This window comes from Peribacillus butanolivorans, assembly GCF_001273755.1.
GTDB classification, from domain to species: domain Bacteria; phylum Bacillota; class Bacilli; order Bacillales; family DSM-1321; genus Peribacillus; species Peribacillus butanolivorans.
Genome location: NZ_LGYA01000005.1, coordinates 57,672 through 115,342, shown reverse-complemented (window position 1 = coordinate 115,342; position 57,671 = coordinate 57,672). Strand labels below are relative to the sequence as shown.

General features: G+C 40.1%; 50 protein-coding genes and 1 pseudogene (1 of these 51 only partly in view). 15 read left to right on the top strand and 36 right to left on the bottom strand.

The features are described from left to right. The first annotated feature begins 198 nt into the window (after positions 1–198). Complete coding sequence (locus tag AKG34_RS28140; RefSeq protein ID WP_161804974.1) at positions 199–360, top strand: hypothetical protein; 162 nt, start codon at positions 199–201, stop codon at positions 358–360. Between the two features lie 67 nt (positions 361–427). On the opposite strand, the gene AKG34_RS22565 is transcribed toward AKG34_RS28140, so the two are convergent. Continuing rightward, positions 428–1,057 carry a nitroreductase family protein gene (locus tag AKG34_RS22565; protein ID WP_053348389.1) on the bottom strand — a complete coding sequence of 210 codons (630 nt, stop codon included), beginning with the start codon at positions 1,055–1,057 and terminating at the stop codon, positions 428–430. Between the two features lie 166 nt (positions 1,058–1,223). After that, entirely contained in the window at positions 1,224–3,416 is a 2,193-nt protein-coding gene (locus AKG34_RS22560) for a DNA topoisomerase III (RefSeq protein ID WP_053348388.1), read from the bottom strand. Positions 3,417–3,774: 358 nt separating this feature from the next. Here AKG34_RS22560 and AKG34_RS22555 point away from each other — a divergent pair, with 358 nt between their 5' ends. Then, on the top strand, positions 3,775–5,325 hold the full coding sequence (locus AKG34_RS22555) for an ABC-F family ATP-binding cassette domain-containing protein (RefSeq protein ID WP_053348387.1): 1,551 nt from the start codon (positions 3,775–3,777) through the stop codon (positions 5,323–5,325). A gap of 112 nt (positions 5,326–5,437) precedes the next feature. Here AKG34_RS22555 and AKG34_RS22550 read toward each other — a convergent pair whose 3' ends face one another. The 5 genes from AKG34_RS22550 to AKG34_RS22530 form a co-directional block, all read right to left on the bottom strand. After that, positions 5,438–6,385 carry an ATP-grasp domain-containing protein gene (locus AKG34_RS22550; RefSeq protein WP_053348386.1) on the bottom strand — a complete coding sequence of 316 codons (948 nt, stop codon included), beginning with the start codon at positions 6,383–6,385 and terminating at the stop codon, positions 5,438–5,440. 92 nt (positions 6,386–6,477) lie between these two features. Then, positions 6,478–7,665 carry a class I SAM-dependent methyltransferase gene (locus AKG34_RS22545; protein ID WP_236695031.1) on the bottom strand — a complete coding sequence of 396 codons (1,188 nt, stop codon included), beginning with the start codon at positions 7,663–7,665 and terminating at the stop codon, positions 6,478–6,480. Positions 7,666–7,697: 32 nt separating this feature from the next. Next, positions 7,698–8,606 (bottom strand): phosphotransferase, encoded by a 909-nt coding sequence (locus AKG34_RS22540; RefSeq protein WP_053348385.1) that lies wholly within the window; start codon positions 8,604–8,606, stop codon positions 7,698–7,700. 15 nt (positions 8,607–8,621) lie between these two features. Next, complete coding sequence (locus AKG34_RS28135) at positions 8,622–8,798, bottom strand: hypothetical protein (protein WP_161804973.1); 177 nt, start codon at positions 8,796–8,798, stop codon at positions 8,622–8,624. Continuing rightward, positions 8,788–10,227, bottom strand: a complete 1,440-nt coding sequence (locus AKG34_RS22530; protein WP_083450944.1) for a DEAD/DEAH box helicase — start codon at positions 10,225–10,227, stop codon at positions 8,788–8,790. Before AKG34_RS22530 ends, AKG34_RS28135 begins: the two co-directional genes overlap by 11 nt. A 329-nt stretch (positions 10,228–10,556) precedes the next feature. Here AKG34_RS22530 and AKG34_RS22525 point away from each other — a divergent pair, with 329 nt between their 5' ends. Further along, complete coding sequence (locus AKG34_RS22525; RefSeq protein WP_053348383.1) at positions 10,557–11,849, top strand: NCS2 family permease; 1,293 nt, start codon at positions 10,557–10,559, stop codon at positions 11,847–11,849. Between the two features lie 98 nt (positions 11,850–11,947). Here AKG34_RS22525 and AKG34_RS22520 read toward each other — a convergent pair whose 3' ends face one another. The 3 genes and pseudogenes from AKG34_RS22520 to AKG34_RS27250 all read right to left on the bottom strand — a co-directional run. Next, positions 11,948–12,490 carry a hypothetical protein gene (locus AKG34_RS22520; RefSeq protein WP_053348382.1) on the bottom strand — a complete coding sequence of 181 codons (543 nt, stop codon included), beginning with the start codon at positions 12,488–12,490 and terminating at the stop codon, positions 11,948–11,950. 8 nt (positions 12,491–12,498) lie between these two features. Next, positions 12,499–13,692 carry a ParM/StbA family protein gene (locus AKG34_RS22515; RefSeq protein ID WP_053348381.1) on the bottom strand — a complete coding sequence of 398 codons (1,194 nt, stop codon included), beginning with the start codon at positions 13,690–13,692 and terminating at the stop codon, positions 12,499–12,501. 748 nt (positions 13,693–14,440) lie between these two features. Then, positions 14,441–14,750, bottom strand: a pseudogene (locus tag AKG34_RS27250) (ParM/StbA family protein); the annotation flags it as partial. A gap of 362 nt (positions 14,751–15,112) precedes the next feature. On the opposite strand from AKG34_RS27250, the gene AKG34_RS22510 reads away from it, so the two are divergent. The 3 genes from AKG34_RS22510 (at position 15,113) to AKG34_RS22500 (ending at position 17,802) form a co-directional block, all read left to right on the top strand. Beyond that, positions 15,113–16,630, top strand: coding sequence for an FAD-dependent oxidoreductase (locus AKG34_RS22510; protein WP_053348847.1), 1,518 nt, complete (start codon positions 15,113–15,115; stop codon positions 16,628–16,630). A gap of 110 nt (positions 16,631–16,740) precedes the next feature. Then, the gene (locus tag AKG34_RS22505; RefSeq protein ID WP_053348380.1) at positions 16,741–16,935 is read left to right on the top strand and encodes a YwbE family protein; all 195 of its coding nucleotides are present in this window, start codon (positions 16,741–16,743) and stop codon (positions 16,933–16,935) included. A 207-nt stretch (positions 16,936–17,142) separates the two neighbouring features. Then, positions 17,143–17,802 (top strand): SIMPL domain-containing protein, encoded by a 660-nt coding sequence (locus AKG34_RS22500; protein ID WP_053348379.1) that lies wholly within the window; start codon positions 17,143–17,145, stop codon positions 17,800–17,802. A 64-nt stretch (positions 17,803–17,866) separates the two neighbouring features. Here AKG34_RS22500 and purU read toward each other — a convergent pair whose 3' ends face one another. Further along, positions 17,867–18,766, bottom strand: a complete 900-nt coding sequence (purU, locus tag AKG34_RS22495; RefSeq protein WP_053348378.1) for a formyltetrahydrofolate deformylase — start codon at positions 18,764–18,766, stop codon at positions 17,867–17,869. A gap of 252 nt (positions 18,767–19,018) precedes the next feature. Here purU and AKG34_RS22490 point away from each other — a divergent pair, with 252 nt between their 5' ends. From AKG34_RS22490 to AKG34_RS22475, 4 genes are all read left to right on the top strand, one after another. After that, positions 19,019–19,798, top strand: a complete 780-nt coding sequence (locus tag AKG34_RS22490) for a transporter substrate-binding domain-containing protein (protein ID WP_053348377.1) — start codon at positions 19,019–19,021, stop codon at positions 19,796–19,798. A 26-nt stretch (positions 19,799–19,824) separates the two neighbouring features. Next, positions 19,825–20,490, top strand: coding sequence for an amino acid ABC transporter permease (locus AKG34_RS22485; protein ID WP_053348376.1), 666 nt, complete (start codon positions 19,825–19,827; stop codon positions 20,488–20,490). A gap of 11 nt (positions 20,491–20,501) precedes the next feature. Further along, a complete protein-coding gene (locus AKG34_RS22480; protein ID WP_053348375.1) occupies positions 20,502–21,242 on the top strand; it encodes an amino acid ABC transporter ATP-binding protein in 741 nt (246 codons plus the stop codon). Between the two features lie 311 nt (positions 21,243–21,553). After that, positions 21,554–23,206 (top strand): glutamine--tRNA ligase/YqeY domain fusion protein, encoded by a 1,653-nt coding sequence (locus AKG34_RS22475; RefSeq protein WP_053348374.1) that lies wholly within the window; start codon positions 21,554–21,556, stop codon positions 23,204–23,206. 607 nt (positions 23,207–23,813) lie between these two features. Here AKG34_RS22475 and msrB read toward each other — a convergent pair. The 8 genes from msrB to AKG34_RS22435 all read right to left on the bottom strand — a co-directional run bounded on the left by msrB (position 23,814) and on the right by AKG34_RS22435 (position 32,062). After that, the gene (gene msrB / locus AKG34_RS22470) at positions 23,814–24,773 is read right to left on the bottom strand and encodes a peptide-methionine (R)-S-oxide reductase MsrB (RefSeq protein ID WP_053348373.1); all 960 of its coding nucleotides are present in this window, start codon (positions 24,771–24,773) and stop codon (positions 23,814–23,816) included. Positions 24,774–24,958: 185 nt separating this feature from the next. Further along, a complete protein-coding gene (locus tag AKG34_RS22465) occupies positions 24,959–26,143 on the bottom strand; it encodes a NupC/NupG family nucleoside CNT transporter (protein ID WP_053348372.1) in 1,185 nt (394 codons plus the stop codon). Positions 26,144–26,561: 418 nt separating this feature from the next. Beyond that, positions 26,562–27,044, bottom strand: coding sequence for a hypothetical protein (locus tag AKG34_RS22460; RefSeq protein WP_053348371.1), 483 nt, complete (start codon positions 27,042–27,044; stop codon positions 26,562–26,564). Positions 27,045–27,211: 167 nt separating this feature from the next. After that, a complete protein-coding gene (locus AKG34_RS22455) occupies positions 27,212–28,450 on the bottom strand; it encodes a sensor histidine kinase (RefSeq protein WP_053348370.1) in 1,239 nt (412 codons plus the stop codon). 10 nt (positions 28,451–28,460) lie between these two features. Next, positions 28,461–29,132, bottom strand: a complete 672-nt coding sequence (locus tag AKG34_RS22450; RefSeq protein WP_053348369.1) for a response regulator transcription factor — start codon at positions 29,130–29,132, stop codon at positions 28,461–28,463. Between the two features lie 108 nt (positions 29,133–29,240). Beyond that, positions 29,241–30,419, bottom strand: a complete 1,179-nt coding sequence (locus AKG34_RS22445; protein ID WP_330219192.1) for an ABC transporter permease — start codon at positions 30,417–30,419, stop codon at positions 29,241–29,243. After that, positions 30,358–31,098, bottom strand: coding sequence for an ABC transporter ATP-binding protein (locus tag AKG34_RS22440; RefSeq protein ID WP_053348367.1), 741 nt, complete (start codon positions 31,096–31,098; stop codon positions 30,358–30,360). Before AKG34_RS22440 ends, AKG34_RS22445 begins: the two co-directional genes overlap by 62 nt. 1 nt (position 31,099) lies before the next feature. Next, on the bottom strand, positions 31,100–32,062 hold the full coding sequence (locus AKG34_RS22435; RefSeq protein ID WP_053348366.1) for an efflux RND transporter periplasmic adaptor subunit: 963 nt from the start codon (positions 32,060–32,062) through the stop codon (positions 31,100–31,102). A 335-nt stretch (positions 32,063–32,397) separates the two neighbouring features. Here AKG34_RS22435 and AKG34_RS22430 point away from each other — a divergent pair, with 335 nt between their 5' ends. Then, positions 32,398–32,673: a DUF485 domain-containing protein gene (locus AKG34_RS22430; RefSeq protein ID WP_377375636.1), complete on the top strand. Its 276-nt coding sequence runs from the start codon at positions 32,398–32,400 to the stop codon at positions 32,671–32,673. 13 nt (positions 32,674–32,686) lie between these two features. Continuing rightward, a complete protein-coding gene (locus AKG34_RS22425; RefSeq protein ID WP_053348364.1) occupies positions 32,687–34,225 on the top strand; it encodes a solute symporter family protein in 1,539 nt (512 codons plus the stop codon). A gap of 226 nt (positions 34,226–34,451) precedes the next feature. Here the strand turns inward: AKG34_RS22425 and AKG34_RS22420 are convergent, their stop codons facing one another. From AKG34_RS22420 to AKG34_RS22410, 3 genes are all read right to left on the bottom strand, one after another. Further along, positions 34,452–34,898 (bottom strand): threonine/serine exporter family protein, encoded by a 447-nt coding sequence (locus AKG34_RS22420; RefSeq protein ID WP_053348363.1) that lies wholly within the window; start codon positions 34,896–34,898, stop codon positions 34,452–34,454. Positions 34,899–34,917: 19 nt separating this feature from the next. Further along, positions 34,918–35,673, bottom strand: coding sequence for a threonine/serine exporter family protein (locus AKG34_RS22415; RefSeq protein ID WP_053348362.1), 756 nt, complete (start codon positions 35,671–35,673; stop codon positions 34,918–34,920). 424 nt (positions 35,674–36,097) lie between these two features. Continuing rightward, positions 36,098–36,904 carry an alpha/beta fold hydrolase gene (locus AKG34_RS22410; protein ID WP_053348361.1) on the bottom strand — a complete coding sequence of 269 codons (807 nt, stop codon included), beginning with the start codon at positions 36,902–36,904 and terminating at the stop codon, positions 36,098–36,100. Between the two features lie 169 nt (positions 36,905–37,073). Here AKG34_RS22410 and AKG34_RS22405 point away from each other — a divergent pair, with 169 nt between their 5' ends. Both AKG34_RS22405 and AKG34_RS22400 read left to right on the top strand, forming a co-directional pair. Further along, entirely contained in the window at positions 37,074–38,342 is a 1,269-nt protein-coding gene (locus AKG34_RS22405) for a dicarboxylate/amino acid:cation symporter (protein ID WP_053348360.1), read from the top strand. Between the two features lie 138 nt (positions 38,343–38,480). After that, a complete protein-coding gene (locus AKG34_RS22400; protein WP_053348359.1) occupies positions 38,481–39,161 on the top strand; it encodes a lysoplasmalogenase in 681 nt (226 codons plus the stop codon). A gap of 78 nt (positions 39,162–39,239) precedes the next feature. Here AKG34_RS22400 and AKG34_RS22395 read toward each other — a convergent pair whose 3' ends face one another. From AKG34_RS22395 to AKG34_RS22385, 3 genes are all read right to left on the bottom strand, one after another. After that, the gene (locus AKG34_RS22395) at positions 39,240–40,439 is read right to left on the bottom strand and encodes a class I SAM-dependent rRNA methyltransferase (protein WP_053348358.1); all 1,200 of its coding nucleotides are present in this window, start codon (positions 40,437–40,439) and stop codon (positions 39,240–39,242) included. A gap of 110 nt (positions 40,440–40,549) precedes the next feature. Then, positions 40,550–41,542: a PTS sugar transporter subunit IIC gene (locus AKG34_RS22390; RefSeq protein WP_053348846.1), complete on the bottom strand. Its 993-nt coding sequence runs from the start codon at positions 41,540–41,542 to the stop codon at positions 40,550–40,552. A 611-nt stretch (positions 41,543–42,153) separates the two neighbouring features. Next, on the bottom strand, positions 42,154–43,056 hold the full coding sequence (locus AKG34_RS22385) for a glutamate biosynthesis transcriptional regulator GltC (RefSeq protein WP_053348357.1): 903 nt from the start codon (positions 43,054–43,056) through the stop codon (positions 42,154–42,156). A 161-nt stretch (positions 43,057–43,217) separates the two neighbouring features. Here AKG34_RS22385 and gdhA point away from each other — a divergent pair, with 161 nt between their 5' ends. After that, complete coding sequence (gene gdhA, locus AKG34_RS22380) at positions 43,218–44,600, top strand: NADP-specific glutamate dehydrogenase (protein WP_053348356.1); 1,383 nt, start codon at positions 43,218–43,220, stop codon at positions 44,598–44,600. A 350-nt stretch (positions 44,601–44,950) separates the two neighbouring features. Here the strand turns inward: gdhA and rbsB are convergent, their stop codons facing one another. From rbsB to AKG34_RS22325, 11 genes are all read right to left on the bottom strand, one after another. Beyond that, positions 44,951–45,871, bottom strand: a complete 921-nt coding sequence (gene rbsB, locus AKG34_RS22375) for a ribose ABC transporter substrate-binding protein RbsB (protein WP_053348355.1) — start codon at positions 45,869–45,871, stop codon at positions 44,951–44,953. A 15-nt stretch (positions 45,872–45,886) separates the two neighbouring features. Next, positions 45,887–46,831, bottom strand: a complete 945-nt coding sequence (locus tag AKG34_RS22370; protein ID WP_053348354.1) for an ABC transporter permease — start codon at positions 46,829–46,831, stop codon at positions 45,887–45,889. A 1-nt stretch (position 46,832) separates the two neighbouring features. After that, positions 46,833–48,314 (bottom strand): sugar ABC transporter ATP-binding protein, encoded by a 1,482-nt coding sequence (locus AKG34_RS22365; RefSeq protein WP_053348353.1) that lies wholly within the window; start codon positions 48,312–48,314, stop codon positions 46,833–46,835. An 18-nt stretch (positions 48,315–48,332) separates the two neighbouring features. After that, positions 48,333–48,725, bottom strand: coding sequence for a D-ribose pyranase (rbsD, locus tag AKG34_RS22360; RefSeq protein ID WP_053348352.1), 393 nt, complete (start codon positions 48,723–48,725; stop codon positions 48,333–48,335). Continuing rightward, positions 48,722–49,606, bottom strand: coding sequence for a ribokinase (gene rbsK / locus AKG34_RS22355; RefSeq protein ID WP_053348351.1), 885 nt, complete (start codon positions 49,604–49,606; stop codon positions 48,722–48,724). The genes rbsD and rbsK overlap by 4 nt, the downstream gene beginning before the upstream one ends. After that, complete coding sequence (locus tag AKG34_RS22350; RefSeq protein WP_053348350.1) at positions 49,603–50,589, bottom strand: LacI family DNA-binding transcriptional regulator; 987 nt, start codon at positions 50,587–50,589, stop codon at positions 49,603–49,605. The genes rbsK and AKG34_RS22350 overlap by 4 nt, the downstream gene beginning before the upstream one ends. A gap of 240 nt (positions 50,590–50,829) precedes the next feature. Further along, on the bottom strand, positions 50,830–52,641 hold the full coding sequence (locus AKG34_RS22345) for an IucA/IucC family protein (protein ID WP_053348349.1): 1,812 nt from the start codon (positions 52,639–52,641) through the stop codon (positions 50,830–50,832). 22 nt (positions 52,642–52,663) lie between these two features. Continuing rightward, entirely contained in the window at positions 52,664–53,992 is a 1,329-nt protein-coding gene (locus tag AKG34_RS22340) for a lysine N(6)-hydroxylase/L-ornithine N(5)-oxygenase family protein (protein WP_053348348.1), read from the bottom strand. Continuing rightward, positions 53,967–54,551, bottom strand: a complete 585-nt coding sequence (locus AKG34_RS22335) for a GNAT family N-acetyltransferase (protein WP_053348347.1) — start codon at positions 54,549–54,551, stop codon at positions 53,967–53,969. The genes AKG34_RS22340 and AKG34_RS22335 overlap by 26 nt, the downstream gene beginning before the upstream one ends. Then, a complete protein-coding gene (locus AKG34_RS22330) occupies positions 54,541–56,346 on the bottom strand; it encodes an IucA/IucC family protein (protein WP_053348346.1) in 1,806 nt (601 codons plus the stop codon). The genes AKG34_RS22335 and AKG34_RS22330 overlap by 11 nt, the downstream gene beginning before the upstream one ends. Next, positions 56,346–57,671: the 3' portion of a pyridoxal phosphate-dependent decarboxylase family protein gene (locus tag AKG34_RS22325; protein WP_053348345.1), read on the bottom strand. 183 nt of this gene lie beyond the right edge of the window; the window shows 1,326 of its 1,509 coding nt (coding positions 184–1,509); its start codon lies beyond the right edge, outside the window — the gene reads right to left on this strand; the stop codon is at positions 56,346–56,348. Before AKG34_RS22325 ends, AKG34_RS22330 begins: the two co-directional genes overlap by 1 nt.

The window sequence follows — 57,671 nt, the reverse complement described above, 5'->3', positions numbered from 1 at the left end:
ATCCGGGTATACAAATACTGTAAGACATTCTCACCAAAGGAGATGATGTGCACGATGAGTACAATCAGAAGCCAATGGAACAAAGAGAATGACGCAGCGGTGTTTAGTCCCGGTGATCAACGTTAGAGTTAATTGAAAAGTTAGATGATAATCAAGAAGGGAATTACTAGTCTTCTCACCCAAAGGAGGATACTAATTATGAGTATTTACAGCCTATGGAATCCAGAGAATGATGAAGCAATTTTCAGTCCGGGTGATCAGAAGCCATTCAGTACGCTTATACCATTAGATTCGGATATACACACAACTGACAAAACACTTGAATATGATATACACGGCACCGTACTGAATGAGATTTAATTGAAGTAGCGACATATAGAAAAGGATGGAGCATTCGCCCCATCCTTTTCTGCTGTTAATTGTTCATTCAAATAAATTTTGCGACTTCATTCAGCGGCAATCTTGTTGTCTGGAAAGAAGGTCCTGCCGACTTTCCTATCGCTATTAAGACAATAGGAACATAACGTTCAGGCACATCGAACTTTTCAATGAATTGCTGCTTGTTAAATCCACCCATCGTAACGGTGTCATAGCCCTTAGATTTAGCAATCAACATAAGTTGCATCGAAACAAGCCCTGCATCAAAGTTAGCAATGCTTTCTCGAGTTTCCTTAGGAGCATGAGGGTAGGTGTTCATTGTATTGCTAACCATACGTTCACGTGTTGCCTGATCCATAAATCCAGCTTCCACATTCATACCATAAATTTTGTCTACGTTTTTATACATTTCTGTATCCCCTAAAACGGCAATGACAGCAGAGGATGTTTCAACAGATTCTTGATTATTGGCAATCTGGCGTAATTCCTTTTTTATATTCTGATCCTCGATAACGATGAAGCGCCAAGCTTGGAGATTACTTGAAGAAGGTGCTTGGGTAGCTTCATCTAGTATATTTTCAATTTCTTTTTTGGGAATTTTATAAGTTGGATCATATTTTCTGACAGAATGACGTTCTTTTATAATGGTGGATAAGTTTTGATCGGTTGGTAAATTCACGTTGGTGCCCCCTAGGTTAGACTTACTTAATTAATATAAATTATAATTAGCAAGCGAAAACATCAAGAATATTGCCTGCGAAATAATTGTCCAAAACTTTCTGCCAAAAAAAGAAGAAGTCCTTCAACTTTTAGCCTACGGCAAACAGTTGAAGGACTCTTTTCTTTTATTTATCAAATTTTAGTTTAGCTAGAGCATCTGCCAAGGCAGTATTGATCGGCTCTTCTTTATTTTGCTTTTTCATATAATTGGAGACTTCATTTTTTGATACTTTTTGATTTTTGTTTTGCCCTCTTCGTTTATTGTAAGAAGAAAGTTTTTCGTGAAAACCACATTTACAGGTGAATGTCTGTGCTTCTCCTTGACCACGCATTTCCATCTTTTTGTGACACTGTGGACATCTGGCATTTGTTACACGTGAAACGCCTTTTTTGTAGCCACATTCGCGGTCTTGACAGACTAACATTTTCCCCTTTTTACTATTTACTTCAAGCATCAGCTTGCCGCAATCCGGACATTTGGTACCAGAAACATTATCATGCTTGAATTTTTGATCACTATTTTTGATTTCATGAACGATATTTTTGGCATAGGTACGCATATCGCCGATGAAAGCTTGTTTTGGCAGCTTTCCTTTTGCGATGGCTGTTAGCTTTTGTTCCCATTGTGCTGTTAATGCCGGAGAACGTAAGTCTTCAGGAGCCAACTCGAGGAGCTGCTTCCCTTTCGACGTAACATGAAGACCCTTCCCTCTCTTTTCAATCAGGAAACTATTGAACAATTTTTCAATAACGTCAGCCCGGGTCGCAACGGTACCAATCCCGCCTGTTTCACCCAAAGTCCTGATGAGTTCTTTGCTTTCTCCAGCCATGAACCGAGCAGGGTTTTCCATTGCTGAAAGTAAGGAACCTTCATTGAATGGTTCAGGTGGTTTTGTTTCTCCATCTGTTTGTTTCACAGTTGAGATGACTAAATTGTCACCTTTTTGAACGGCAGGAAGCAGTTGCTCAACAAGGCCATCCTTAGCCTCTTCTTCATCGAAGTGATGATCATAGACTTCCTTCCAACCTGATTTCAAGACGACCTTCCCTTTAGCAATGAACGTTTCTTGACCTATCTTAGCGGTGATAGTCGTTTGTTCATATTCAAACGGAGGCATTAATACAGCCAGGAATCTTTTGACAACCAAGTCATATATTTTTGATTCTTTGTCGCTCAGTTTTCCTGGAAGTGGCGTTTGCTCAGTCGGAATGATTGCATGGTGATCTGAAACCTTGCTATCATCCACAAACGATTTATTTGCTTTAATTGGACCACGTAATATTCTTGATGCATACGGGGCATATGGCTTGATGCTGACAGCCTGTAATCTTTCTTTTAGCGTATCAACCAAATCCGTTGATAAGAAGCGTGAATCCGTCCTTGGGTAAGTCAAGACCTTATGGCTTTCATATAAACGCTGCATGATTGATAACGTCTCTTTCGCTGAATAACCAAATTTCTTATTCGCATCTCGTTGAAGTTCTGTTAAATCATATAAAGAAGGAGCAAAGCTTTTCTTATGGGTTTTGTTCACTTCCACCACTTCCGCCTTTTTGTCTTTCACATCAGCAAGAACCTTTTCTGCCTTCGCTTTATCAAATGTGCGGATATCTTTTGATTGAGCATCCTGCCAAATGAGTCGCAACTTGGACTCTGCTGTTGCCGAAACACCATAATACTTCTTAGGCTGGAATTGTTTGATTTCCTCTTCTCTTTTGGCAATCATCGCAAGCGTTGGCGTTTGAACCCGACCGCAGGATAGCTGGGCATTATGCTTGGTTGTGAGCGCCCGTGTTGCATTCATGCCTACGATCCAATCTGCTTCCGCTCTAGCTACCGCAGAGGCGTATAGGTTTTCATACTCTTTTCCCTCTTTGAGCTTTTTAAAGCCATCTTTAATAGCTTTATCCGTTACAGAGGAGATCCAAAGCCGCTTGATGGGCTTCTTCACATTCGCTTTCTCGAGAATCCAGCGTGCAACAAGTTCTCCTTCACGACCTGCATCAGTCGCAATGATGACATCCTTGACATCATTACGGTTCAATTGCGTTTTAACCGATTGAAATTGCTTGCCTGATTGTTTGATCACGACTAATTTTAAGGAAGGAGGCAGCATAGGCAGGTCCTCAAGACGCCACGTTTTATATTTTTCATCATAAGTTTCCGGGTCGGCATGGGTCACCAAATGACCGAGTGCCCAAGTAACGATATACTGATCGCCTTCAAAAAAGCCATTACCCTTTCTTCCGCAATTCAGCACTTTTGCTATATCTCTTCCGACCGATGGTTTCTCGGCCAGTACGACTGTTTTACTCATAATAACATCCTTTCCCTTTTAAACTGCTTCCCTCATTATCTCATATAATTTATGCAGGAGCGATAAAGTACAAAGACATAACACGCAATAAACATGATTCCCAATACTGTTTCATGTTCATTATTAAGAAACAATTATTCCTCAACCACTGTTTGCCTGAAGATTCGTAACCCGTTTTTCGATTGGTCAAGAGTCAGTAGTTATAAGCCAATCTATATAAGTTTTCGAACATGATCCTTTCACTCACTCCGTTTAATAGAGGGCTCATATGTAAATAAGATTAGATAGCAATCTAGTACAGATTTTAGTATGATGAAACGTAGAGATTTTTTCAAATTAATTGGGAGGTTCAATATAAATGAGCTTACTTTCTATAGATAAATTAGCACACAGCTTTGGCGATCGTACCTTATTCAAGGATGTTTCCTTCCGTCTAATGGCTGGCGAGCATGTAGGTCTAGTCGGGGCAAATGGTGTTGGGAAGTCAACAATGATGAATATCATTACAGGACAACTGATTCACGATGAAGGACGGGTTGAGTGGACACCTGGTGTCGAATACGGCTATCTTGATCAACATACGATTCTTTCAAAAGGTAAATCGATTCGCGACGTCTTAAGGGATGCGTACTTACCGTTATTCGAGCAAGAAAAAGCATTGAATGAAGTAACAGAGAAAATGGGGACAGCTACTCCTGAAGAACTTGAAGAACTTTTAGAACAAATGGGTGAAATCCAGGACAAGCTTGAAGCCGGTGGTTTTTACAATCTAGATATTAAAATTGAAGAGGCAGCACGCGGTTTGGGATTAGATGCAATCGGATTGGACCGTGACGTTTCTGCCCTAAGCGGTGGACAACGGACAAAAGTTTTACTTGCCAAATTACTTTTAGAACAGCCTGAAGTACTGCTCCTTGACGAACCGACGAACTACTTGGATGTGGAGCATATCCGCTGGTTGAGCAGCTACTTAAAGGAATATCCTAATGCATTCTTATTAATTTCGCATGATACCGAGTTCATGAACGGAGTCGTCGACGTCATTTTCCATCTTGAATTTTCAAAATTGACTCGTTACACGGCAACTTATGAAAAATTCCTGGAGCTTGCCGAATTGAATAAAAATCAGCACATCAATGCATATGAAAAACAGCGTGAATTCATTAAAAAGCAGGAAGATTTCATTGCTAAAAATAAAGCCCGCTACTCAACGACCGGTCGGGCAAAGAGTCGTCAGAAGCAATTGAACCGCATGGAACGCATCGATCGTCCGGAGACTGCAATGAAACCGACTTTTGACTTCAAAGAATCACGTGCGAGCAGCCGTTATGTATTTGAAGGGGAGGATTTGGAAATTGGCTACGACCGTCCATTGCTTCCAAAGCTATCGATGACCATCGAACGAGGGGAAAAAATTGCCGTAGTCGGCTGTAACGGAGTAGGAAAATCTACGCTGTTAAAAACGATTCTTGGTAAAATTGATCCTCTAAGCGGAAAAAGATCCCTTGGCGATTTCCTTTTCTCTTCTTATTTTGAACAAGAAGTGAAAGCAGGCAACACGACACCGATCGATGAAGTGTGGAATGCATTCCCACATCTCGACCAACCGCAGGTACGAGCCATCCTTGCTCGAGTTGGCTTGAAAAACGAGCACATTACACGTCCAATGAGCCATTTAAGTGGTGGTGAGCAATCGAAGGTCCGCTTGTGTAAGCTCATGCTTACCGAAAGTAACTGGCTGCTTTTTGATGAACCGACGAACCATTTGGATGTTGTCGCGAAAGAAGAACTAAAACGTGCATTAAAAGAGTATAAAGGTACGATTATCCTCGTCTGTCATGAACCTGATTTCTATGAAGATTGGATTACCAAAGTATGGGATGTTGAAGAATGGTCGAACAATAATTAACTTGGTCTAATAGAGGGTGCCCGCTTGAGACGGGGCACCTTCTTTTTATGTCAAAAAAAGACTGAAATGGTTTATACAACCCCCCTTTCAGTCAGCATCACTTTTTATTATTTTATTTGTTCAAGTTTTGTTTCGCCAATTCGGATCCTAGAAACTTCGCTAATTCAAGCATGCCATATTGGCCTGCTGCTTCCTCAGCGTCATTGTTATAATTCGTATTGGTATTGATGTCATACGTGTAGATTTCACCATCGCTATTACGAATGAATTCAATTCCTGCAATCGAAATTTCATTCGCTTGTAAAAACGCTTCATATTTTTCAATAATCGGATCATGAAAATCTTGCACAATTTGAAATTTTGGTTTTTCTACTACCTCTTCACCGATCGGGCAGAACAAGTCACCAATTTGGCAGGCATCTGCCGGACAAAGCTCGAAACCTTCGGATGTGTCAACCTCTACCGCATACATAAAACTGCCACCCACGAATTCACAACGGGTGATGAATAGCTCCGGTGCTTTTATGTATTCCTGAATTAATGTAATCCCATCAACTGGCTCATCGAATTCTGGACCTTCCACATAATGTTTCAATGCATCTACTGAGTGAAATAATTGAACACCGAGTCCCTTACCTGCACGGTTATGTTTCGTGATAAACGAAGCGGCATTTAATTTCTCTGCTGCCTTCATGATATTTTCCTTGCCTACAGCTGCGATCGTTTGCGGAGTCTTAATTCCAGCCTTTGTCAGTGCCGTATATTGATTGACTTTGCTGACCTCAAAACGAAGCGCTCGTGTCCCATTGAAGACTGTACGATTATGCTGTTCAAGCCACGCTAGCACAGATTCTGTCATTTCAGGCGCAAATCGGTGCCCACGAGTATGTGAGCTTGCACTCATACGGCTATAAAAAACACCCTCTGGCGGTTCCTCTGTTAAATCCACCACACCCTGATCAAGATGCCATTCTTCATAGGGAAGTTCTAACTCATTCATTCTTTTGGTTAAATGGGCAGTCCATTCCTCATTTTCATGAATGATATAAATTTTACTCATAAAAGGTTCCTCCTGATTGTTTAAAAATTTATGTTTTTATCTGAGGCATAGAGACATCCTTTTTATATACGCTAACACTTTTGACTGCATCCTTACACTCGTTCCGCTACCAAGGTATATGTTTTCGGAAGACCGATATCGTGGATCTTATGATTTGGTTCTTCCTCAAGCACCTTGATCACAAGCCCTGATTGACCTACTGCCGTTATAAGTTCTCCTATTGTCCATTTACGCTGAACCACTTTTGAAAGGCTCTCTTTTTCTTCATCCGGCATATGCTTGGAAAAAGCGACCTCGTTGTTTTCAATTGCTGGAGCAAAATAGTTGCCTGCCACCTTATGCTTTTTACCATTAGAAGTAATGAGTTTTGTTGAAATCGGGTGGAATTCATGTAAAATGAATCGTCCACCTGGCTTTAAAATCATTTTAATTTTTTCGAATAATGGTTGAAGATCAATTAGGTAGTGAAGCACACCCAGCTCCATTAAAACCAAATCCTGTTTCTCAGATACATGTTCTGATGATAATGACAGCACATCAGAGATGATATACTCAATCGAAACATCGGCCTCTTTTGCCAATTCATTTGCAAAAGTCGCGTTTTCCTGAGAAAAATCAACTACCTTGACATTGGCCCCTATGATGGCCAGGGCAACCGCTTTAACGCCATTTGACCCCATTAAATGAGTGATTTTTTTACCTGTTACATCTCCCATATATTTATAAAATGGATGCAGTCTCCATTTGGGATTTTGTCCGATTTTAGATGCCAGTTCTTTGGGTTTTCCGTAACGATTGACAAGCGCTAAATAATTATTCTGGTTCCATGCCTGTTCATTTTCAGCTGTGAAGCCCTGCTGCTCGGCAGATAAGTAGGCATGAATTTCAGCGCTGTACTTCTTCATTTCCTCGTCGTATAAATAACTGTACAATGACCGGCACCAAATCTCCATTTCTCCAATCTTTATAGACAATCGATAAGGATCTGTTTTAATAGTCATGTTAAACAAGCAGCGAACTGTGACTATAACCCCATCAATGACCAATAGAAAAGAAGAACTCTCAGGATTTTTTTCAGGCTGCGTAGGGGCGAATTCGGAAAAAAGCTCAAAAATCTCATTAAAGACATCCCATTGCACATCAATGGTGATGTTCTTATACTCATCAACCTCCACTCCTTGCACAAACAGAGCAGATTGACCTGTATATTGATAAGGAATGTTAGATTTATCCAACATGTTCCCAATTAACGTAATTGTATGAAAATAACTTGCTTTCATATTAACCTCCCAATCATAAAAGAAAGTAACAATTATTCTTCTATAGCAAATTTCAAACCAGTGCTCGTTATAGCAATCAGCTGTTCATCCTGACGATCAATGCCATATACGAGTAGAGTAACAAGCATATATATTGCTCTGAACCGGGCCAAGCACTCCATCTCCTTATCGATGTCACCATAAATCCCAAAAAATACTTGGCGTGCTTCTTTTGGAAAATAGCTGTATAAAAAGGAAAAATCAATAGCTGGGTTTCCGATATGAACATCTCCCCAATCAATAATTCCAGCGAGAACACCTTTTTTATCGAGTAAAACGTTCCGGATATGAATGTCTCCATGAACGAGTGAGATTGGATGATGAACATTCAATGGTTTGAGTTTTTCAAAAAAATCCTTAACGGCATATGCCTGCTCAGAGTAACCTAGTTTTAATAGAGTTGAGACATTTTCCATTAGCATTTTCTGGCGAAAGGATATATCGAGCCTCATCATTCCATCAGGCCTTACGCCTAATCGCTTCGCTTTTTCAACAGGAAAACTATGAAGTTCTTTTAAAAAATGGGCAAATCTTTTTGCCGATATAATCTTATTTTCAACTGATTCTTCCACAGGCAAGTATCCCTTTACCATTTTATAACCTGTAAAGGGATATGGATAAATGGTACTTGGTTTTCCAAAAAAAATCGGCTCAGGGATAGCAAGCGGAAAGTTACCTGCTATCGAGGGCAGAAGTTGATTTTCCACTTGGATTAACGTAACTGCAATAGGGCGTCGAGGGAAACGGAATACATATTGCTCATTAATTTGAATGACTGTGTTATCAAACCCCTCCCCAAGTTGGTTTATCTCTTTCAACTCAATCTCTGGAAACTGCAGCCTGATTAATTTCTCTGCTAGCTCTAAGGAAACTGGATATTCTGCCAACCAAGGCTTTTCCACTTCCATCGCCTCCTTTTACCTGTTTCTTCCTCTATTTGAAAAGCTCCCAGATCCGCCTCTCCTATTACTTGGCCCTTGGGTATTTCCCCCTTTTGCTCCCCGGCTGTCTCCTTGGCGGTCTCCACGGGTATTATCACGCTTCGGTCCACGGCTGTCTTCTGGGCGTCCTCCCCTTGAATTCTCACGTTCCACGGCTATCTTCTGGGCGTCCTCCCCTTGAATTCTCACGTTTCGGCCCGCTACTGTTTTCCGTACGACCTCCACGTGGATTCTCACGTTTCGGTCCACGACTATTTTCCGTACGGCCTCCGCGTGGTTTCTCTAGCTCTAATTCACGGTTGTCTGCTTGATTAGCAGAACGGTGACTTCCTCGATTAGGCCCTCTTGTATCTATTCGCTCTCTGTGGCGGCGACCTCCTCCTGTACGTGGGCGACGAGTTCCCTCTTCTGAAGATTCTTCATAACGCTTCTTTTTATGACCCGCCTCATCAGGTTGGAACATTTTGACGCCTTCAATTGTTCTTCGTTCAATTTTCATTGAAATTCCTTTTTCTATATCACTTAACAGCTGCAAATCTTTAGTAGCAATAAAGGTTACGGCTAGACCATTCTCACCCGCTCGTCCTGTTCGACCAATTCGGTGGATGTAAATTTCCGCATCCTCTGGGACATCATAGTTAAATACATGGGTCACTCCTTCTACATCCAGCCCTCGTGCCGCAACGTCCGTTGCCACTAAATATTGGAGCTTTGCATCTCTGAAGTTTTTCATAACACGTTCTCGTTTGGCCTGTGAAAGGTCCCCATGAAGTTCCTCAGAATTAAAACCAGCGGACTTTAAAGCATCATTCAAGACTGAAACACGGCGTTTTGTGCGGCAAAAAATAATGGCCAGGTAAGGCTGTTCTTCTTTTATTATGGTAATTAATGAAGACTGTTTGGCACGATCTGTCGTCTCGATAACAAGTTGGCGGATTTGCTCGACTGTAACTTGATCAGCCTTTACTGCCGCAGTTAATGGTTTATTCATGTAGCGTTTAGCTAGCTGATGAACTTGTTCAGGCATTGTGGCAGAAAAGAGCAATGTCTGCCGTTCTTCTGGAAGTTGCCCCATAATCTCTTCTACTTCCGGTAAAAAGCCAATATGAAGCATTTGGTCAGCTTCATCCAAAACGAGTGTCTGTGTTTGCGATAAATCAATGGTGCCTCTTCGTAAATGATCTAAAAGCCGCCCTGGCGTGGCAACCACGACAGAAATATTTCGTGTCAACTTTTTCATTTGCTGTTCGACATCCTGTCCACCATACACAGCAAGCACCTGCAGCTCCTCAATTTCATTAGCAAACTTTTTCAGTTCCGCTGTGATTTGCAAAGCTAATTCCCTAGTTGGTGTAACAATTAATGATTGGATGTGGGATGCTGTCGGATCGACTTTTTCTAAAATCGGCAACAAAAACGCCAAGGTCTTCCCAGTCCCTGTCTGTGCCTTCGCGATGACGTCCCTTCCCGCAAGAATATCTGGTATGGATTTCTCCTGGATAGGTGTCGGGTTAGAAATTCCTATTTGTTTTAATATCGCGTTAATCGCCGGGCTAACGCCCAAGTCGATGAAATTTGTCATATATAAACCTACTCTCTAAATTTGTCATTCCCTTGTTTTTCCCATTTAAAAACTCGTAAATCGTCTTAAGGAACGTTGCGGAGTTACACTCTAAGTGAAACTTCCTTAATCTAAGCTATTTGTTAGTATATCATTATCTAATTTCGAGAAAACCTGTCACTGTAAATTTTTCATGCTATTGTACTTTAGTTGTTTTTCTAATATAATTTATAAGATTTTATTATCAAATAAATTATACTACCGAGCTACTTACTTGAAAAAGGGGTAAGCACCTCCTCCTTGTAATGATTAGTACAAGGATTTTTTGTATATAAAAAAGGAGTAACCGCATGTTTAAATTAAAAGAACGGGATTCAAATATTAAGACAGAAGTACTTGCGGGACTTACAACCTTTTTAACATTAGCTTATATCATAGTTGTAAACCCAATGATTCTTTCTGATGCTGGGGTCCCCTTTGACCAGGCCTTCACAGCAACCATCATCGCAATCATAGTAGGAACTCTTTGCATGGCTCTTTTAGCCAATTATCCAATTGTCATAGCACCTGCGATGGGATTGAATGCCTATTTTGCGTACTCAGTGCTAGGCACTCATAATATCTCATATACAGTTGCCTTTTCGGCAGTCTTTGTTACAGGGATTATCTTTATCTTTTTATCACTTACCTCTTTCCGTTCAAAATTGATTGAAGCCATCCCCAATAATTTGAAGCACGCAATCAGTGCTGGAATTGGACTTTTCATCACCTTTATTGGACTTCGTTTGTCAGGCGTTGTTACAAGTCATGAATCCAATCTAGTTACCCTTGGAAGTTTTAGAGACCCTAGTGTGGCACTTACGTTAATTGGTTTGGTTATAACGATTGTGTTACTTGTACGTAATGTGCAGGGAGCAATATTCATTGGAATGATCGTCACAGCCATTATCGCCTTCTTTACTGGACAGTTAAAAATTGATGGCTTTGTTTCGACACCATCATTACCTGAGGGAATAATCGTCGCTAACCCAATCACATCTATTGCAGATGTCATTAACTACGGGCTATATGGAGTTGTCTTCTCAATCTTACTTGTCATGCTATTTGATACAACCGGAGCGTTACTTGGAATTGTACGTCAAGCTGGATTGTTGAAAAATGGGAAGCTTGAGAAATCTGGGAGTGCCTTCTTTGCAGACTCCATTGGTACAACTGTTGGTGCCATGTTCGGTACAAGCCCTACCGCTGCCTCAGTTGAGTCTTCTGCTGGCGTAGGTGCAGGCGGTAAAACAGGATTAACAGCTCTTGTGGTGGCTATTCTTTTCTTAATAACCGCCTTCTTTAGCCCCCTTATCGGAGCTGTCTCAAATGTAGCGGCAATCACGGCACCAAGCCTGATTATTGTAGGAAGTATGATGATTAAAAGCATTAACGAAATTGACTGGACGCATTTTGATGAATCTTTCCCAGCTTTTTTGGTCATTGTCGCAATGCCGTTAACATCAAGTATCGCCAATGGGATAGCACTTGGATTCATCGCTTATCCTATTTTAAAATTGGCTAAAGGAAAGTCCCGAGAAGTGCACCCGTTAGTGTACATATTTGCAATTCTTTTCCTCTATCAATTAATTTTCCTAGCTTAATTCATTCAAGAGGGGCCCTGAGGTCCTTCTTTTTTTGAAATTCCCCGTTAATAAAAAAGAAGGATATCCAACATGTTGTCAGATACCCTTCTACATACTTATTGATTCATTTGATCAAGAAAATCACCAAGAAGATCATCAAGGTTTTCCTCTTCAGGTTCTGGTTCCTCCACTTGTTGTGTGGTTTCATCCAAACTCCAATCAAAGTCATCCAAATCTTTCTTAGATATTTCCTTCTGCACCACTTCAGTATCCTGTTCTTCGGGCTCATCCTGCAAATAAATCTCCTCATTAATTACATTACTGTTCAATGAGGCTAGCAAGGCAGTCGCGCGTAAAGGATCGGATAAAAGATGGTACATAATCGTTCCAAGCATAGCTTCTGAGTGGGAATGCTTGAGCCAGTCACGCTGAGATTTGCTAAGCTTGTTCGGCATGGGTAGAGCAATCATTTCCCGTTCCTGATGGGTGGATTGTCCGATTCCATCGAGAACATACTCGGCAATTTTACTGGAAAAATTCCTTCTTTCTGTTTCCTTCAATTTCTGCAGCTGTCTTAACGTATAATCTGATACATCTGAAGGGATACGAAAAGTGATGGCTTGTCCTCTTTTGATTTCAGAAGAAGCTGTTTTTTTCATTCTCTCACCTATTTAACAGCACCTGATCTTTGTTCTTTCTTCTTTTGCTGGGAATGCTGTTGTTCCTTTGAATTCCGGCGATTAAAATCCGAAATCAATTTATAATAGGCGTTGGCCATCATCCAAACGCTTTGCCGTTCATCTTCAAAAAAGTCTATATTATAGCCATCAAAATTTTGATTGAGCGTTTTCAGGTAATCTTTCAAGACAATCGAACCTCCGCCAACAAAATAGCAGATTTCCGTTTGCGAGTTTTTCTGCCATACATTACGTAGGTGACGGTATTGCTTTTTCGCAAGTTCCCCTAAAATTCGGTCGACGATATCATGGACGCTTGTCCGGCTTCCGCGAACCATAATATGGTTACGATCGTTTTTCTTCGTGATGATTTCAACGACATCGCGTCTGCTGTCTAGCTCGACACCGTGTTTTTTCCTGATTTCTTCACGAATAGATTCAAGAGCCTCAGCTACTCCAAGATTGAATCCTTGCGCCTTATCATCGTCAACTTTACGGTTTTTAATGACCGCGATATCTGTTGATAGTCCGCCAATATCTTGAATGAGAATTCTTCTATCTATTAATTCACGGTTAATGATATTCAAGTCATTGTCCATGACTAAATTGATGTATGCGGCGAAGCCCTCTGGATAGACCTTCACTTCATCAAATTTGATATTAATCTTAATACCTTGGTATTTGGGTGTAATTAAAAATTCTACTTGGTGAACAGAACCTAGTAACTTCGAACGGTATCCAACATCTTTCCCTTCCTTAACTTCCCGAAGAGGTAGACCTGTGCCCAGCGTATAATTCGCTTCGACAACGTTATTTACTTTTTTGAACTTATCATTGTTCCCTTGCTTGGCAGCATCCAATGCAAGAGCCGCAAAAAGCATTACTAATGTTTGGTCTTCCTCTGATTTACTGCTCCCCAAATCTAGTTCTGTTGGGTTATCACTTTTTGTCGCTAAATTTCCGACACGATAAATGGCATTATTGTCTTGCAAGGCTGGTGAATGGACTCTAATATGTATCCCTTCCAATGGGTTTTTTTCATCGAGTTCTTCGATTCCTATGACCGGCCTATCTTCAATGTCTTTTGCAATGACATTTGGTATATATAATTCAGACTCTAGCTTTCCAAAAATAGCTTTAATTGCATCATTTCCTACGTCTATTGCTGCGATTCTAGAACTCATCTAAAAACATCCCCTTTTTCATAAAAAAATTTAGGTGGAGCACTCTATTAAGCATAGAAAAGGTTTCTATATTAGTCAATGCTTCATAAGTTGTAGCTTTATTTGTCGAATTGTATTCATTTGCGTACACATTAGGAACAAATATGTACACACGTTATATATAGCCATGTGTACTCATTTGTAAACATATTTACTTTTTTGTGTACAAACCACCTATTTTTGTTTACATGTATACAATATTGCAGACAAACAAAAAAAACTAATTTTTAATACTCTTCTTCATAAAAAAGAAAGCGTAAAAAAGGAGTATTTGGGCATGGTAAAAAATAAGCAAACCACTAATGAAACGTATGGAGATATTCAAATCACCGCAAAAAATACAGAACTTCCTCAATATCCGTAGCCATATTGGCGCAGTACTTTATCCTTTCCTTCGTTTTCTAAGCTAGAAACAGATATAACAACTGATGTCTTAATTGTTGGTGGAGGAATTTCTGGTATCACCTTGCTTGTCTATTAGCCAAGCAAGGTGTGAAAGCCACACTCATTGAGGCAGGCGAAATACTTAATGGAACAACTGGCCAGACAACCGCAAAAATCACGGTCCAGCACGGCTTGATCTACGACCAGTTGATTACTGATCACGGTGAGGAAAAGGCCAGACTTATACTATAAAACCAATGCTGAAGGAATGGAGCTTATCAAAGGATTGATAGAAGAACATTCTATTGAATGTACAAGATGCTTATGTATACGCAAATACTAATGTTTGGCCTTCCTCTGATTTACTGCTCCCCAAATCTAGTTCTGTTGGGTTATCACTTTTTTTCGTTAAATTTCCGACACGATAAATGGCATTATTGTCTTGCAAGGCTGGTGAATGGACTCTAGTATGTATCCCTTCCCAAGTTTTTTTTACATCGAGTTCTTCGATTCCTATGACCGGCCGATCTTCATGTCTTTTGCAATGACATTTGGTATATATAGTTTTCTAGCTTTCCAAAAATAGCTTTAATTGCATCATTTCCTACGTCTACTGCTGCGATTCTAGAACTCATCTAAAAACATCTTCTTTTTCATAAAAAAACCAGGTGGAGCACTCTCAATAGAAAAGATTTCTATATTAGTCAACCCTTCATAAGTAGTGGCTTTATTTTATTTGTTGAATTGTATTCATTTTTGTATACATTAGGAACAAATATGTACACACCCATATATATAGCCATGTGTACTCATTTGTAAACATGTTTACTTTTTTGTGTACAAACCATCTACTTTTGTTTACATGTATACAATATTGTAAACAGACAAAAAACTAACTTTTAATAGTCTTCTTCTTTCAAAAGTTAGCGTAAAAAAAGAGAATTTGGGCATGGTAATAAATGGACAAACCACTAATGAAACGTATGGAGGTATTCAAATGACCGAAAAAAATACAGAACTTCCTCAATATCCGGAGCCATATTGGCGCAGTACTTTATCCTTTCCTTCGTTTTCTAAGCTAGAAACAGATATAACAACTGATGTCTTAATTGTTGGTGGAGGAATTACGGGTATCACTTCAGCTTATCTATTAGCCAAGCAAGGTGTGAAAGTCACACTCATTGAGGCAAGCGAGATACTTAATGGAACAACTGGCCATACAACCGCAAAAATCACGGCCCAGCACGGCTTGATTTACGACCAGTTGATTACTGATCACGGTGAGGAGAAGGCCAGACTTTACTATGAAGCCAACACTGAAGGAATGGAGCTTATCAAAGGATTGATAGAAGAACATTCTATTGAATGCAATTTGAATGTTCAAGATGCTTATGTATACGCAAATACCGATGAATATAAAAGTAAAATCCAAGAGGAACTAAAGGCCTATCAAAAACTTGGCATTCGAGGGGATTATGCAGAAAAGATCCCTTTCTCTATTCCATGTAAAGCTGCTGTGATTATGAAGGACCAAGCACAGTTTCATCCATTAAAATATTTAACAGCCCTCATCCCCCCTATTCTGGAAGCTGGAGGGAACATCTATGAACGTACAACGGCTATGAAAATTGAAAACGGCAAGCCACCAACCGTTATAACTGAAACGGGGCATACAATCAAAAGCAACCATATAATTGTTGCCTCTCACTTCCCTTTTAATGATGAAATGGGATTATACTTTGCTCGTACTCATATAAAAAGATCCTATGTTCTTGGAATTAAGACCGAACAGGAATACCCCGGTGGTATGTATTACAGCGCTGACAACCCTACCCGTTCCCTTCGTTATACAGAGGACAATGGGGAAAAACTTATACTTGTAGGCGGGGAAGGCCATAAAACCGGTCAGGGTATTTCGACAATTGAACATTATGAAGCCTTACAGGACTTTAGTTTCCAATATTTCAATGTAAAAGATATTCCTTATCGCTGGTCAGCACAAGATATTGTGACACCAGATAATCTGCCATTCGTCGGCCCAGTGACATCTAATCATCCAAACGTTCTCATTGCAACCGGCTTTGCGAAATGGGGTATGACGAATGGATCAATTGCTGCAAAAATCTTAACTGATCATATTTTGCAAAAGGACAACCGATATGCAGATCTATATAATCCAGCCCGTATAAAAGGAATGAAAAATATAGTCGAAGACAACGCTGATGTAGCGAAGCATATGATTAAAAGTAAATTGGCAGTTATTCATAAAACGCCAGAAGACTTAGGTATCGATGAAGGAGCCATCGTCAAGGTAAATGGAGATAAAGCCGGGTGTTATCGTGATCATGAAGGCCAGCTTCATATTGTAGATTCCACATGCACTCATATGGGTTGTGAGGTGGCATGGAACAGCGGCGATCGTACCTGGGACTGTCCATGTCATGCTTCTCGTTACTCTATCACTGGTGAAGTATTAAATGGCCCTGCTGTCGAGCCGCTTAAAAAGATTCAATAGAGCTTTGCGTGATTGTTATCTAAAAGTCGACTAGGTCTGCTGTTTTCCTTATACTGAAGTTACTGCACTATCAAAGGTTGCAAATAACTCTAAAAAGGACTGAATTAAACATGAACGGTCAAAATCGAAAAGATATTACTCCAGGTACCTCTGTGGACATTGTTCTTAAAGCAGATCAACGCAGCGGAAAGCTAACACGTGGAACAGTAAAAGATATTTTAACCAACTCCAGCAGCCACCCGCATGGTATTAAAGTAAGATTGACAGATGGCCAGGTTGGCAGGGTTCAAGTCATTCATAAATAAAACGCACTCGGTTTTAGGCCGAGTGTTTTTTTGTATCTTTTTTTAAGCTAAAACAGATTAAAAAACATTCTGATAGACATCCCTTTTTTCTTTAAATGTACCGAAAGAATTAATAGCAGCCGGGATATTTCATATTTCAATCATGTTTCCCCCTAATACTTCGTACAATAGGGTTGAGATTATCTCTTTAAAAAGGTTGGTGTCAAAATGAATCAAGAATTTATTGTTCCTGACCGGGATTATCAACATAGCAGGAATCATACTTTGAAAGTTTCCGGTTCAGAAACGCTCCAGGCTGCTCCTGACCAAGCCGTAATCACCCTTGGAGTTATATCCGAGGATGTGGACCCTCAGGTAGCTCAGCAGGCCAATTCTCAAGCAATAGCGAAAGTCATTGCATCTCTTAGATCCATTGGCATTCCAGAAGAGCAATTAAAAACAAGTGATTACAGAATTGATCCACAATATGATTATATCGAAGGAAAAGAATTGTTTAAAAACTATAAAGTCCAGCACATTATCCAGGCCAAAACGACTGACATTGAAAAAATAGGCAGCATAATCGACACAGCAGTCAGAAGTGGTGCCAATTCCATTACAAGCATTCGCTTTTCCTTATCCAATCCAGAAGCTTACTATAACCAGGCACTTTCGCTTGCTTTAAAAAATGCATACGAAAAGGCCCTTTCCATGGCTCGAACGTTAGGAATCTCATTGAATCCAGTCCCTAATCAGGTTGAGGAACTCTCAGAAACTTCGCCACCCACCCTTTTCCAAACCAGTTCCTATACAAAAATGGCCTCTACCCCTATTCAGCCTGGAGAATTAAACATCACGGCCTCAGTAAGGGTAGAATATACGTATTAATCATTACTTATTCAATACAAAAACCCCCCTTCGGCAAATTTCCATGCCAAATGGGGGGTTCTTATTAAAAGACTACTGTTTTATTTTCATGAACAAGTACACGGTCTTCCAAATGCCATTTAACAGCACGGGCAAGTACCCTGCGTTCAGCTGAACGGCCGACTTTCTTCATATCTTCTGCAGAATCACGGTGATCGACACGTTCAATATCCTGCTCGATAATTGGACCCTCATCCAAATCGTTTGTTACATAATGCGAAGTTGCCCCAATCAGCTTAACACCTCGATTATAAGCTCTTTCATAAGGTCGGGCCCCGATGAACGCAGGTAAAAACGAATGGTGGATATTGATGATTTTATTCGGATGTGCAGCCACAAAATCAGGCGTCAATATCTGCATATATCTTGCTAGTACAATTAGGTCGACATTAAATTCTTCCAGAAGTTTAAGCTGTTGTGCTTCCACTTCCCTACGTATGTCCTTATTAGCAGGAATATAATAAAAAGGAATGTTCATGGATTCGACAATTTGCCTCGTATCTTCATGATTACTGATGACAAGCGCAATATCAGCCAATAGATCCCCGCTTTGCCACTCCCATAGCAATTCCAGAAGGCAATGTGGCTCCTTAGAAACGAAGATTGCCGTCCTCTTTAAATCACTCACATAGTTAAATGTCCATTGCATCGAAAATTTTGTCGAAATTTCTTGAAAGGAGACTTCCATATCCAAAGCCTTTTCCTTTAAGCCCGGGCAATCGAATTCAATCCTGGTAAAAAAGGTGCCGCCCTCTGGGTTCATGGAATACTGGCTCAATTCAACAATATTAGCTCCATGTTCTTTAAGGAATGCCGTAACCGTCGCAACAATTCCTGGTTGGTCCGGACATTTTATAATTAAACGACCTCTATCTTGATTTTTTACACGAAATTCCTGTAACTGTTCTTGCACAAAGTTGCTCACTATTTTCCCAACTGCCCTTCTTCTATTTTGCTATATTATACTTCAACACATAGGCAAAGTTAAAGTCAGTCTATTCAGAAAAACCCAGCATGAAGCTAACTTGCCTCTTTAGTTGAAGAACATAAGTCGGCCTATTCAGGGTTGACTTTTTATTGATTTGGTTTATTTTTCCTGTAAAATAAGGTTATTCACGATCTCATTAGGGTATAGACCATTCTATTAGTTTTTTTCAAAGGGGGAAATGAAATAATCATGAAATTATCAGTTAAATTCATTCTAGTATTACTGATTATTCTTGGTCTTCTGTCCGGCTGTGCTGAAAAAGATCAGCTAGAGGATGGTAGTAAGCTGATCAATAAGAACCAGTTTGTATTCGCTGCCTCAGGTGAATTCAAGCCATTTAGTTACGTTAATGATGACATGACCGTAACAGGATTTGATATTGAAGTCGGGGAAGCAATCGCGAAAGAACTTGGTCTAGAACCGGTCCCAAAGCGGATTAAATTTAAGGGAATCGTCGAGGGTGTCAAAACCGGTCGGGCAGATGCCGCGGTTGCCAGTCATACAATTAATGAACAACGAAGTAAACATGTTGCTTTTTCCACCCCGTATTACTACTCAGGTCCACAAATTTTCGTCCGATCCGATAGTGATATCAAAACAGTCGAAGATTTAAAGGGAAAGGAAGTTGCCGCTTCTAAAGGCTCCACATACGCAACCACAGCAGAAAAGTATACAACCAATGTAAAAACCTACGACAGTGATATCACCGCTCTTAAAGCATTAAGCGGAGGTCGTCATGATGCCGTTATTACTGACTTTGTAACCGGTAAAGAAGCGACCAAAGAAGGATTCGACATCAAAGGTCGTCAATTGATAGAACGCAGTGAGCAGGCCATAGTTCTACCGAACGATAACCCCCAGCTGCTGATACGCATTAATGAAGCACTTGAAAACCTCCGAGAAGATGGAACACTTGCAGCAATTAGCAAAAAGTACTTTGGGGAAGATATCACTACTAAACCTGAATAAAGATTGATAGAAAGGGAGTTTTTACATTGCCAAGCTTTTCTCATTTTTTTGATACATTATTTAGCTCATCGGATGTGTTTATCCGAGCCATGCTCCTCACATTGGAGCTTACGGTGGTTTCCATATTAGTAGGAATTATCATCGGGTTACTCTTCGCACTTTTAAAAATTTCTAATATAAAAATTCTTGCATGGATTTCAGATACATACGTATTCCTGGTACGAGGAACACCGCTTATCGTACAGATATTTATTCTCTATTTTGGTATCAGCAATCTCTTCCTACTACCAGACTTCTGGGCAGCGTCACTTGCCCTAGCCTTTCATAACGGAGCTTATATCTCTGAAATTTTACGCGGTACAATCCAATCCATTGACAAAGGCCAAATGGAGGCTGGACGTTCCCTTGGCATGAGCAATGCACTCGCATTAAGAAGGATCATCCTACCACAAGCCTTCCGACGCGCATTGCCGCCACTAGGCAACCAATTCATCATCGGACTGAAGGATTCATCACTGGCTGCCTTCATATCCATGAATGAGTTGTTTAACGTAGCCACTACGTTAGGTTCAAATAATTTTGATGAAATGACATATTTATTGATTGTAGCGGTCTACTATTTAATTCTTGTGGCATTCCTGACCATTATCGTCAATACATTTGAAAAGAAACTGTCCATTAGTGATCGATAGGGGGAATTGAAATGGAACAAAAAGAAATGATTCGCATTAGGAATTTAAATAAATCTTATGGAAACCTTCACGTGCTAAAAGATATTGATATGAAGGTATTAGATAGTGACGTTGTCTGTCTGATTGGGCCTAGCGGTTCCGGAAAAAGCACCCTGCTCCGTTGCTTGAACTACTTGGAGAAGAAAGACAGCGGACAAATCCTTATCGAAGGAACTGAAGTAGAGCCGGGTACCCACGATATTAATAAAATTCGTGAGAAAGTTGGAATGGTTTTTCAGCATTTCTATCTCTTCCCGCACATGACCGTACTCGAAAATGTTATTGAAGCACCGACTCACGTCAAAAAAATCCCTAAGGCCCAAGCCATCGAGGAAGCAAAAGTGCTACTTGCCAAAGTTGGGTTATCAGATAAAGCAGATGTCTATCCAAGCAAGCTCTCCGGTGGCCAAAAACAGCGGGTTGCGATCGCTCGAGCTCTCGCCATGAAGCCGGATATCCTCCTCTTTGATGAGCCCACCTCTGCTCTCGATCCTGAACTTGTCGGTGAGGTACTAGCTACGATGAAGGAACTTGCCTTAGAGGGGATGACAATGGTAGTCGTTACCCATGAAATGAGCTTTGCCCGTGAAGTTGGGGATTGGATTGTCTTCATGCATAATGGACGGGTTGTAGAAAGTGGCCCACCAAAAGAATTTTTCTCCAATCCACAAGAAGAGCGAACGAAGGAATTTTTACAAACAACGGTATTTTAACTATAATCCTTTATTAAGCAATGCAGGCTTGATTCCTGTATTGCTTATTTTTTATAAAAGTGATTCGATAAAACCCATCAATAGATTTCGTTTTTTGTTTATTAAATACTAGTTAGATAGTTTCCTCACATAAATGATTAAAGTTTCAGGGATATTTCCGATCTGATTGTGCAAACTAAATACTAGATGAATTGTTTAAGAACGTATTCTAAAACCCTGATTCCGGCTCGAACATGGAAAAATATCTGTATTTATGGTATATATACAGGTAAAATTAAAAGAAGTATATAAATGAAAGAGGTCGAATTCAGTTGGAAAATAACTCTTCGAATTTTATTAAAAATATTATAAAAGATGATCTAGAGTCCGGAAAACATGATCATATTATCACCCGCTTCCCTCCTGAGCCAAACGGATATTTACATATTGGGCACGCCAAATCAATTATTTTGAATTTTGGAGTGGCTGATGAATTTAATGGTAAAACCAACCTTCGATTTGATGATACCAATCCATTGAAAGAAGATATTGAGTATGTCAATTCTATCAAGGAAGATGTGAAATGGCTCGGTTACGATTGGGATAACCTTTTTTTCGCGTCCGATTATTTTGACGAAATGTACAAAAGAGCTGTACTGCTCATCAATAAAGGATTGGCATACGTCGATGACCTGAATGCCGACCAAATCCGCGAATATCGTGGAACGTTAACAGAGCCGGGAAAAGATAGCCCGTACCGCAATAGAACAGTCGAGGAAAACCTTGAGTTATTTGAAAAGATGCGTAGCGGCGAATTCGAGAACGGTACAAAAGTACTGCGAGCAAAAATCGATATGAGCTCACCTAACATTAATCTGCGCGATCCCGTTATTTACCGAATCTCCCATACAGAACACCATAATACCGGCGACAAATGGTGCATCTACCCAATGTACGCCTTTGCCCACCCTATTGAAGATGCAATTGAAGGAGTCACACACTCCATTTGTACGCTTGAGTTTGAAGATCAACGCCCGCTTTATGATTGGATTGTTGAAAACTGCGAAATGGAAAGTAAGCCACAGCAATACGAATTTGGCCGTCTAAACCTGACAAATACCGTAATGAGCAAGCGGAAGCTGAAGCAACTTGTCGATGAAGCCTTTGTGGACGGCTGGGACGACCCACGTATGCCTACCGTATCAGGATTACGAAGACGCGGTTATACACCCGAAGCTATTCGTGCATTCTGCCTTGAAATAGGCGTTGCGAAAACTAGCGGTGTCGTAGACTCTCAAATGCTCGATCATTTCGTTCGAGAAGATCTAAAACTGAAGGCGCCACGGACCATGGCTATTCTAAAGCCTCTTAAAGTAGTTATCACCAACTATCCAGAAAATGAAGTTGAATGGCTGGATGCTGAGGTCAACCCAGAAGTTCCGGAGATGGGTACGCGACAAATTCCATTCTCACGTGAAATATATATCGAACAGGACGATTTCATGGAAAATCCCCCGAAAAAGTATTTCCGTCTTTTCCCGGGCAATGAAGTCCGTTTAAAACATGCTTATTTCATTAAATGTGAAGAAGTGATAAAAGACGAAGCCGGAAGCGTCATTGAACTTCGCTGCACTTACGATATTGAAACAAAAAGCGGATCTGGTTTCACTGGTCGTAAAGTGAAAGGGACACTGCACTGGGTCGAGGCTACACAAGCTGTTTCAGCAGAATTCCGTAACTACCAACCTTTAATTTTGGATAAGGAAAGTGAAGAAGAAGAAGAAAAATCATTCTTGGAGCGGGTAAACCCTGAATCCATAGAAATTTTACAAGGATTTGTTGAGCCCAACATGAAAAATGTTAAGCCTCAGGATAAATTCCAATTCTTCAGACACGGCTATTACAATGTTGATTCAAAACTCACTGCAGCTGATCACTTGGTCTTCAACCAAATTGTTGGATTGAAGAGTTCATTCAAGTTATAAAATCACTAAAAAGAACCAGATCCCTTATTGGGATCTGGTTCTTTTTCACTCTATACTCCCTTGAGTCGTTTTCTTTCATATAGTTTGATTCCTTGCTTGGAAAGTGCCTGCTTAAGAGTACTGTGAGTCGAAACGTGACTAAAATCCAATCCTAGCTGAATGGACGTCTGTGCTACTTCAGGACGAATTCCGGAAATTGTAGATTGAATGCCTAATAAATTAAGGGTACTTATCATTGATAGATTTGATGGGTCACACCCGATAAGTCGATAAATAAGTGAGAAACATTTCTACTAATACATTTGCCTGGAGTAGTAATCAAAATCCCCTTTGCCTAAAAAGGTATCAATTTCCCCGATTAATGGCAATACCGCAATAGCATCAAACAATAGGAATAACTGGAGCACCTAATTCATTAATCAGTTCCTGTTGCGCTAGTAAACGTTCTTTTGTCAAAAGATAATACTGCTCAGTGAACTCATGGTTCAATTGATCAAATGCGCTATTAATAAGCCGACTCCATCCGTAATTATGGAAGAGTGATCAAGGATGTATCGATATAACAATTCATCTTTTATATCCATTTACGTTCCCCTATCTCAACTAATTATTTCATTGAAAAAAGCAACAATAAATCTCCATAACCTTCCCGCTCCATTTCATTTCTAGGAATGAATCGAAGGGCGGCAGAATTGATGCAATAGCGCGTGCCCTTAGGACCAGGACCATCCGGAAAAACGTGACCAAGATGTGAGTCAGCTTCTCTGCTGCGTACCTCCGTCCGGGTCATCCGATGGCTTAGATCCATTTTTTCATTGACGCTTGCCGACATGATCGGCTTCGTAAAGCTTGGCCACCCACATCCACTATCATACTTATTCCGTGAACTGAAAAGGGGCTCCCCTGAAACGACATCCACATAAACGCCTTCTTCAAAGTGATTCCAATATACATTATCGAAAGGTGGCTCTGTCCCATTTTCTTGGGTGACATGAAACTGACTCTCGGTTAAAGTTTCTCTGAGATGAGCATTATCCTTAGGCCAATTTTCTTTTATAAAAGCATCGCGTCCTGAGCTTTTACGATACAATGCATAACGAAATTGATTTTTCCGATAGAATTCCTGATGGTATTCCTCGGCCTCATAAAATTCCCCTGAGGGTAAAATACCCGTAATAATAGGATTTTTAAACCGTCCGCTCATCATTAAATTTTCCTTTGATTGCTCCGCTTCCATTTTTTGCTGATCATTTAGATAGTAAATTATTGCCCTGTATTGCTTACCTCTATCCGAGAACTGTCCACCATCATCAGTCGGATCAATTTGCTGCCAAAATATCTCTAATAGTTCTTTATAGGAAATGATTGATGGATCAAATACTACTTGAACAGCTTCTACATGATCAGTCGTACCTGAAATCACTTGTTTGTAACTGGGATTGACTACATTACCACCTGTATAACCCGATGTTACTTTAATAATCCCATCCATATCATCAAAGGGAGCAACCATGCACCAAAAACAACCTCCTGCAAAGATAGCCGTTTCACTCTTATTCATTGTCATCCTCCACTCCCTTTTCATGGCTAGTTATGCTGTTTATGTATTATATACCAGCATGCTAATCCCCTTCAATTCCCATCAAGAAATAAGAGTCTCCCAATCCGCCGAATAACATTCAAGGCACTTGGGATATACCCAAGTGCCTTGAATGTTATTCAGTATATTGATGAGCTGTCTAATCCCGTGATTTAAAGGATCACACTGACGATGATTGCTGATAGAATGCTGACAAGAGTCGCACCGTATAGCAACTTCAAGCCGAAACGAGCCACAACATTACCTTGTTTTTCATGTAGGCCTTTAACAGCACCTGCAATGATTCCGATAGATGAAAAATTCGCGAATGAAACCAAGAAAACCGAAACGATTCCTATCGTCCTATCGCTCAAGGCTGCTGATGCGTCCCCTAAGCTCAGCATGGCAACAAATTCATTAGTTACTAGTTTTGTCGCCATGATTCCGCCTGCAGTCACGGTTTCTGAAATCGGTATCCCCATGATAAAAGCAAACGGTGCAAAAATATACCCCAAGATGTCTTGGAAACTGATGCCGATGATCATATCGAATAAGCTGTTAATTCCTGCAATTAGTGCAACGAAACCAATTAACATCGCGGCTACAGTGATAGCAACCTTAAATCCATCCATGATATATTCCCCAAGCATTTCGAAGAACGACTGCTTCTCTGCCCCTTCTTCAACAGGGAGAATATCATCTTCATCCGTTACCGTATAAGGGTTAATAATGGATGCAATGATAAATCCACCAAACATGTTAATAACAATAGCCGTCACAACATACTTTGGTTCAATCATGGTCATATAAGCTCCGACAATCGACATCGATACGGTTGACATGGCTGACGCACAAAGCGTATACATACGTGATGGCGGAATGGAACCGAGTTGCTTCTTCAAGGTTATGAAAACCTCGGATTGGCCGACAATTGCTGATGCTACCGCATTGTAAGATTCCAATTTCCCCATTCCATTCACCTTACTAAGCAGGTAGCCGATCCACTTCATGACGAACGGAAGGATTTTGAAGTGCTGTAAAATCCCGATTAATGCCGAGATGAATACGATAGGAAGAAGGACATTTAAAAAGAACGGCGATGCTCCTTCGTTTACAATCCCACCAAATACAAATGTAATCCCTTCATTTGCCCAACCCAAGAGCTTTGCGAAAGCATCGGCAATCGAATTGATTATCACTAAACCAAACTTCGTATTTAATAATAGATAAGTTAAAATAAGCTGCATGATCACCATGAGGATAATCGGTTTAACTTTGACTTTCTTTCGGTCACTGCTTGCCAACAAGGCTAGTCCAAAAACAATAAGCAACCCTAAAATTGCTATCAGAAATTTCATGTATTCTGCCTCCACTAAGGTGAATTTTAATGATCGTGCATTAATAGTAGGATACCCTCAAAAATTTTATGCAAACGTTTTCTATTTAATCCATATTGCATTACTTGTACGTACATCTTCAAATTTATATATTATACTAATATTTTTTCAAGTGCAATTATTTTCTTTCTTTTTCAAAATGGAAATTTACAGGAATGCTAACTCTCTAAACATAAAGAAAAGGCTCCTCTATATAAGGAACCCTCTCTTTACATGCTTTGAATCCTATCACAAACACTAAAGACGTATAGTTTTTTTGCAGAAATGTTCTTATAAAAACTTCTACTTGCTATAAACATTCAGGCAACAGTGTTCACTCATCATCTATTCATAAAACATGTAGTTTACCCTAATCTATATGTATATATAATAATTTCTTTTAAGCTGCAGATTTTCTGGACATCACCGACGTGACTAATCCAGCTCCTCCTATGACAAGGACGATAATAGATGTGGCCAAACCACCCACCCCTTGATAAAAGTTGATAACTTTACCTGCTAAAGAGTCTCCGCCTTGAAAGCCCCCACCGCTCGGCATCTCACCTGGAGTTCCAGATCCGTTAGGCCACCCCTGAGAAGGTGTCCCCATATTGCCCTGTCCACGATTAGGGGTCGTAGCGGTAGTTGAATCATCGGTCGCTGCCGTATCGCTATCCGTTGAATCTTCTGTTGTCGAGTCATCAGTTGTAGCCGAGTCAGTAGTGTTGGTGTTAGTAGGCTGGCCCATCATCCTTTGTCCGGCCATCTCCTCCTGTGTGTCACCGCCATTCACATACATCATGATGCCGAAAACTGCTTGAACAACTAAAAGGACTGAAGCTACTATCCCAATCAAAAAGTGTAACTTACTAAATTTCACCATATACAATTCTCCTTCGTAACAAAATGTATTATTTCTTATAAGGAGATTATCTAAAAAGACCCTTAATTTTTCCTTAAGTGACTGGGAAAAATAAGAGTCTTTTTTATTTCTATATTTAAATAAAAAGTATTTAAAATCGATTTCTGTTATAGGTCTTTTTAAAACCATTATTTATTTTTTTGGTTTCTAGGAAAAGTTATTTCAAAACGAGTGCTTGTATTCGGTTCACTAGTCACTTTGATAGTCCCTTGGTGGGTGTTGACAATCCATTCAGCAATAGACAGGCCTAATCCTGAACCTTCATTTGCGGAGCGAGACTGCTCAATTTGATAAAATCGATTAAAAATCTTTGGAATTTCTTCCTGGGGGATGCCTTTTCCATTATCCTCTACAGAAAGAATAATCGAAGATGAATTTTTAACGCAGGAAATGGAAATTACACCACCCTCATCCGTGAATTTCATGGCATTATCCACTAATATCACCAGTAACTGGTGTGTTCTTTCTTTATCGCCAAGGAAAACAACCTGATTAGGAGCATAACTAGTAATTGTTTTTTCTTCGAAAGAAGCTATATCCGTATACTGTTCCACAATTTCCAAAAGTAAGTCATCCAGGAAAAAGCTTGCCTTTTTGACCTCCATTTGATTCGAATCCGTCCGAGTCAAGGTTAAAAGACCATTTACCAGCTTATTCAACCTCCTGACTTCTTTAGATATAATCGATATATCAACCGCTTTTTCCTCGATTGTCGCGTTCGGTGATTGAAATAGCAAATCAGCTCGCGATTGAATGACGGCAAGCGGTGTTCGAATTTCATGAGAGGCATCCGAGACAAACTGTTGCTGCTGATCCCAGGATTTCTTGACTGGTATTAGAGCCCTTCCTGCCAGAAGATAGCCTGCGCCAACGGCCACTAAGCTTCCAATTCCTCCACCAACAAACAATATGAGCAACAAGCGATCGAGCATTTCTTTTTCTGTATCTACATTCCTGATGAATTGTACGGTCATCTCTCCATACTCCGTATCGACCTTGGTGGAAAGTGCACGATACGTCGCCCCATTTACTGATATTTCTTCAATCTCATCGAATCTTTTAGGGTAAAATTCCGATTCATTAACCTTTATAAAATTGTCTACACTTAGTCTTGGCTCAATGATAGTATCATCCGGTCCCCAAACGATGACACTCGGGCCCGGACCTAAGAGAAACTCACCTTGCGGACGTCCGCCTGGCATGCCTCCATTACTGAAACCCCTGTAATCCTGTTTAAGTGAATCATTGACATCCCTATATATCTGATTTTCCGTATAGAAATAAATCGTTCTGCTTAATATGGCTATTAAGACAATAAAGACGATAGAATTCAATAATGTTAGTTGAAGCCGTGTTTTTTGGAACATATTAATCCCCTTATGGTTGTTTTAGCATATAACCAATACCCCGAACGGTTTGAATATCTTTATGATAATTGAAGGGTTCCAACTTTTTCCTAAGGTGATGGATGAACACTTCCACAATGGCAATCGTCGTATCTGAATCAAACCCCCAAATGCGGTCGAAAATCTGCTCACGGGTCAATATTTTCCTATTATTTTGAATTAGATACTCCAGTAATTCAAACTGTTTCAAGGTCATTTTAATGACCTTTCCATCAACCAAAATATCCTTTTCTTTTTCCAATAGCTCAATTCCACGGTATTTCACATGCTGCTCAAGCGATATAATGCCACTCCTTCGAAGCAGGGCACGAATCCTGGCCTTAAGTTCCGGTGCCTGAAACGGCTTGACTAAATAATCATCGCCACCCATTTCCAATCCTCTGACACGATCCTCAAGCGCATCTTTTGCCGTCAAAAACAAGACACTTGTATCTATTTTTGCTTCCCTGATTTTCCGTACGATTTCAAATCCATCGATTCCCGGAAGCATTACATCCAAAATGATAATATCGTATATACTTTGCTGGGCCATGAATAGCCCATCTTCCCCATTATCTGCTGTATCGACTTCATATTCATCCGTCAGAATTTGTCGGATCGACTCTAATAATGAAACATTATCTTCTACCACCAAAACCTTCATGCAGGGTACCTCCCAACCGCTTCAATTGTGATATATGTTGATTTTATCCTTTTTCATATGCAAAAGAAAGCGGGCTTTTAATCGCCTGCTTTCTCTCAAATTGTATGTTCATTCGTGACGCAGTGCTTGAATTGGATTTAATTTAGATGCCTTATTGGCAGGAAATACACCAAAGACAACACCGATAAATATGGAGAATAGGAAGGCCATCATTGTCACCGACCACGAATAACTGATTGTTAAGCTTGAAACAATTGAAACCAATTTAGCGATTCCAAGTCCAATTCCTACTCCTAATAACCCACCTAAGCAACTCAAGACAACCGCTTCAATTAAAAACTGAAGTAGAATGGATTTCCGATTCGCCCCAATAGCCTTTCTGATTCCAATTTCTTTCGTCCGCTCTGAAACGGATACCAGCATTATATTCATAATTCCAATTCCACCTACAAGTAATGAAATACTTGCGATACCACCAAGCATGAGCGTAAACGTATCTGACACCGAGCTCATTGTATCCATTAAATCCTCTTGATTGGACACGGAATAGTTATCACTCTGACCTGGGAATAATGTCGTCATTGTACCTTGTACTTGATACATCGCACGCTCTACAATATTCTCGTTCTCTGCTTTTAAATACACTGTTCCGATGGTCGTGCTACTCGTAGCACGCTTTGCAGTTGTGATTGGTGCAATGATTACATCATCACCACTTGATCCCATAGAGGTACCTACTGATTTCAACACGCCGATTACCCGATAGGAAACACCGCCAATAAGAACGTTTTGATCCACCGCTTTTTGATTTTCAAAAAGCGTGTCAGCTGTATCAGACCCTAAGACAACCACCTTAGAGCGTAACTCTGTTTCCATATCCGTTAAAAAACGGCCTTGGCTAAGCTCTAAATCCCTCACTGAAATATAGGAGGACGTCGTACCGGTCATTGAAACCTGTGTAGAAGTTTCACCGTTTTTAGCATAAACACGGCCTGAGACCACAGGTGCAACTTCTGATATCCCGCTCAGGTCTTTAAACTGTTCAATTGTGTCATCCGTCAGCTCTACAGAATCTGTATCTGAGACACTGACCGTTAACAGGTTAGTCCCCAAGCTATTGATCTCCTCCTGAACGGACTGTGAAGATCCCTGCCCAATCGAAACAAGTACAATCACGGAGGCCACTCCAATAATAATTCCAAGCATAGTTAAAAAAGCACGGACTTTATTGGTTTTGATACTGCGTATAGCCATCTTCATTGATTCGCTCAGATTCAATCCAATCACCTCCGTTTTCAAACAACTGTCCATCATGTATCCGAACGACCCGTGTTGCCTCTTTTGCAACTTCCAAGTCATGGGTAATCAAAATGATTGTTTGTCCCTTTTCATTAAGATTCTTCAGCATTTGCAGTACTTCCTTACTTGTTTTACTATCAAGAGCTCCCGTAGGCTCATCTGCCAATAAAACAGGAGGGTTACCTGCAAGGGCACGGGCAATCGCAACTCTTTGCTGCTGTCCTCCTGAAAGTTGGCTTGGCAAATGGTTCATCCGGTCATTGAGGCCGACCTTTTCTAGACAGGCATTGGCAACTTCTTTTCTTTCCTTTACACTTACACCTCGGTAAACAAGGGGAAGTTCGACATTTTCCAGCGCCGTCAATTTCGCTAACAGGTTAAAGTTTTGAAAGATAAAGCCAATTTTTATGTTTCGAATGGCGGCTAGCTCATTATCTTTCATCTTTTCTACTTCTTTTCCATCCAAAAGATATTCGCCTGTGTCGGGCTTGTCGAGACAGCCAATCATATTCATAAACGTAGATTTCCCTGAACCAGAGGGCCCAATGATAGAAACGAAATCCCCTTTATTTATTGTAAAACATACATCTTGCAGCGCCTTGACGGTTTCACCGCCCAATTCATACGACTTGGACATGTTTTTAATTTCAATGATGGGTGTCGGCATGTTACTGACCTCCCCTGCCGCCGCTTGGCATTTCATTGCCGCCCGGCATTCCGCCACCGCTCGGTATTCCAATTCCACCACCGCTTTGGCCTCCTCCCATTCTACCGCCACCTGTAGAGCTTTCATTGGAAATGGTAATAGGCAAGGAAACATACTGACCCTCTTCAAGTCCAGATGTTATTTCGATATACTTATCATTACTAATACCCGTCTTAACCACTGTCTTTGTAGTATTAGTTGTTGCATCTTCTGTTGAAGCAGATTGTTGGATATTCACATACTTCTCTTCTCCATCGATTTGGACTGCCTCAATTGGAACATAAAGAACATCTTTTACACTATTCGTCACAATACTCACTTCTGTCGACATCCCAATTTTTATATCTCCTGGTTTGTCAATTTTAATCGTCACATCGAAAGAAGAAACACCATTCTCATATGTACCTTCCTTTGCTACACTTGTTACTTTCCCTGTGAATGTTTCATCTTCAAAAGCACTAGCTGTAATTTCAACTGTTTGTCCTTTCTTAACACTTGAAACATCTAATTCATCAACACTGATCGTTGTTTTTAATTTTTTATAATCCGTCACATGGGCAACCACTTCACTACTTGAAACACGATCCCCTTCTTCTACTTCCAACGTAGTTACTGTTCCATCAAATGGGGCAGTTATTGGGTCACTTCCATCCGTGAAGGTAATAAGTTCATCACCTTTTTCAACTATTTCATTTTTCTCTACAAGGACTTCATCGACTTCATCCGTTACGGAAGATGTGATGTCCTCGCTATTTATCGCAGCAACCGAACCAGAACCACTGATTTGAACTTCAAGGTCTCCCTTTTCAACTGTAGTTGTCATCGCCTTAGCAATAACGGGCTGACCATTGTCCTTCATAAAGAACCAAATGCATCCCCCTATAGCTAGCACTAAAACTGCCCCTATCGTTATCCATTTTTTCATCATTTTGCTCCTTTCAGATTTCCTTCATTGAAATCAGTATCACGAAAGAAGCTTAATTTTTCCTTAAGGATTGTTTTTAATTTTCATGGAAGACTGTGTTAAGCAAACGCTTCCCTTTTCATTACCTTTTTAATAATTAACACTACGTCGGACGAAAAAATATTTATTTGAAAATTTTAAATTTACAATATATTCTAATAAATATATACTAAAACTGTTATCAGATACATTGAGTAATGAAAACCAAATTCATATTCAAAGGGGGAACCACATTGGCATTGAACGATTCAGGAGCAAAAGAATCTCAAGTAAGCGCCTCCACGGATTACACCCAGATTGTCCAATCACCATCATTTCAAGAACTCCTAAGAAAAAAACGCAATTTCATCGTCCCACTTTCCATTTTTTTCATGGTCTTTTATTTCACCTTACCTATCTTAACTTCCTATTCTAAAGTTCTTAACTCTTATGCCTTTGGAGCAATCAGCTGGGCTTGGATCTTTGCCTTTGCGCAATTTATCATGACATGGACCCTATGCATTCTCTACTCCAAGAAGGCTGCGACTTTTGACCAATTAGTTGAAAAAATCGTGAAAGAAGCGAAAGGGTAAAGGTGAATATACAATGAATACACTTGCTTTTATTTTATTTTTAATCATTGTTGGTTTAACATTAGTCATTACCTACTTTGCTTCACGTCGCACTAAAACAACGGCTGACTTTTATACGGCAGACAGCAGCCTTACTGGATGGCAAAATGGCTGGGCTATTGCCGGTGATTATATGTCCGCCGCTTCATTTTTGGGAATCGCTGGAATGGTTGCGCTCGCTGGATTTGATGGTTTTTTCTACAGCATCGGTTTCCTAGTCGCTTACCTGGTCGTTCTTTATATCGTGGCCGAGCCGCTTCGTAACCTTGGTAAGTACACACTTGCAGACATGATTGCTGCACGTTTTAATGAAAAGAAGGTGCGTGGTGTCGCTGCCCTGAATACCATTTCCATTTCAACCTTTTATATGATTGCACAGCTTGTCGGTGCAGGTGCCCTTATAAAGCTATTGCTTGGAATCGATTATCTATACTCCGTTATCATTGTAGGTATTTTAATGACCGTCTACGTCGTCTTTGGAGGTATGACTGCTACCAGTTGGGTACAAATCGTAAAAGCTGTTTTATTGATGGCTGGGACATTCATTATCTCGGTTATTGTACTGGCGAAATTCGACTTTAGCGTGATGGAAATGTTCAGGCAGATGAAAACAGCAACTCCTCTAGCCGGGGATTTCCTCAATCCTGGTAACAAATTTAAGGATCCATTGGATACCTTATCACTCAATTTAGCACTTGTACTCGGTACAGCTGGATTACCTCATATCCTGATTCGTTTCTTTACGGTAAAAGACGCTATCACCGCTAGAAAGTCCGTTGTATATGCAACTTGGATCATTGGAATATTTTATATCATGACCATTTTCCTTGGCTTTGGAGCAGCAGCTTTCGTTGGATACGACAAAATCATTGCCTCGAATGCGGCTGGAAATATGGCCGCTCCATTGCTTGCCGAAGCTATTGGTGGTGACTTCTTATTCGCATTTGTGTCAGCTGTTGCTTTCGCTACTATTTTAGCGGTTGTCGCAGGTCTCGTTCTATCCGCAGCCTCTGCATTTGCCCATGACTTTTATGGCCATATTATTCGTAAAGGTCAAGCCACTGATAAAGAACAAGTGGTTGCTGCTCGTTGGGCATCGATCGGAGTATCCATTCTCTCCATCATCCTTGCTTTATTTGCTCAAAACATGAATGTAGCCTTCCTTGTGTCACTTGCCTTTGCCGTCGCTGCCAGCGCCAATCTACCAATTATTATCTTCACGGTATTTTGGAAACGTTTTAACACAGCTGGAGCTGTCACAGGTATGCTCGTAGGGCTGATTAGTTCTTTATTACTTGTGTTTCTAAGCCCTAATGTCTGGTCTCCAGTAGAGAACGCGGCTATATTTGTTGGGGAACCACTATTCCCACTAGCTAACCCTGGCATCGTCTCCATCCCAATTGGTTTTATCGCTGCAATCGCTGGAACACTGTTATCCAGCAAAAAAGCTGATGCCAAAAAATATGACGAAATCGTGGTAACAGCTAACACGGGAATAAAAGATTCTATTTAAGGTTTTTTGACCTATTAAAATTTTATAGTGTAATTATGAGAAGTATAATCCTTTTATCTTCCCAATCAATATAAAAGGAGAGGCAGCTATTCCTAACTGCCTCTCCTTTTTCTGCATCTCAATTATAAAATTATGTTCTCTACCTGTTTCTCGAAGATTGAAAACCCTCAGGTTTAATTCTTAAAGCAATAAAAAAGAGGGATAAAGATATATCTCTTCTTTCCCTCTAGTTTCTCATTCTCAATTTCCTTCTATTATATTTAGTTATCAACTGATTTATAACTTCTGCAAAGATCAGTCCCAACGCAATCGCCCCTGCCAGCATGAATGCCTTGGTAGCCAACTGAACAGCTATATTAAAGTCGTTTTCTACAAAATGCTTCATTGCGTCATAAGACAAACCCCCTGGTACGAGCGGGATGATTCCTGAGACATTAAAAATCGTGATTGGTGTTTTATACCTTTTAGCAAAATACTGACTGATTACTGCTACGATAAATGCAGCAGCTAGCGTTGCAATTATGCTATTTATCTCATTTTCGACCAAAAAAAAGTATAAAGCCCACCCTAACATCCCTACACAACCACATTGAAACAATGAATTTTTCGGTACATTAAAAATGACTCCAAAGGCGGCTGAGGCAATGAAACTTGTAATAAGCTGTGCAAACATCCTTCTTCCTCCCCTAAAATCATAAAAGAACAAATGCGACCGATATTCCTGTTCCAATGGCTAAAGCAGTTAAACCTGCATCTGCCCCCTTGGACAGACTGGAAACTAAATGCCCTGCAATTAAATCCCTGACCGCATTCGTAATTAAAAGTCCTGGCACTAGCGGCATCACCGCTCCAATAATTATAGTGTCCAAGTTACTACCCACACCGATTTGGACAAACAACATTGCTACTAATCCCACTACTAGTGAGGCTATAAATTCAGCAAAAAAGCGAACCTCCAATAACCAATGCAAGTAAAGCAGACAAGAAAATCCAAGTCCTCCGGCTATACAAGACCAGATAAAATCACTCCATTGCCCTTGAAACATGATTAAAAAACAACCGCTCGCAATAAAGGCAGCGAAAACCTGAACCCACAAGGGATATCCCATACCTGCCTTTTCAATTTGTTTTAATCGGGAAAAAGCTTCCTGTGGCGTCATTTCCTTACTAGAAATGCTTCGAGATATACTGTTAACAAGCGTTACCTTGTGTAAATCCGTGGAACGCTGGGAAACTCGAATTAATTTTGAGGCTGGGTGCATACCATCCAGAGAAAAAATAATCCCTGTTGGCGTTGAAAAGCTGTGTGAATCCTCGCATCCAAATGCAGCCGCAATTCTGACCATCGTATCTTCTACCCGAGAGGTTTCTCCTCCGTTTTGAAGCATTATTTTCCCCGCAAGCAAACATACATCTATAATTTCATTGTAATGTAACTGATCATTCATTATATCCTCTCCATCACTTTTAACGTACGAGCTTATATCGGGTAACAAACTTACCAGTTTAAATCCATCTCATAATAGCCCAATTTTCATGAAAAGGATATAAAAATATTTCCTCATTTAATTAATTATTTCCACCTATGTCGTTCTGACTGTCTTAGTTCCAGTATTCCCTTTATTCAATGCTAAAACCGCTTAGGTAATTGAATGATTCGTTAGTTCTTAATTGTTCACTAGGAGAGGTATAGATCAGCAACACTTTTTCTACAATAAAAAAGGAATGCGGCACAAAACCTGCATCCCTCTTTATTGTTAGTTATTGCTGACTCTTTTATATTTTGTTAATTTCACCGAGTTTGAATGTACCAGTGCCATGCACTACAATATTGGTACGTTGCACTGGAATTTAAGACGCCAGCATCTACCTCTATAATACTTTTTGAATAAACGCATCTACTGTTTTATTAAACAAACCACTTTCTTCTATAAAAGGGCAATGACAACTATCTTCAAAAATAACAAGTTCAGAATTCGGAATGTTCTTCTCCAAATGTACTCCTGCCGCAACAGGAATGACCTTTTCATGCCTTCCAAAGCAGAGAAGTGTAGGAACGGTAATTTCAGGCAGGAAATCACGATAGTCAACAATTGATTGATCAAATAGGATGGCACTGGCAATGGATGCCGGCATTTTCGTTACTTCCTCAAGCATCCAGTTTACATCCCCTGCAGATAATTCATCTTTAAACATAGATGTAAGAAAGCCTTGTAAAAAGAGGGAACGATTCGTTTGAATCTCAGTCATGAAGGTAATCAATGTGTCGATATCAAAAGCCCCAATATCAAAATCGGGCCATTTAAAATCTGATGCCAATTCATCCACAATTACAATTGAATGGACATTATCCTCGCCGAATTGCTTGAGATAATCCCATACGACGAAAGCCCCCATAGACCAGCCTACTAGTATGACATCCTTTAATCCTTGTTTATCAATGAACGCATGAAGATCTTTTGCATAAACAGAGACCGTATTTCCGTTATGAACGTGGGTTGACTGACCATGGCTTCTTAAATCAAGTAAGATAGTTCTGTACTTCTCTGAAAAGTACGGAAGCTGTCTTGTAAAGAACCGACTACTCATCCACACTCCATGGATAAAAATAATCGGCCTCCCTTGACCCTTTTCTTCATAATATAACTGGACGTCCTTTTCAACCTCAATAAATGCCATCGTATCCCTCCTCCACAACATTTTCACAAAAAATTCCTTCTTAATTATTTATTGCGTTTCATCTTTTAACATTCCTTCCTATAAAAAAATATTGTCAAACTTCATTCTAGAGCTGATAATGAAGTTTAATATTTATTGACACCTTCATCCTGAAAGGACGGAATTTTTCATGAAGAGCTTTTTTAAAAACTATCGATCCTCTTTAGTATTACTCTCTGCAATTATTATTGGTGGGATAGCGGGCGTCGTTTTCGGTGAGAAAACCTCAGTCATACAGCCTCTAGGGGACTTATTTCTAAATCTAATGTTCACAATCATCGTTCCATTGGTATTTTTCAGCATTTCTTCTGCAATTGCTAATATGAGCGGGATGAAGCGTCTCGGGAAAATCATGGGCAGTATTGTTGTCGTTTTTCTGACTACAGCCGCTTTAGCTGCCGTAATTGGTTTTATTGGGACAACTATTATTAATCCTTTGGAAGGCACTGATACGACAGCTATTAAAGAACTGATGGAAAGCAGTTCCTCTGAAGAAACCATTGAAGAAGTTTCTTTCCTTAGTCAACTGGTTAATACTGTAACCGTGTCCGATTTTCCAGAACTGTTTTCTAGAAGCAATATGCTTCAACTTATCGTTTTCTCTGTATTAATTGGATTATCCACCGCACTGGTCGGCGAGAAAGCGAAACCGATTACTGAGTTTTTAACAGCGGGTACAGCTGTTATGATGAAGATCGTAAAAATTGTTATGTACTATGCACCAATCGGACTTGGCGCTTATTTTGCGGCTATTATCGGCCAGCTAGGACCACAGATTTTAGAAGGCTATGCACGTGCCTTCATTCTTTATCTAGTTTTAGCTTTAATTTATTACTTCGGCTTTTTCACCCTATATGCCTTTATCGCCGGTGGGAAAGAGGGAGTTAAACTATTTTGGAAAAATGCCTTCACACCATCTATTACAGCCATTGCTACCTGTTCAAGTGCCGCGTGCATTCCGGTCAATTTGGAAGCCGTCAGAAAAATGGGTGTGCCAAAGGACATCGCAGAGACGGTCATCCCGCTTGGAGCTAACACTCACAAAGATGGTTCTGTATTTGGCGGGGTGTTAAAAATTGTTTTCCTATTCAGCTTATTTGGCAAAGATATGACAAGCATCTCCAGCATTTTAAGTATACTGGCTGTTGCCTTTTTGGTCGGCGCTGTTATGGGGGCCATTCCTGGAGGCGGTATGATAGGAGAAATGTTGATTCTAAGTGTATTCGGCTTTCCTGTTGAAGTTCTGCCGATTATTGCTGTTATCTCCACGATTATCGATGCACCTGCTACACTACTTAACTCAACAGGAAACACCGTTTGCACAATGCTTGTCACACGACTGGTCGAGGGGAAAAACTGGTTAAAACAGGCATTTGTTAAGGAAGATTCTGTGGTGTGATTATCTGATATCGAACTGACTCCAAGACAATCTGGAGTCAGTTTTTTTACTATTTTCAAAAATTGTCTTTCTAGTAGTTTTTTAATCGGCAAGGAGTTCTGTATCCTTACATAGAATTAAAGAATGAGGAGGGATTTAATGTTAAAATGGTTGCCTGCTGTAATCCTTTTCATGGGACTGCTATATATTTTCTTTATACCTGAAGAGCCTTTAGTAATAAAAATTCTTTTCAAGATTATTCCTATGTTATTGATTTTGCTTTATGCCTACACGAAAAATGAGGGAAAACGGACTCGATATCAATTCTTAATTCTTCTCGGTTTACTCTTTTGCATGCTTGGAGACGGCTTGTTGATCTGGTTTGTCATTGGTCTTTCCGCCTTCTTAATCGGTCATCTTTTCTATATTGCCGCATTCCTCAACACATGGAGCTTTTCATGGATCCGATTTGCAAGCATTCTTCCCATTGCTGGTTATTCCACTTGGATAGGCCGTGAAATTGTACTTTCTTTGATTGAAAAAGGTGAAGACAGCCTAATCATTCCTGTCATTTGCTATGTTACGGTAATTTCTCTCATGGGATGGGCGGCATTTATGACCGGAAATGTAGCCGCCATTATTGGGGGGCTGCTGTTCGTCATTTCTGACTCCATTTTATCCTGGAACAAATTTGTTGAAGATATTACCTTTTCTGGCCCACTGATTATGTTAACCTACTATACAGCTCAGTTTTTCATCGCTAACAGCATCAGTTCGAAACCTGCTTTCCTTTCATCGAGCAACCGGAAAAATGGGCGAGCTATCGCCAGCAAATTCTGAGCTAAGCCGTTCCACATGAAACAATTCCCCACAAATAAAAGGCATTCACAGTTCTAATTAAACTGTGAATGCCTTTTTTCATCCATTAATTTTCTTAATGAAAACTACTTTTAAATAGTTACCTTCCTTATAATCCGAACTTGTTTTAAAATCTGCCGGCAATGAAAACTCTTCCATAAGTTCATATTTACCATCCATTTCTCTAAAGGCTGCCTCAATAAAGCTTTTAAATTTCTTCATGTCAAACGTACTGCAGTTGGTTGACGCTATAATGACCCCATTGTTTTCTGTTATGGAAATAGCATCCTTCAATAGATTCGTATAGTCTTTTCCGGCACTGAAGGTGAATTTCTTTGACTTGGCAAAGCTGGGTGGATCAAGAATGACCATATCAAATTTCAGAGCCTTCTTAACTGCATATTTAAAATATTTAAATACGTCCATCACGACGATATTCTGCGTTTCAGGATCTATCTCATTCACACTGAACTGTTCAATCGTTTTCGGTAAACTGCGATTCGCCAGGTCCACACTAGTCGTTTTAGCGGAACCGCCTAAAGCAGCAAATACAGAAAATGCTCCAGTGTAAGAGAACATATTCAGCACGGTTTTTCCTTTTGCATATTTATCTCGAATCGTCCTTCTAACCTCACGCTGATCAAGGAAGACACCGACCATGGCCCCATCATTCAAATAAACAGCGAAACGGACCCCATTCTCCTTGACAAGAAGCGGAAATTCCGGCTGCTCCCCCATAACAAAATCGTCTTCATCTACATATTGACCCTTTGTATCAAAGCGTTTCTTCTGATAAATGGACTTGACCTCGACCGTATTCTGCAGGGCCTTAATGATATAGTCTTTAAACGAATATATCCCTTTGCTGTACCAGCTAATGACGTAGTGACCATCGTAATGATCGATAATTAAGCCGCCAATCCCATCTCCTTCTCCATTGAACAAGCGGAAAGCAGTAGTTTCTGTATCTTCAAAAAATGGCTTTCGGTAATCATACGCTGTTCTGATTTTTTCATTGAAAAATGATTGATCAATTTTATCATTCTCCTTTTGAGTCAATACCCAGCCATAGCCTTTATTCTGTTTCCCATAATACCCCTTTGCTAAAAACCGATTGTTCTCGTCAACCAAACGCACTAAAGATCCCTCATCTTGAAGGTCATTGAGATTGCCAATCGACTCTTTCGCAATCAAGGGAAAGCCTTTGGCGATTTTATTTACAAACTTAGCTTTCACTTTTATATCTATTTCTTTTCCCATATATATCATCCTATCTATGCAATTGCTTTCCTCCCCATTTTACCCTAATCCCTTTATAAATAAAAACCAGCCTGGTTCCTTCTCCAGGCTGGTTTCCTAAAAATCTTTGATTATGATACTTCTAAATGAAGATCTCCTGGTTTTACTTTACCCATCATCTTCAATACTCGATGTAAGGCGAGGGTGATTACAGCTGGCAAGACCATGCCCACCGCCACATAAACCAGGAACGTGTATAACCCTTGCCCTGTAATGATAGCAATCGGGGCAATCAATGAACTTAAGCCCATTCCTCCAAGCTCATACGGTACTTGGAAATCGAATGCCAACGTAGCGATTGGAGCACAAATGATTGCCGCTACAAATGGCGGGACGACATATAATGGTTTTTTGATTAAGTTAGGAAATTGAACTTTCGGCGTAACAACCATCTGTGCAAGGAACCCACCCATATCATTATCTTTATAAGACATGACAGTGAACCCAACAAATTGAACGGTACATCCGATTAAAGCTGCTGCACTAGAAACAGGATCTAACTGTAGGGCTATCGCTAGAGCAGCGGAAGAAGCTGGTGTCATCAATAATATACTCCATACTAATGCAATGACCATGGAACCAATTAATGGAGAACCTTCGACCTGCGCTGTAATTTGACTGCTTAACCATGTCAGGAAAGGTGTCGTAACAAGCGCTAGGCCATATCCAGAAACCCCACCGACAAGTACTGCAGCCAATGGAATGGCCATAATATCCAACTTCGTTTTACCAATTAGACGCTTACCTACATATGTTGCGATTAATGCTGCCAAAACGGCACTTAGTGGCTGACCCGTAACAATCGTAAAGACACCCTCAGCAGTTCTGTTAATGGCAGCGCCACCTACTGCACTTGAAGCCATGGCACTAAAAATAATTAATGAATTTCCTCCTAGCTGATAGGCGATACCTGCTCCTAAAGCTGGGGCTAGTAAGACCTTTGCGGCCCCACCTATTGCCAGGAGGACCTCCCAATCTAAATATCCCCCTATGGATTCAAACAATAACCCGATCCCCAGCGTAACCAAAACTGCATTAGCTATCCCTGTTGATGCCTTGTACATTCGATCGTTGATGTATTCTTTCCTGCTCACTTAATTTCCACTCCTTATTAATTATCAGAATATTCAATTTAATAAATAAAAAAAAATCCCTGTTATTTGGAAGGGTACACCACTTGTTTTTACTTAAGCGTCTTGTTATAAAGTTCACAAGCAAGGCTCAAACAATTCCACATAATCAATCCCACTAGCATAATAAGAGAATAATAATTATGAAGTAGTTCATTTGAATTACTACTCATCTAATTCTCCGCCTCCGATAATGTCTGTTCGTATAATAACATGAATTTTCTGATAATGTAAGCAGTATTTTTATTCTAGTAAAATAAAAACGCTTACAAAAATGGAGTATATATTACTTTTATATACAATTAAATCTAATATTGTATTATTTTAAAATAAATTAATCCTTTTATTATTAAAAACTCTAAAGTATCTGCTTTTCAACCTGAATAGTCAGTACATTATTTCGATATAGGTTTCCAGTATTTACATCTCTTTTAATAAAGAAAGAGAACCCAATTAAATTGGATTCTCTTCTAGGATATGGTTTAAATGTAGATCTTTCATAAAGCTATTTAAAATTCCCATACGCCTAGCTTTTAACTTTTCTTCTATTGAAAACCTTCCAAAGTTGCAAAGGTGTCTCTCAGGAATTGATAAAATAGTTTCTCTGTTGGCATTAACTCCCTTTCAGTTGGAATAATAACACCTACAGCCCTAGTTACGGATGGTTCATCCAACGGCAGTCTAACTGTAAAACGAGGCAAGCTGTCAATCAGAGAGATTTCTGGTATTAAGGTTACGCCAAGTCCTGCTGCCACTAGACCTTTTATAGCATCAGTATCTTTTCCTTCAAATGCAACTTCTGGCTCGAAACCGTGCAGTTTACACGCCTTCATAACAATATCACGTAAAACATACCCCTTAGGATATACGATGAACGGATTTCCTTGAAGTTCATTTAAGCTTAATGACTTCTTCAAGGCCAAAGGATGGCTTTCTGACAAAAGAGCAACTAAGTTCTCAATAAATAGAGTTTCTCCGTGAATTTTCTTTTCGTTCATCGGTAGAGGTCCAATTAAGGCCATATTAATATTTCCTTTTATAACAGAATCGATCAGGTAGCGATATGAACCTTGTTTCAAGGTGAACTTCGCTTCCGGGTAAATCTCTCTGAAATCAGAAATAACCTTTGGCAATATATAGGAAGCTAAACTACTTGGAAAGCCAATACGAATTGTTCCTTTTTCCGGATTTAAGCTCTCAGCCAGCTCACGCTTTGAACGATCAATGATATCCATAGCTTGTTCCATATTCGCTAGAAATGTATGTCCTATAGGCGTCAGCTTAATCTTCCGGCCTTCGCGGATAAATAAAGGCACACCTAATTCTTCTTCTAAGTTATAAATTTGACGGCTAACTGCAGACTGGGCAACATGCAAAGCCACTGCTGCTTCCGTCATATGTTCCCGCTTTGCCACTTCAATGAAATATTCGATTTGTCTTAATTCCAATGTAAGCTCCTTCTTTCATATCAAAACAGCATGTTATTTATCTAATATTCAGATTGTTTCTTTCAAATTTAAATTATATCATGAAATTATCACATAAAAACCTATATATATATTCAAATATATTTTCATGACTTTATTACCAAAAAAGGGGAGAAAAATTAATGTCAACGACACATGAAGTTGAGCAAGAGGAATTACAAGTTGCCAAAGAGTTTGTAAGTCAAGTATACGCACAGGTAAAGGAGCGTAATCCTCACGAAAGTGAATTCCATCAAGCCGTAAAAGAAATATTTCTTTCATTAGTACCAGTATTTTCAAAACACCCTATTTATATGAATAGTGGGATTTTAGAAAGACTCGTTGAGCCAGAAAGAATGATTACCTTCCGTGTCTCTTGGGTTGATGACCTAGGAAATGTACAAGTCAACCGTGGTTTCCGCGTGCAATTCAACAGTGCTATTGGGCCATTTAAAGGCGGTCTACGTTTTCACCCGACAGTAAACTCAAGTATTATCAAGTTCCTTGGTTTCGAGCAAATCTTTAAAAATTCTCTTACAGGACAGCCAATTGGCGGAGGAAAAGGCGGATCTGACTTCGATCCAAAAGGAAAATCAGACGCTGAAATCATGCGTTTTTGCCAAAGCTTCATGTCAGAACTGGCTCGCTATATCGGTCCGGATACAGACGTACCGGCTGGGGATATCGGAGTAGGGGCTAGAGAAATCGGTTATCTATTCGGTCAGTATAAAAAGATTCAAGGAAGCTACCATGCGGGTGTTTTAACTGGTAAAGGCATAAGTTACGGCGGAAGCTTAGCCCGTACAGAAGCGACTGGATACGGGACGGTTTACTTTGTCGAAGAAATGCTAAAAGACAAAGGATTACAGTTCCATGGTAGCACAGTTGTTATTTCAGGATCAGGTAATGTATCCATTTATGCCATTGAAAAAGCTACACAGCTGGGCGCTAAAGTTGTTGCATGCAGCGACTCTAATGGCTATATATATGACAAAAATGGTCTGAACCTAGATACAGTTAAACGTTTAAAAGAAGTAGAAAGAAAACGTTTGAGTGAGTATGTCGATGCTCATCCCGAAGCTGAATACAATGAAGGAAGCTACGGAATTTGGTCTGTACCATGCGATATCGCCCTTCCTTGTGCAACACAAAATGAAATTGATGAAGAAGCAGCAAAATTGCTTGTTAAAAACAACGTGAAAGCAATCGGAGAAGGTGCTAACATGCCATCAACTCTTGAGGCTATTGACGTATTCCTTAATAATGGCATCCTTTTCGGACCAGCCAAAGCCGCTAACGCAGGTGGTGTTGCCGTTTCTGCACTTGAAATGGCCCAAAACAGTGCTAGAATGCCTTGGACATTTGAAGAAGTCGATACAAAACTACACGGTATCATGAAAAACATTTATAAAAACAGTGTAGAAGCAGCCGAAGCATACGGTGAACCTGGTAACTTAGTTGTCGGAGCCAACATTGCTGGATTCCTAAAAGTAGCAGATGCTATGCTGACTCAAGGCATACTCTAATAATAAGTTAAATTTCAGGAGGCGGTCCCAACATGGGCCGCCTTATTTTTTGTACAAGAGTAATTACATCTTCTGCAGGTAATCGTTCATTTCAATCCGTGCTGAATAACCTTAAAATCCTCTTTCCACTACTTAAGTCCCTAAACGTAAAAAGTTCACATCCTAATAGTAGTGAACGTTAAATTATAACCGTTCAATATATTCACCTGTAGCATGATTTAAGAGGTTACAACTGATTAATATGAACTTTGTATGGTTAGCCGCCACATTAGCATCAAACTAACTTGGTTGTTGAATCATTGATCTACAAAAAGAGTGCCGGAAAAATTCCGACACTCTCACTAAAACTGTTATTCTTTAGTAACTAATTTCAATGGAACAGATATGGTTTCGTCTACCTTTTCACCTTTTAAGACTTTTTCGGAGGCATTAACCGCTTCTTTACCGATAAGAGCCGGTTGCTGAGCGATCGTCGCTTTTAGCTCACCGTTTTCAACAGCCTTTAAAGCATCATCGTTTCCATCAAAGCCAACAACAATGATGTCTTTACCAGCTGCTTTGATTGCTTCAATAGCTCCTAGAGCCATTTCGTCATTATGAGCGAATACCCCTTGAATGTCCTTTTTACCTTGTAGGATATTTTCCATAACGTTAAGACCTTTTGTACGGTCAAATTCTGCCGTTTGACTTGTCAGCACTTCTAATTGCTTGTCAGCAATATTGTGGAACCCTTTCCCACGTTCCCGAGTTGCAGATGCACCTGAAACCCCTTCTAGCTCCACTACTTTTGCGTTTTCGCCAAGCTCTTTAACTAGGTATTCTGCAGCTAATTCTCCACCAGCCACGTTATCGGAAGCGATGAATGTTTCGATATCCCCTTCTTCAGAAGAACGATCAATTGTAATAACAGGAATACCCGCTTCGTTTGCTGATTGAACAGCTGAAGAAATTGCGCTTGAGTCTGTTGGATTAACAAGAAGGATATCTACTTTTTGAAGAATTAAATCTTCAATCCCACTAATTTGTTTAGCTGTATCGTCCTGTGCATCAACAACTGTAACTTTCATGCCCTTTTCTTTTGCTTCTTTTTCAATACCATCTTTTAAAGAAACGAAGAATGGATTGTTTAACGTTGAAATACTGACTCCGACTTTCACGTCTTCCATAGAGTCTTTGGTTTCTTTTTTATCATCTTTTTGACCCGAATCCATTGAACAGGCAGCTAACACCATTAAAGAAAGAATCATGAACAACGATACTATTTTTTTCATTGATTACACCTCAACTTATGATTTTTTACGGTCAAGTAAAACCGCAACTAATATAACTGCACCTTTTACCACTTGTTGGTAAAAAGAAGATACACCTAGTAAATTCATACCATTATTCAAAGTACCGATAATCAGAACACCGACTAGTGTACCGAACAACCTGCCTTTACCGCCTGAAAGGCTTGTTCCGCCAAGCACTACCGCAGCAATGGCATCCATTTCATAGGATTGACCAGCTGTTGGTTGTGCCGAATTCAAACGGGATGTTAAAATGGCACCAGCAATCGCTGCCATAGTACCTGCCAGCCCGTAAATGGCTACTTTTACTCGATCTACTTTAATCCCAGATATACGGGAAGCCTTTTCATTTCCACCAATTGCATACGTTTTACGGCCAAATGATGTTTTATGAAGTAGGAACCATAGAATAAAGAAAGCAATAATCATCACAACCGCTGGAACCGGCAGCCCAAGGAAGTATCCTCTCCCAAGCATTTGGAACAGTTCTGAATCACCAATTCCTGTAATTGGCTTTCCATCTGTATAGACGAGCGTTAATCCACGGAAAATTGTCATCGTAGCCAGCGTCACAATGAAAGGTGCCATTTTCCCTTTTGAAACAAGAATTCCATTAATTACACCCATTAGTGTACCCAGTAGAACTCCTACTAATATTGCTAAAATTGGATCTAATCCTGAGACCATCATTCCAGCCATAAGTGCGCTGGATAGAGCCAGTATGGAACCAACGGACAAATCTATTCCACCTGTTAAAATGATAAAGGTCATCCCAAATGCAATAAGCGCATTAATAGAGGTTTGACGCAATAAATTCAAAATATTATTTGGTTCCATGAATGATGGATTTAAAACAGTTATTACGATAAATAATAAAATCAAGGCGAGTAACGGACCAAATTTCTGCCAAATCCCGCTTTTCCCTGTAGCCTCAAGTTTCATCCTAGTTCCCTCCTGTCGCCAATGCCATAATTTTTTCTTGTGTTACTTCCTGCTTTTTCAGTTCCCCGGCAATTTTACCTTCATGAACAACAAGGATTCGATCACTCATCCCAACGATTTCAGGGAGCTCTGACGAAACCATAATAATGGCGATACCGCGCTCTGTTAATTCATTCATCAATTCATAAATTTCACGTTTAGCTCCAACATCAATTCCCCTGGTCGGCTCATCCATAATCAATACTTTAGGCGAAGTGCCAATCCATTTGGCAATAACCACCTTTTGCTGATTCCCACCGGATAAATTACCGATGATCGTTTCTGTAGAGGATGTTTTCACGTGAAGTCGCTTGATCATCATCTCTGCAAATTTTTTCTCATCTTCCGTTTTTACGAGTCCACTAGGAGCAAAGCTTTTTAAATTCGGCAGGCCGATATTTTCCCGTACTGAAAAGTCCAGGATCAAGCCCTCTTCTTTACGGTTTTCCGTGATGAAAGCTAAACCGTAGCGAACTGCATCCGTTGGTTTTCGTATGGAAACTTTCTTACCTTCAACAGTAATCTCACCGCTGTCTATTTGATCAACCCCGAAAAGGGCACGCATTATTTCTGTTCTACCGGCTCCCATTAATCCGGCCACGCCCACAATCTCACCTTTTCGGACAGCGAAATGGATATCTTCAAAAAGCCCCTTTTTAGTTAGTCCTTTTACATCAAGGACTACTTCACCTAGATGGGCTTCACGATGAGGGAAACGATCCTCTAGCTCCCGGCCAACCATCTTTTGAACAACTTCATCGAAAGTTGTATCTTTAATTCTTTTCGTATCGACAGTTTTTCCATCACGCATCACGGTGATTCTGTCGCAAATGGCAAAGATTTCTTCCATTCGGTGAGAGATGTAAACAAGAGACACGCCTTTTTTGGTAAGGCCCTTCATCACTTCAAAGAGCTTCTCGATTTCTCTATCAGTTAAGGCCGCGGTTGGTTCATCCATGATGATGACTTCGGCATCCGTCATAAGCGCTTTAGCAATTTCAATCATCTGCTGTTCTCCAACGGAACAAAGCCCTGCTTCCTTATCAAAAGGAAGGGAAATATTAAGCATTTTAAAGATCTCATTTGCCCGCGCTTTCATTTGTTTATTTCTTAGGACACCGAAGGCATTTACCATTTCCCTGCCGATAAATAAATTCTCTAACACCGTCATTTCCGGCCAAATATTCAATTCCTGACGGATAAAGGCCATTCCCGCTTCTTCCGCTTCCTTTGAATCCTTAAATGAGGTTTCTTTACCATTAATTTCAATAGTCCCTTGATCATGCTTATGCAGCCCGGTCAAAATGTTCATCAAGGTCGATTTTCCGGCTCCATTTTCTCCCATAAGTGCGTGGACTTCTCCAGCCTCTAAAGAAAACTGAACGCCTTCCAATACCTTGTTTTGACCAAATGCTTTATAAATATTTTTCATTTCAATTTGCATGCTCTTCACCTCTTTTATTTAAAAAAATACTCCAGACTGCAAAATGCAGTTTGAATACGGCGTCGTTTCTCCTGTACGGATTACTGCCTTTGCTTTACTTGTCAGCCTTTTAAAATCCTCATGGGAAACATATTCAATCGCATTTCCGAATTGCTGTTCCATATATTGATGCTGCTTTGAATTCTTCTCCTTCACCTCAGTGGCGGCAATCACTTTTTCGACTACCATATCTTCATGAACGGCACGAACAACATCTTGAAATGAAGGCGTTCCAGGTATTAAGGCTAGATCTATTTTAAGCACTCCTGAAGGTACCGGGAGGCCGCAATCACCTATGACAATATAATCCGTATGCCCAAGGTCAACAAGAACTTTGGCTATTGAACTATTGATGATTCCATGACGTTTCATTCTTCAAAGCTCCTTTCGACTTCTTCCCTTGTCGGCATACCTCCTTGAGCTCCTAACTTCGTAACAGAAATAGAGGCAGCCCGGTTTGCGAATAACAGACAGTCGTCAAAACTTTTTCCTTCTGCAACAGCAACCGCGAGTGCAGCATTAAATGTATCCCCTGCACCTGTTGTATCGACTGCTTCAACCACAAAGCTTGGGACAACCTTCTCTTCATGCCCGTCAAAATAACGGACGCCATTTTTACCTTCTGTAATAAATAATTTATTTGGATACTCTGTTAAAACTTCCGTCCGGTCTCTTCCACCGAATAGTATTTCGAATTCATGTTCATTCGGTGTAATGAATGATGACTGTTGAATAACAGCCTCGCTTATCTTACGTGCAGGTGCTGGGTTTAAAAGTAATCTCTTTTGGAGTTTTTCACATAATTCAGCAAGGTATAAAACAGTTTCCTCTGGTATCTCCTGCTGAACCATGACGATATCTGATTCCTCGATGATTTTTTTCGCTTTTTGTACATATTCAGGAGTGATGGAATCATTTGCTCCTTTAACGACAATAATGCTGTTATCACCTTCTGAAAGGGTAATGTGAGCTGTACCTGACATAGCACCTGTAACCGGTTCCACATACTTCGTGTTTACCTGATTTTTTTTCAGGTTTTCTAAGATGATCTCTCCATAAAAATCATCTCCTACACATCCAATCATTGTTACTTCCGCACCAAGACGAGCTGCGGCCACGGCCTGATTGGCCCCTTTTCCTCCAGGAACTGTTATAAAAGAATCTCCTAGAACTGTTTCCCCTGCTATAGGACGCTTAGCTGATGTTACCACTAAGTCCATTGAAGAACTTCCTACTACTGCAATTTTTATCATGGCTTCTCCGCCTTCCTTCTCGTTGTTTGTCTTTCCACAAAAGAAACTGGAAGCTTTTTGTGCGTTTCTTCTATCTTTTCCTGATTGATCTTTTTAATTAACAGTTTTGCTGCTTGTGCCCCCATCTCATAGGCGGGCTGGCGAATTGTCGATAGCGGAGGATGTAATAACGCTGTGAATGCGATATCATCGTAACCTATCAATTGAATATCTTCAGGGATTCTTATTCCCCTTTTCAAGATTTCTTGTAGGGCGGCTGCTGCAACAATATCATTACAGGCAATGATTCCATCTGTCTCCGGATACTGCTCAAACAACTGTCTCGCACAAATTTGTCCACCTTGAAGGGTAAGAGATGAATCCATGACTTGGACATTCACTTCCGCTTGCTCCAATTCTTCCAATGCTGCAATGTACCGTTCATAAACAGGCTTTATTTCGACTGGTCCCCTGATAAGGACGATGTTTGTGCTACCTCGATCGAGCAATACACGAGCTGCCAATTTACCGCCTGTTTTTTGATCCGAATAGACGGCTGGTAACTCCTCTGCTGTACGATCAAGAAGGACAACAGGAATTTCTAGATTATCAAAATTTTCATTTGTCTCTTCACTTGTTGATGCAATCATGCCCACTACATTATTCTGTAGAAAGGTGTCAATATATTCTATTTCCTTATCTCGCTTTTCATCGCTATTCCCAAATATTAATCGATATCCAAATTTCTGCAGATAGTCCTCAACGCCCCTTGCCATTTCTGGAAAGAAGGGATTAGTAATGTCAGGTAAAATCAAGCCAATCAATTTAGATTTACGTTTATAGAGGGATCTTGCCACTTCATTCGGTTTATAATTTAACTTTTCAACAGCTGCCATGACCACTTTCTTTGTGTCTTCATGTGCATATCCGCTGCCATTCATCACTCTTGAAACCGTTGCCACGGAAACTCCCGCTTCCTTTGCAACATCCCGAATAGTTGCCAATATATCCACCTCAATATATTATGTGTAACCGTTTACATATTTAGCTTATCACCAATTCATATGGACGGCAAGTCCTATTCCACAGATATTCATTAGGTAATTTGAACCAAAAAGCATAACACAATCCTTTCTTAGGTATACATTTGATGAATAATGAACATAAAGGTTCCTTTCACATCTCTAGTTATGAAAACAAAAAATTCGAAAAAGCTGGCTCAAATATCTGAGCCAACTTTACATTTAAAGTGTGTTTGCAGGTAACTTTTCGTAAAGAGCATTATTTACATACCCAAACTCAGATGCATGCGGACGATCTTCGCCATCACTATATCCGTATTGAAGCATACGGTTTCTGTTCAGACAGAGTTTGGTTAATTTAGGTGCAAAGAAATTGAATGTCTCGAAACGATCCTGCAATTGTGGGAATTTTTGCTGATGTGTAAGGATTGCTCGAGCGACACCTTCCCAAAAGACATTCTCATCCAATAGGTTCCTTCTCATAAGAAGTGTGGACAAGTAACGGAAATGACAGATAAATAGTCCCGTGAAAATGAATTGAACCAGTCCCTCCGGAGCTTCGCTTCTTAGTACCTTTTTTAGATTATCAGGAAGCATACTTAATTCAGGAAGCGGCTGATCACTGATATTTACATCATCTACAAAATCCTTGATTGCCAACCGGTGCGGTTTATAATCCTTCAATACTAAAATTGTATTTTGGCCATGCGGTGAGAAGACAACCCCATACTGATAGATAAAATGTAACAATGGTGAAAGAATGACGTCGAATAATTGGGCTGTCCAGGCCTCCGTAGTTAATCCGGATTTTTCAATCAGGCTTTCCACATACGGCTTTCCTTCGTGGTCCACATGCAAAAGGGATGCAAGTGTAATAGGCTTCTCGCATTCTTCCATATAACTGTATATGCTTTCTCTCCAAATACCGCCTAGCATCTCTAAATATTGATATGGTACATTCTTTAGCTTAGAAAAATATGGGTGATCCACATTTAAACTGGCCACCTCACCAGGAAGTACTACTTTACATTCTTCCTTTAAGAACGAATCATTATTGTAAATGTTCTTAATATACTCTGTGATTTTTGGTGCAATGACAGTACGCTCTGCTGGTAATCCACGGTAGACCAACGTATTTAAAATGCTCATTGGTAGCTTGACGTGATGTTTGTTCTTATTCGAAACATTAACAAACGTCCGAATCGATTGCTGTGGAAGATACTCATCAGGGCCGTTTCCTAAAGCTACAATCAGACCTTTAGCCAAATCATCGGTAAAATTCTGAATGATTACATTCTTCCATTGCCATTCATGGATTGGCAGGTAAAAATAGTCTTCTTCCTTTAACCCTTTCCCTGCCAATCTGTTTGCAAATACTTTTCGGGTTTCATCATCTAATTCATTTTCCATCAATTGCTTATAGGATAACGTTTGGATGGAATTGAATGCACCCCTTGTTTTATGAACGGCAATCCATGATAGCTGAATTTTCTCCTGATTTTCTGGAGCGAATTTCAAGTAATCATCATAACCGAATCCAATTCTTCCCTTGTTATAGGCAATCCAAGGGTGACCGCTCATTTCTCCTTCAAGTAGCGCATAGTCCAGTTCGACTAAATCATCCGCGTTTTGTTCCGGTTTAGATAGTAATTGCAGGTCTGCAATCAACGTATGATGGAACTCTTTGATTAAATGGCCCGTTGTTTCTGCAGTCATCCCGATTAACGGCTGAAGGTCCAAAATGAATTGAATGGCATCATTTGCTTGTCTGGTTTGTTCTGCTTCAAATACTTTAATCGATTCAGCCTGTACATCATAACTGTCAAAAAGACGAGGCAAGGCTAAAAATTGATAAGATTTTTCCTCATTTATCTTTAACTCATATAAGTTTCCTGCTACATCTTCGTTCAAGACAGCTGGATGGATTATATCTTCATACATATACTCGGAAATCATTTTAGCGAGCAAGTTTTGGTTTACTATCGACCAATTTTTTTCTGTAACCGCCTTTTCCACTTCATTTATGAACTGCATACATTGACTCCCTTTCTTTCTATTAATAGGCCATGACTGGTGCTTTTACACGGAATGATTGAAAAGCTCCTTTTGGTTCAGATGGATAAATCTCTTTTCCTGCTAATTGATTAATAATAATGGAGTTCCGGAATGCCCCTAATCCTAAATCAGGTGCGCCCACGCCGTGCGTATGTATCTCGCCATTCTGAATAAAAAGATGATTTGGTGTAGATACGGTCGTACCAACTCGATAGTCTTTAGTAATTTCAAGTCTGCCGAACTCATCGCGGACTATGAGGTCTTCCATACTGTCAAGGAATGCCGGCACGGTTGATTTGTAGCCAGTACCAAAAACGACCGCCTCTGTGTTCACATCAAATTCGCTTTCTTCCACCCACTGTCGACATTTCAATGTCCAGCCATTTTCAGTTGGCTTTACGGCTGCAACTTCTGTCATTGCCCTAAGTTCAATGGCAAGTTCTGCATTTCCAATAGACTTTTCATACATTTTGTCAAAGATCGCAGCAATTGTCTTCGCGCTGATTCCTTTATACAACAGATCCTGTTTTGGCAGAATGTCATCTTTCTTTTCCTGAGGCAGCCGGTAAAAGAAATCTAGGTAATCTGGAGTGAAGTATTCCAACCCAAGTTTTGAATATTCCATAGGAAAAAAACCTTTGGATCTTGTATACCAGTTTAGCTGGTAACCATGGTTCTCCTGCTCATTCAGTAGGTCTTCAAATACCTCGGCCGCACTCTGTCCGGATCCGACAACTGTTATGGATTTTTTCTTTAAGACATTTTCTTTATTCCGTAAATAATCGGCCGAATGCAGGATGCTCTCTCCCATATATGGACTAAATGCAGACGGTACAGCTGGAGCACTGCCAATTCCCATGACTATATGACGGCTATAATAGACTTCAATCTGTTGAGTTTTTTCATCTCTCACACTGATCTGATAGAAAGATTCCTCTTGATCCTTAATATACTCCAGCGCCTCTACCGCTTTTCCAAAACAGCAGCTATCAAGTTGATTCGCAGTCCAGCGGCAATATTCGTTATATTCTTTTCGCGGAATCAAGAATTTTTCAAGGAAGTAGAAATGATAAAGCCGGTCATGTTGCTGTAAATAATTCAAGTAACTATATGGGCTTGTCACATCTGCCATGCTAACTAGATCAGCAAAGAATGGTACCTGCAGTGTCGTCCCTTCAAGCAACATCCCTTCATGCCAATTAAATTCCTGCTTTTTCTCAAAAAAGACGGCATTTAGCTCCGGGGTTTTCTCTAAAAGGGCCGCAAGTCCAAGGTTAAAGGGACCTATCCCGATTCCAACCACATCATAGATAGATTGTTGCTTCTCCATACTTCCACTTCCTCTCGAAATTCTCCCGCGTACATGACATAAGTAATCCTGTTTTGTCAGGGAGTTCAATCTCTTTAATTGGGGTAAAGCCGCATTTTTCAAATAAATGAATCATCTTTGCATTCCGGATATCCGGTTCTGCCATCACTTTGTTTGTGGTAGAAGTCAGTAGTTGGAATTTCACCATTGCACGTAAAAATGGCAAAGCTAGTCCTTTTCCAAGATACTCGGGATCACCAATGAGTAAATGAATACCCTGGTCACCCTCCTCAGCCTCATAATATTTTTCAATGATATCGCCTTTTACCCAATACGACTCCCAATAGCTCATTGGGATCTCGTCCAGGCAACCCAAGTATAGTGTTTGGTGTGTATCAGCCAACGCTTTCTGCAAATGAACAGCAAATTTTTCTTTTGAAAAATTCAAGTTCCAGTAGGGGATCACATGATCTTCGTGCATCCAACTATGCAGAGTATCAATATCCCGCTCAAATTCCACTTTGACAAAAGAAAGCTGCTGATTATGGTCTTTCAGCTTTTCTTCATAACTATTTTTCATAGGTGGCTAAAACCCCCTGCGCGAACGGATTTTCAATGGTCGTATAAACTGACTGTGTCTCAAGTGAGCCAACAAGCTCGTCCATATCATGAAAACGCGTCAGTAAATTGGCTTTACAAGGTAGTTCTTGTTCATAAAGCAACCTCGAGACAACTCGGTTCAATCCTTCATCTTTGCCTTCCTTACCACTAGATTCTAGTTGTTCCTGAACGAGCTGTAATAGTGTCTGCTCTGATGCTAATCCTTCCGTACCAAAATTGTTGATTATGCCTAATAAGTGATTAAAGAAGAAATAGTATTGAAGTCTTTCTTCAGCAACTACATCAGAACAAATTGTGAAGCTTTTTTCACTTAGTTCAGGCAGGATGCTCATCAGCCGGTCTACTTTTGATTCACAATAGTAATACCCTTGATTATCTCGATAATAAAAAGTGGATGGGTACCCATTTTGAAGCTGGATAATTGAATTTTGTTGATGGGCTTCTAGAACAATTCCATACTCTTCAAACAGCCAAAGCATCGGTTTTAGTGTCATTGAAAGATACGTATTAAACCAATCCTTACTTACTTCTTCAGTACTACGGTTTTCTTCTTCTGCTAATTTTCGGATGATCGCTCCAAGCCTTGATGGTGCACCATAGGCATTGTCCTGACATAGACCTGCAATCAGGCTTGCTTGTTTATTGTTTTCATAGAAAGGATTTTCCCGAATATCAACATCAAAACCTGAATCTTGTTCAGTTGTTTTGATTGTTAGATAAGCAGGGTCCTTTATGACGCGGAAGGACGGGTGCTGCTTTCTTAAATCATCGCCCACTTTGGAATCTATTAATTTCGCGATTTCAACACCACGATCGAGTTCTTTTTGCAGATTTGCACGTAACGAGTTTGTGATTTTAACCGGAACGGAAAACTTATACATATATTTCGATGTAGCACTATAGACTGTTCTGAATGAAGAAGTGGCCGTGAATTTTTTCCCAAGCGGGCCTGCATAGATTAGTAGTCCTAGCTCAATTAACTTCTTGACTTCTTCTTTTTCGACTAGTTCTTTTGCCTGAAGCGGGTGCCCTGGAATAATGATATATGGGCTTTCTTTTTTGCAATACGTGTCACGGAATCCACTGGAAATCTCCAAATCGCCGGCTAATTCCTGTTTAATGATCTCACTTGCAGATATGACTTCACTAGAGTCTTGGATGACAATCGATGAATCTGCTAGGAAGTAATGAAGCTGGAACTCCCCTTTTAATTCTGGTGAATAGTTCCATTCATCCCTATCTGATATTCCCTGCTTACTTTTCGGTGTTGGATGGAACAAGTGACCAAATAGAAGGGACTGTTCTGCTTCGATGTATGTAAAGTCAGGACTTTGAAGTGCATCAAAGTCTTCTCTCCGTGCTTCCACATAGCGTTGAATATTTTGGCTACTTAGGATGACACGCAACATCAATTCATCTTCACTATCTGTTCGGCCCTGTTCATTTAATAATTCTTTAGACACGGCTGAAACCATTGTCACGTAGTCTAATTCACGCACTTGTTTGGACGCCGTTTGGTAGTAAACCGGGAAGGATATAATATGACGCCCCGTTTCCGACCAATACTTTAGTGGAACAAGCAATGCAATATCTTGGGATGCAAGATTACTGACTAATAAAGAAGTCGGTACAGTACCCTCCAGTTCAGGCCAGTTCTTTGTTTCTTCTAGACTGCAATTCCCAGTTTCTCGGAAATAACAATTCAGAAAGCTTTGCATCGTCGCCCGTTCAGCTATTTGCTTACTATTCATCATCATTCCTCCATCATCTTGAACATTTCACCTAATACCCGAATCTCATCTATGATTTCCTCTATGTGTTCAAGCTTTGTCATTGGATTCAATAGAGTCATCTTTAAATAAACCTGTCCATCAAAACGAGTTTTTGCCAAAAATGCACGTCCGCTCTTTAGTAATTCTTGCTGAATCTGTTTATTTAGAAGATTTACTAATTGATCACTTTTTCCTTCGGGATTATAACGAAATATAACTGCATTCAATTCGGGATTTTTATTTAATACGCTGAATCCTTCTGCTTTATTGATCTTCGCAGCCACTTCGCGTGCAAGATGACAAGTATAGTCAATCATTTCAGCAAATGTATCGAGTCCAACAACCTTTAATGACATCCAAAGCTTCAACGCGTCGAATCTTCTTGTCGTTTGAATCGATTTATTGACTAAGTGGACCATCCCCTCCTCTTCATCTTCCTGTGGATTCAAGTAATCGGCGTGATGCTGGATATATTGAAACGAATTGCGGTCGGAGACAAGAAAGGCACCGCAACTGATTGGTTGATAGAATAATTTGTGAAAATCAACCGTAATTGAGTCAGCCAGTTCAATTCCATTGATTAATTCTTTGAAATCCCGACTTAAAATCATCGCTCCGCCATAAGCGGCATCCACATGCAGCCATAACCCTTTTTCCATTGCAGCTGCAGACAATTCATGTAATGGATCTATAGAACCAAAATCCGTTGTTCCACATGTGGCAACAATCGCAAATGGAAGTAAATCCTGCTCCTCTAAAATCATAAGCTGACGATTCAATTCATCTATAGAAAGACGGTGATTAGAATCCGTTTTAACCGTTATTACCGCCTGTTCACCAAGCCCTAGCTGTGCCGCGGATTTACGAACCGTAAAGTGGGCAGCCTCCGAGCATAAAATCCGCAGTTTTTTTGCTTCGGTTGGCAGACCATGTTGCTGTACATCTATATCCCAGACACGCTTACAATAGGCGTCTCTCGCCAATAACAGTCCCATATAATTAGATTGGGTTCCACCGCTTGTGAAAATCCCGTCCGCTTTATCAGAAAAACCTACCTGAGTGCACAACCAATCTATTAAACGCTCTTCAATAAAGGTTGCGGTTGAGCTTTGATCCCAGGAATCCATTGATTGATTTAGAGTACTGATAATCATTTCGGCAGCCACTGCAGGTATGAGTGTCGGGCAATGCAAATGTCCGATACAGGTAGGGCTGTGTACATTGATGCTGTCATTAATAACAAACTCAGCTAGTTCAGCTGCGACACCTTCCAATGTCTCCCCTTTTATAGAACCAAGGGATAGCTC

Bases quoted from the DNA above. Each gene is read 5' to 3' on its own strand.
- AKG34_RS28140 (WP_161804974.1), top strand. From the start codon at position 199: ATGAGTATTTACAGCCTATGGAATCCAGAGAATGATGAAGCAATTTTC.
- AKG34_RS22560 (WP_053348388.1), bottom strand. From the start codon at position 3,416: ATGAGTAAAACAGTCGTACTGGCCGAGAAACCATCGGTCGGAAGAGAT.
- AKG34_RS22555 (WP_053348387.1), top strand. From the start codon at position 3,775: ATGAGCTTACTTTCTATAGATAAATTAGCACACAGCTTTGGCGATCGT.
- AKG34_RS22550 (WP_053348386.1), bottom strand. From the start codon at position 6,385: ATGAGTAAAATTTATATCATTCATGAAAATGAGGAATGGACTGCCCAT.
- AKG34_RS22545 (WP_236695031.1), bottom strand. From the start codon at position 7,665: ATGAAAGCAAGTTATTTTCATACAATTACGTTAATTGGGAACATGTTG.
- AKG34_RS22530 (WP_083450944.1), bottom strand. From the start codon at position 10,227: ATGACAAATTTCATCGACTTGGGCGTTAGCCCGGCGATTAACGCGATA.
- AKG34_RS22525 (WP_053348383.1), top strand. From the start codon at position 10,557: ATGTTTAAATTAAAAGAACGGGATTCAAATATTAAGACAGAAGTACTT.
- AKG34_RS22520 (WP_053348382.1), bottom strand. From the start codon at position 12,490: ATGAAAAAAACAGCTTCTTCTGAAATCAAAAGAGGACAAGCCATCACT.
- AKG34_RS22515 (WP_053348381.1), bottom strand. From the start codon at position 13,692: ATGAGTTCTAGAATCGCAGCAATAGACGTAGGAAATGATGCAATTAAA.
- AKG34_RS22510 (WP_053348847.1), top strand. From the start codon at position 15,113: ATGACCGAAAAAAATACAGAACTTCCTCAATATCCGGAGCCATATTGG.
- AKG34_RS22505 (WP_053348380.1), top strand. From the start codon at position 16,741: ATGAACGGTCAAAATCGAAAAGATATTACTCCAGGTACCTCTGTGGAC.
- AKG34_RS22500 (WP_053348379.1), top strand. From the start codon at position 17,143: ATGAATCAAGAATTTATTGTTCCTGACCGGGATTATCAACATAGCAGG.
- AKG34_RS22490 (WP_053348377.1), top strand. From the start codon at position 19,019: ATGAAATTATCAGTTAAATTCATTCTAGTATTACTGATTATTCTTGGT.
- AKG34_RS22480 (WP_053348375.1), top strand. From the start codon at position 20,502: ATGGAACAAAAAGAAATGATTCGCATTAGGAATTTAAATAAATCTTAT.
- msrB (WP_053348373.1), bottom strand. From the start codon at position 24,773: ATGACAATGAATAAGAGTGAAACGGCTATCTTTGCAGGAGGTTGTTTT.
- AKG34_RS22465 (WP_053348372.1), bottom strand. From the start codon at position 26,143: ATGAAATTTCTGATAGCAATTTTAGGGTTGCTTATTGTTTTTGGACTA.
- AKG34_RS22460 (WP_053348371.1), bottom strand. From the start codon at position 27,044: ATGGTGAAATTTAGTAAGTTACACTTTTTGATTGGGATAGTAGCTTCA.
- AKG34_RS22455 (WP_053348370.1), bottom strand. From the start codon at position 28,450: ATGTTCCAAAAAACACGGCTTCAACTAACATTATTGAATTCTATCGTC.
- AKG34_RS22450 (WP_053348369.1), bottom strand. From the start codon at position 29,132: ATGAAGGTTTTGGTGGTAGAAGATAATGTTTCATTATTAGAGTCGATC.
- AKG34_RS22440 (WP_053348367.1), bottom strand. From the start codon at position 31,098: ATGCCGACACCCATCATTGAAATTAAAAACATGTCCAAGTCGTATGAA.
- AKG34_RS22435 (WP_053348366.1), bottom strand. From the start codon at position 32,062: ATGAAAAAATGGATAACGATAGGGGCAGTTTTAGTGCTAGCTATAGGG.
- AKG34_RS22425 (WP_053348364.1), top strand. From the start codon at position 32,687: ATGAATACACTTGCTTTTATTTTATTTTTAATCATTGTTGGTTTAACA.
- AKG34_RS22420 (WP_053348363.1), bottom strand. From the start codon at position 34,898: ATGTTTGCACAGCTTATTACAAGTTTCATTGCCTCAGCCGCCTTTGGA.
- AKG34_RS22415 (WP_053348362.1), bottom strand. From the start codon at position 35,673: ATGAATGATCAGTTACATTACAATGAAATTATAGATGTATGTTTGCTT.
- AKG34_RS22410 (WP_053348361.1), bottom strand. From the start codon at position 36,904: ATGGCATTTATTGAGGTTGAAAAGGACGTCCAGTTATATTATGAAGAA.
- AKG34_RS22405 (WP_053348360.1), top strand. From the start codon at position 37,074: ATGAAGAGCTTTTTTAAAAACTATCGATCCTCTTTAGTATTACTCTCT.
- AKG34_RS22400 (WP_053348359.1), top strand. From the start codon at position 38,481: ATGTTAAAATGGTTGCCTGCTGTAATCCTTTTCATGGGACTGCTATAT.
- AKG34_RS22395 (WP_053348358.1), bottom strand. From the start codon at position 40,439: ATGGGAAAAGAAATAGATATAAAAGTGAAAGCTAAGTTTGTAAATAAA.
- AKG34_RS22390 (WP_053348846.1), bottom strand. From the start codon at position 41,542: ATGTACAAGGCATCAACAGGGATAGCTAATGCAGTTTTGGTTACGCTG.
- gdhA (WP_053348356.1), top strand. From the start codon at position 43,218: ATGTCAACGACACATGAAGTTGAGCAAGAGGAATTACAAGTTGCCAAA.
- rbsB (WP_053348355.1), bottom strand. From the start codon at position 45,871: ATGAAAAAAATAGTATCGTTGTTCATGATTCTTTCTTTAATGGTGTTA.
- AKG34_RS22370 (WP_053348354.1), bottom strand. From the start codon at position 46,831: ATGAAACTTGAGGCTACAGGGAAAAGCGGGATTTGGCAGAAATTTGGT.
- AKG34_RS22365 (WP_053348353.1), bottom strand. From the start codon at position 48,314: ATGCAAATTGAAATGAAAAATATTTATAAAGCATTTGGTCAAAACAAG.
- rbsD (WP_053348352.1), bottom strand. From the start codon at position 48,725: ATGAAACGTCATGGAATCATCAATAGTTCAATAGCCAAAGTTCTTGTT.
- rbsK (WP_053348351.1), bottom strand. From the start codon at position 49,606: ATGATAAAAATTGCAGTAGTAGGAAGTTCTTCAATGGACTTAGTGGTA.
- AKG34_RS22345 (WP_053348349.1), bottom strand. From the start codon at position 52,641: ATGCAGTTCATAAATGAAGTGGAAAAGGCGGTTACAGAAAAAAATTGG.
- AKG34_RS22340 (WP_053348348.1), bottom strand. From the start codon at position 53,992: ATGGAGAAGCAACAATCTATCTATGATGTGGTTGGAATCGGGATAGGT.
- AKG34_RS22335 (WP_053348347.1), bottom strand. From the start codon at position 54,551: ATGAAAAATAGTTATGAAGAAAAGCTGAAAGACCATAATCAGCAGCTT.
- AKG34_RS22330 (WP_053348346.1), bottom strand. From the start codon at position 56,346: ATGATGAATAGTAAGCAAATAGCTGAACGGGCGACGATGCAAAGCTTT.